Here is a 57,671-nt window from a genome sequence, read left to right on the forward strand (position 1 = left end):
TAACGAAAAGGGACTCGCGCCTGCACTCGAAAAGGCCTTTGCTGAAGACGATGAAGTTCTCATCGAATCTTTTTTGAGTGGCACCGAAGTTTCTGTAGGTGTCTGCACCTATCAAGGAAAAACCAAAGTATTGCCTGTTTGCGAAATTGTATCAGAAAACGACTTCTTTGATTACCAAGCCAAATATGAAGGCAAATCTCAAGAAATTGTACCCGCACGATTAAGTGACAATCAAACTGAAAGTGTGCAATCCCTAACTGGCGCTATTTATGAAGTATTAAAATTGAAAGGCATCTGCCGTATAGATTTCATTTTCCATAATGGGAAACCGCACTTTGTGGAAGTAAATTCGAATCCTGGGCTCTCTCCAGAAAGTATCATCCCAAGACAAGCGAAAGCCGCAGGGATTTCCTTAACAGATTTGTTAGGAGAAGCTATTGAAGCGGCGATGGGGTAGCGAGTAGTCGGTAGTTTTTAGTTGGTAGCCTTGGGTAGTTTTGAAATACATAATTTGATTCAAATTCGTCGCTCATTATTCGTCGTTCGTCGTTTTCCCTTCTTTCTTCAGTATAAACAGATCATTCCTCAAAAATAAAACGCTATCATCTATAAATTCCGTATTTTTAATCTATGAGAAGAGCAGTTTTTCCAGGATCTTTTGATCCTATCACTATAGGACATTACGATATTATAGAACGCGGTGTAACTTTATTTGACGAAGTGATTTTAGCCATAGGTGTTAACTCCGCAAAGAAATATATGTTTTCGCTAGAACAACGTCTTAGGTTTCTAGAAGAAACTTTTAAAGATGAACCTAAAATCAAAGTGATGAGTTATAAAGGACTTACTGTTGATTTTTGTAAAGAACAAAACTCAGAGTTTATCTTACGTGGCCTACGAAATCCAGGAGATTTTGAATTTGAAAAAGCCATTGCTCATACCAATAGAAAACTCTCTGGTATAGAAACTGTTTTCTTGCTGACTTCTTCAGGTAAAAGTTATATCTCCTCTTCTATTGTACGAGAAGTGATTCGTTATGGAGGTGATTGCTCAGATTTAGTTCCTGAAGTAGTACGCCCATGCGCCAATGATATCTGGGTGAAGGAACATCAAGGGAAGTAAAGAAATAATTTAGATAGTAAGAGGTTCAGATGAAAACTATTCTTCTGAACCTTTTAGTTTATTACTATTTAAAACTGATCATTCAATTTCTTCAATTTTTCTTGTAACGCTTTTACAGTATACGCTTTAAACTCTAAGTCTAAATCTTCTATACGATCTGTATTTATATCTTTAATAGCCAATTGATACTGATTATCTACTATTTTTATAGCAACCAATGTGACTTCTTCTCCTTTGGGAACGTATCCAAAGTCAAAACCATCTGTAGTAAATTGGCTTGGTAAAATAGATCGGATACGCTTAAAAACTATTTTTACATCCGTACCATCGCTATCTTTGATTTTGACTTTGTACTTCGTGGTAGTATTACTTCTTACAAAACGATCACAGTTAATCCATCCTAGTCGAGAAGCCGTAAATAAGTAATTACTAGCTCCCGGTTGCCTAGGGACCAATCGAGCAAATTGCCTATCTGGAATTTGAGTTTCATCCCATCGCTTCCGAATCACATTACCGCCTCTCGTAATAGAATCAGTAGGTAAAATAGTAAACCCTGAATTTGGGTCATCTAAGACAGCTTTTCGTATAAAAACATAACGCTCTCCTTTTATTCTTCGTTCTTGAATAAGTCGTTTCTTTTTATAATTTTCATACCTATCTACAAAAGCAGTGTCTATTTTTACATCATTAGTATGTAGTATTTCTTTTATGTCTTCTATCACAGTTCTTCCTCCATAAAATACCGTGTCATTAGTGATAATGGGTAGTTGTATCGTACTTGTTCTAAAATTTATTGTATCTTGATTACGAGTATTTATGTTCCTTCTTGTAGCTACAGTATCTCGATTAGCAACATCCCTTCCGCGATTAGTTGTTGATCCTTCAAACTTGACAAAAATAGGTAATGAGTAAAGGGTGTTTACCGCAATACCTCTTTGTTTTCCTGGAGATAGTCTAGGAACTAATCCTAGTACTCTTTCTACTTCTTCTTGAATTCCTGGAAAAGCAGGTCTGGAATTAATCTTGGTAATATCTCCATTGGTGTCTATGGTAAATGAAGTGAAAATTCGAAGGTTATTATCTGACGTACTACGTTGAATTGCATCTGCATTGAAAGACCTATTTACGATACGCTGAAATACGTTTCTGACACATTCCATTTGATCTTCTTTAGATAGATTCTGACATTCAGGAAATGACGGTACTTCTTCAATAACGGCAAAAGGAACATTTACAATTTCTTCCAGTAATTCATCTACTTCAACTACTTCTGAAGCGTTATCCAGTACCCAATTAATCCCCTGAGTAGTTTCTTGACCTGTGAATAACTGCATGTCATCTTTTTTATCCTCAGTAGGTATTTCGATAGTGATATCTTTATCAAGTGCTAGTAATGCTTCACCAGAACGAGCTTCTACATATAGCATGCCTCCAGTTTCTAATAATTGCTCATTTGATTTTGTAGAGAGATTTGCTAAAAGGATATCAGACAACTGATAGAATTCTGAGAGCGCTACAGTTACTATTCCAGTCGCAATTTCATCAGTTCCTGTATGTTTAAAAGAATTGGCTTTAATGGTAAGTTTTGTTCCTTCCTTACCAATAATTACAGTATCCCTTTGTGTATTGATCATATATACTTCAGGAGTTTTCTTTGGATATGTGTGTAGTGGATTCTTTATTTGAGCTTCATTAGTATATAATACTGTGTCTTGATTTTCCTGGTCAATAATAATACGATCCTTAGTTTCTGCAACTTTTATATGTGTAATGCTGTCATTACTTTTTATTTCTATACTGGAAACAGCGTCTTTTCCTTTTTGAATTGTATGCTGTCTTTGAGTGGTTGTAGGCGTTGAGGTTTGTACAGGATCTTCTTTAGAGACTACACTATAAATAGCTATAGAAAGACCTATAATTCCTATACCAATCACTAGATACTTGATCCATTTTGTCCTAAGATATCCTTTGCGTGCCGTTTGAATTTCTTGCTTCAATTCAATACGTTCTACACCTCCTAAAAAGGTTAAGTGCTCTTCGTAAAGCGAGTTGAATTCGGCGTCGTTTTCTAATTGCTTTTCAAATACCTGTCTTTCTTCTTTAGATAAAGTATTGTTTATATATTCATTAATATGTTCTATGTCTTGTATGTACTTTTCCATGATGCTGCGAATTAAGATTGAACCGTTTTGTAGTTGGTTTTAAAGATGTCTTTTGCTTTTTGTAAGCATTTATACTTCTGGTTTTTTGCAATCTTTTCAGATTTAAATTGCATCATTTGAGCAATCACCTTAAAGGATAATGCTCTTTGATAAAACAGTTGTAATAATTCTTGACATCGTTCTCCTAATTCGAGAAACGCTTTTTCAGCACATTGATATTTTTTCTCCTTTAATATGCTGTGGAATGTATCCACTTCCTCAGGTTGTAAGGAATGTAATTCTTGTTTGGTATATTGTTTTTGAGTGTCCTTCCAGATAAAACGTGATACCGCATAGATATACGTGTAAAAAGAAGAAGTTAATTTAAAATCTGATTTTTCTAGATTTTTACTTACTATGATTAATGCTTCTTGAAATACATCTTGTGCATCATTTTTAGAACCGCCTTTAGAAAGTACTAATTTTTCAATTCTGGGATATAGACGATATAGTTGTCGAAACGCTTTGTCTCGCTGACCATTTTTAAAAAGCGCCATTATTTTTTGATCACTCATAAAAGTATGTTTTACTTATTAATGGTCATTTTGTAAAAAGGTCTCCCTTCTTTAATAAAATATTTTATAAAAGTTGTCTAATTTCTTTTTCAATGCCATGTACGCTATATTTTTCTAGTGCGATAATACTACCGTTAGTATCATAAGTGAGTTTTGTATAATCCTTATGCTCTTCATTTAGTTTGAAATTTGTTTTTATTTCCCCTTCTTCATAAGTGTGAGAAAATGATAAAAAATAAGTGCGTTGCTCTATCATGTGATCATTCTCATCATACGTTAATGTATACCCCCAAGGTAACTGTGAACAAATCATACATCCTGAATACTTATATTCAATTAACCTCCCTTTTGTATCATACGTATAAGAGTCTGACCAATTTGCTTGCTCATTTTCAGGATTTGACCATTCTACGATTTCTTGGTTTTTATATTTCTTCTTAATAAGTTGTTTAGGAAGTCCATAAAATAGATGAAAATGCTTTTTGTAGAAGTGCACATCTAGTGTTTGCTTCATGTCTTTTATTGCGATAGTATCTGTTTTATGCAGTAGATTATTTGAATAATAAGAAGAAACAGAAAAATATAGAGAATCTGATTGAGCATTACCATTTAGAGATAGTAGGACTGTTATTAAAATGATAATGTATTTATACATGTTTTATAGTATTGTACTAACCAGCAATTTCTTCCAGCGCTTCTACCAGGTAATCAATATCTCTTTTCGTAATAAAAATGGCAAAAGAAATACGTACTCCATTCAATCCAAAAGTATTCATAGGCCGAGTGTCTATACCATAATTTTCGGACAGTTGTTTTTTCACATCTTGCACATGCTTACCCACAACCGCTACCGTTTGTATAGCACATGATAAGTCATCATTAGCCGGAGTTTTAAACGTAAAGGTTGGATTGTCTTTTAGCTTCTCTCTAAAATAATGTTTTAGCTCATACGATCGTTTTGTAATCTTTTCCTTTCCAATCTTAGTGTGGAAATCTATGGCCGCACCCAGTCCTAAGTATTCTGGTAAATTACGCGTATTATAATTTTCAAGACGACGTATACTAGGATCATCATACCCATATGCTACCACCAATGGTTTTAGATAGTGCTGGCTCTCTTTTTTTGCATAAAATACACTAATGCCTTTCGGCGAAAAAAGCCACTTGTGAGCACTCGCTGTATAAAAATCACACCCTAAATCATGGAGGTCTATTTCAAACATTCCTGAACTTTGTGCACCATCTACAGCTACCAGAATTCCTCTCTTGTGTGCCATTTCTGAAATCTCTTTCACGGGAAGTATCATTCCATTGGTATTTACCATGTGGCACATCGAAATCACTTTGGTTTTAGAAGTAATCGCATTTCTGTACACCGCAACAATATCTTCAACAGTTTTAGGAAGGATAGGAAGTACAGGACGTACTAATTTTACTCCTTTTGACTCTTGCCATACTTTCCAAGGGACGGTACCACTGTAATGTTCATGATCTGCAAGAATGACCTCATCACCTGGTTGCAAATCAAAACTACGTGCAATTAGATTCATCCCTTCGGTGGTATTATGTGTAATGGCTATTTCTTCATTAGAGACAGTAAATAGATCAGCAACTTTTTGACGAACCGTTTCTTTCTCATCACTCCAATCTCCCCACATGTACTTAGAAGGAAACCCATCTAAGGTAGCTCTAAACGTATTGGTTGCCTCTTGTACTGGAATAGGTGAAGGTCCTAAAGACGCATTATTAAAATAATGAAGTCCTTCAGCAAAAGAAAATTGTTGTTTTATCTGTTCCCAGAAAGCTTCAGAATCATCTTTATAATCTATACTGGATACTATTTCTTTTTTAGAAGTAGAAGCATTTGCAGTATAAGAAGGTAATAAAGTAGCTCCTGTCACTCCAGCGAGTAACTGTTTTACAAAAGACCGACGACGATTGTTTTTCATAAAAGATTGATTTGTCTACATGTCTGTATTAAGATAGCTCCCTTGATAATGAGGTGTTATACGCTTTCGCGAAAGCGTATAAAGAATCAACATCAAAGGTATGCGCTGTTTAGAATGTAATTTAATTATTCTAAATCGTATGTAATATACGCAGAAACCATCCAATAATTATTTTCAGTGTCAGTAGCTATTTGTGCTTCCGGAATGGAAATGGTTAAGGTATGCTTTCCTGCTGATAAATTGTCTAAAGGAATAACTTCTGGTATTACATCACTTCCTGGACACCAATTAGAACGTGAGAAATCTGAAGATGCTATCTGTTGTGTAGAGGTCTCATCTTCCATAATTTTATTGGCAGGCCACGTAGCAGATGTGGGATTGAAACGCCTAAAACTTGCGCAATCATCTCTCCATGGGATAAATGATTTAATCATTGTTCCGTCTAGTGTGATGATATTTTCTTTTTTCACAAACTCATCACCACCTCCATGTCCGCCATGACCCGTAGTGATATAATGGAGTTTTGCATTTTTAAAAGGCATATTTATAGAAAAATCTACACGGATGGTATCTTTAGAAAAGGCATCAAACAATCGTTGTCCAGAAGCATACTTAGTTGTATTCACAAGCGGTAATACTTCTTGTTTCCTACTTGTGTGATTAGGAAAATCACTTTCATCAAAATCTAAGGAAACAGAAATAGTATACCCTTCTTTTGTCCAAGTATCTATAAAAACCCCTACATATACCTCATCGTGTAATACCGGTAAAAGATGAGAAATATCTTGCGACCAAGAAACTTTTTCTTCCCAATGAGGAATATAAATAGGCTTACGATCTTTTACGCGTTCACTATCTGTAAAATGTCCTACGCCAAAAGGGGTCATAAATCGGAGTAATTCTAGATTAGGTTTGTATGTAATACTATCTTTTGTAAAGGAAGTGACAGCCGGATAAGTTTCTTTAAGTTGCGCTAGGTCAAAGTTACCATTTTCAAAATCTAATAATGAAATATCAGTATTCGTTGGAATAACAAATAACGACCCCGATTTATCCCAAGGATCTCCATTAGAAGTCAATGAAACATTAACTGTCGCTTCTGTTTGTAAGGTGTAGTTTGGAATTTTTACTTTTTTTACAATTACACGGCCTGCATCCAAACGCAAAATAGCATCCTGTAAAGGAGAAGGTCCAGACTTAAATGCCATATCAAAATACAAATTTGTGTCTTCAAAAACATCTACAGTTGTATCTCCTAATGGTTCAATAATGGATTCCTTACAGGAGAAAAATAGTACAACTAAAGAGATGTATAAAAATGATTGTGTTTTCATAGGGTGTATTTAACTAGTAATTTAAATTTGATTTCTCCAACCTCTTTTTTCAAGACTTCTTATATTTTTTAAATCTTTTATTGATGAGAGATACTTCACAAGTAATTGTAATTCGCGATCTTCTTGATCACCTTCAAACGGATTGACATAAATAGCGTTACCGTAGTTGTCTTTTGTTTTTTCAGGAGAATCATCCACAATTAGCATACGCTCTATATTATAGCCCTGTTTCTTTACTTTCTTAAGACGTTTTTCGTGAACATAGATGTCTAAGCTATAATCTCTCCTTGTAGTACAACGTGACCTTCCCCAAATGAATTTAAAATCTATTATAGGCGGTGTGATTTGAGCTACAATATCTTCTACATATCTATCGTCTGCAGATGACCATATAGCTAAATCAAAATCGACACTTATCGTCTTTAGGAATTCTTCTAAGCCAGGTCTATTATAAATAAAATAGTCAGCATAGGTGAAACTATAGGGGATTTCTAATTGTGTTTCTGTTGCATGTATTAAGGTCTCATCAAGATCTAATACGAGTAATATATTTTTATTGTTTTCAGATGCCAATTTTGAAAAAAAATAGTTTAAGGGAAGTTAAGAATAATAATCTTCATCTTCCTCTTTGTTTTTTTTGAAAAGAATTTCAGCATTAATGCCAAATATTCTAGTACCCTTTGGGAAGAAATATGCAAGTGCTACTAACCAAATAAATACAATTATAAATATACAAGTTACCATACACGATAAGTACACCGTATTATAGGAATGTTACATTGTGTCTTTGACGCACTTTGGGAGTTTTAAATAAAAAAAAACAGAAACACTTGGGGAGATGTTTCTGTTTTAGTATTGATTTGGGGTAAATTGATTTAGGGGTAACTAGTATTAGGGGTGTTGTAATCAATATACAATTGCGAGTGTATGTGTCGTATCCATTGTTATATGAGTTGCATACATACGAACACGTCTTAAATTAGGTAGCTTACTAATTTTTTCTGGGAATACTCCTGTAAAATCATTGGCATACAGGTATAGGTATTCAAGGTTTTTTATTTTTGAAATCTCTTCGGGTATATTTCCTTCCAGTGTATTAAGAGAAAGGTTAAGGCTTCTTAAGTGATTTAAGTCTCCGATAGAAGCTGGAATTTCTCCTTTTATAGTATTGTTGTGAAGATTTATAACTTTTACATGTATTAAATCACCTATAGATGCAGGAAGCTCTCCATTAAGATTATTATTTGTGAGTTGTAAAGCAACTACTTTATGATCGATAATAGTAACTCCTTTCCAGTTTTCTACGGGTGTAGTTAAGTCCCAAGATTCTGTCCAGTGATCTCCATCTGTAGCATAGTACAAATCGATAAGCGCTTGCTTTTCAGAAGAAGATAGTGTTGTGGCTGTCGTAGTAAAAGAAAAAAACGATAGCATTAAAATAATAACAATTTTCATATTCTTGAGTTCTGTGACTACAAAAATATGAGGTGATTCACTTATCGGTATATTTTTACACAGAAACATCGATGAACCGACAAGAGGTTAATTTTTATCGATGAAATACACGGTAATATATATATTCTTATGAAAATGTAATTTTAAAAGAAAGCTTTTAAATGTTATTATTTGTTTTTGACAGCTTGAGGTTTTAGGGTCTTTACTTTATTTAATTACCGTATCGTTTTTACAAAGTCTGCAACACTATTTGCTCCGTGAGCAGTGATATGTTTTATGAATGCACTTCCAATAATGGCACCTTTCGCGAAAGCGGTAGCCGCCTGAAATGTATCTGAATTACTAATACCAAAACCTACAATTTGAGGGTTTTTAAGATGCATAGCATGAATACGTTCAAAATAAGCAGATTGCGTATTGCCAAAACCACTTTGTGCTCCTGTAGTACTCGCACTACTTACCATGTATATAAATCCATCACTAGCAGCATCTATCTGCCTGATACGCTCATCACTAGTTTGAGGTGTGATTAAAAATACATTAAGCAAGCCATACTTTTCAAAAATTGCTTTGTACTGTGCTTCATACTCAGCAAGTGGAAGATCTGGCATAATAATCCCATCAATACCAATTTCAGCACAGGTTGCACAGAACTTTTCTACCCCATATTGTAGCATAGGGTTAAAATACCCCATTACAATCAATGGAATATCAATGGTTTTTCTAACATCTTTTAGCTGCTCAAAGAGCAATTGTGTAGTCATTCCATTTTTTAATGCGGCCGTACTGCTTTCCTGAATGGTAGGACCATCTGCTAATGGATCTGAAAATGGAAGTCCAATTTCTACCATATCAACCCCACTATCTTGTAATTGTTGTAAGATAGACATCGTATCATGAATAGCAGGATAACCCGCCGTGAAATAGAGACTGAGTAATTTTTTATCTTCTTGTAATTTTTGTTGTATTCTGTTCATTTTATTCTCGCGCAGGCGGGAATCTTTTCCCGTTTACGACTTTATTATTTTCTGTCATTTCCGCGAAGGCGGAAATCTCATTCTGTTGTGTGTTCTCTTATGCTTTAACGTTTCGCCATTCCTACGGTCGTGAATCTGCCTGCTGGCAGGTCCCACAGCTCGCCTTCGAGGAAATGAAAAAAGTTTTAATAATTTACAATTTAAAATACTCGATATATGTATTCAAATCCTTATCTCCACGTCCCGATAGATTAATTACAATCACGTCATCAGGTTTGAATGTGCGTTCTTCAAATATGGCGAGTGCATGACTGGTTTCTATAGCAGGAATAATACCTTCTAACTTACTCAATTCAAGACCCGCTTGCATTGCATCATCATCTGTTACAGAGATAAATTCGCCACGACCTGTTCTAAATAAATTAGCATGCATAGGGCCTACACCTGGGTAATCTAATCCAGCTGAAATAGAATAAGGCTCTGTAATTTGTCCATCTGGTGTTTGCATTAAAAGTGTTTTACTTCCATGTATAATCCCTTCACGTCCTAAGGCCGATGTAGCAGCACTTTCGCCAGTATCAATTCCTTTTCCAGCGGCTTCTACAGCAATAATACCCACCTCTGGTTGATCTAAATAATGGTAGTAAAGTCCAGCAGCGTTACTTCCGCCACCTACACAGGCAACTACATAATCTGGATTTTCACGTCCTTCTACTTCCTGTAATTGTTTCTTTGTTTCTGCCGAAATTACTGATTGAAAACGAGCTACCATATCCGGGTAAGGATGTGGACCAACTACAGATCCTATTATGTAATGCGTGTCTACAGGATTATTGATCCAATCACGTATGGCTTCATTAGTAGCATCTTTTAATGTTCTACTTCCAGACATAGCAGGACGTACAGTAGCACCTAGCATTTTCATACGTGCTACATTAGGGGCTTGGCGTTCTATATCAATCGCACCCATATATACAATGCATTCTAATCCCATTAAAGCACAAACCGTAGCGGTTGCTACTCCATGTTGTCCAGCTCCTGTTTCTGCAATAATTCGATTTTTTCCTAATCGTTTGGCCATTAATATTTGACCAATCGTATTATTTACTTTATGCGCTCCTGTATGACATAAATCTTCTCGTTTTAAGTAAATTTTTGTGTTGTATTTTTTACTAAAACGCTCTGCATAATAGAGAGGTGTAGGGCGCCCTACATAATCTTTTAGTAATTGATTGAACTCCTCCTGAAAAGAAGGTTCTTGCATGATCTGAATGTATTGAGAGCGTAACTCTTCTACATTTGGATAAAGCATTTCAGGAATAAATGCACCTCCAAAATCACCATAATACCCTCGGTCATCTGCTTGGTATGTTTCTGTAATCATAATATTTTCGTGTTACACCTCCCTCAATCCCTCCTTTCTAGGAGGGAAGCGAGTTGAGAAGTGAAAGTTGTCAAATTTTCAATATTTTTCTGTCCAGGTCTATCTTCAAATTTACTATTTACATCTAGTGCAAGAATAGGAAGATCGGTCGCTAGGATTTCTTTTATGTTATCTATTTCTTCTAATCCAATACCGCCACTTAAAATAAATGGTTTTTTAAATGGGTAGTCTTTTAAAACATTCCAGTCAAACGTATATCCATTACCCCCTTTGGCTTTTCCTTTGGTATCAAATAAAAAAGCACTTACGTGATCTTTATATGGAGTTAATCTTTTAAAATCAAAGGAATCTTTAATAGAGAATACTTTCCAGATTTCTGGCCATGTTTCTGAGGAGTCTATGAGAACTCTTATTAAATCTTTTATATACTCTGGAGATTCACTTCCGTGTAATTGGATAATGTCTAAGTTGTATTTTTCTATTTGTGCTTTCGCGAAAGCAATCGTAGCATCTACAAATACACCTACTTTTTTTATATTTTTTGGAAGTATCTGGATTTCCCCATCAAAATTTCGCGGACTTTTCTCATAGAATATAAACCCAAGATAATCTGGCTGCAATGCAGCGACTTCTTGCGTGTTGTATTTCATTCCACAAACTTTGAGCCCCACGGAGGTGGGAATCTCACTCTTATGGCTATTATGTATCTTATTTTTCGGCATTTAATCTTTCAGCTAGTTCTTTAATACTATCATGATCATAAGGTGTAAAACTTGTTTTTCGTAAAGTGATTTTCCCACTTTTTCCATAAAATGTATAGTCACCTGCATATTCATCTATATGTTCAATCTCATCAAAAAAGAGACGATTTAGGTATAAAATTTTATTTTGAGTAATGCTCTTTTTATCAATGATAACATATGCATTGAATTTAAAAACTAACCAGAAGAGTATGTGTATACCACCTATTGCGATTAATACTTTCCAAAACGGAATAGATGTTAGTAAGAATCCAAAGTCCCTTTCGAAGATGATACCTTTAAAAAAAGGTTGAAGAAGAATTAATACTAAGATAATCACACCTAATGTTGTCCATGCTATACCCATATACAAAAAATAACGTAGTCGTTTATAGCTAAATGGGATACGTTTTTCTGAGATCATAATTGCTGTATAAATGTAGTGGCACTTTCTCCTGGATTGTCCGTTTTCATGAAGTTTTCTCCTATCAAGAAGCCTTCAAAACCGTAGGGTTGTAGCTCTTTGATAGCACTCACATTGCTAATCCCGCTTTCTGATACTTTTACAAAATCGTCAGGGATAAATGTTACCAAGTCTTTACTCGTTTGGATACTCACTTCAAAGGTCTTTAAATTTCTATTATTAATCCCTAACATATCTACCGTAGGAACAATAGATTTTAAGAGTTCTTCTTTGTTATGAGATTCACATAGTACGTCGAGGTGTAACGCTTTCGCGAAAGCAGAAAAAGAAACAATCTCTTCTTTAGTAAGGGATGCAGCAATTAAAAGAATCGCATCTGCCCCATGTGCTTTGGCTTCCAGAATTTGATACTCATCAACAATAAATTCTTTGCGTAATAATGGAAAATGAGTAGCTGCTCTAGCGAGTAGTAAATCATCTAAAGAACCTCCAAAATACTTTCCATCTGTCAATACAGACATACCACTAGCGCCTGCAGTTTCATAACCTCGTGCTACGTCTTGAACACTTAAGCTATGATTAATGACAGATTTACTAGGAGATCTTCGTTTATGCTCAGCAATAATTCCAGAACCTTGTTGTAATGCCTTAGCCAGCGAACTCGTCTCACGATCAAAAAGTGGATACTGCTCCAGTTGTCTAGTGGAGATCAATTGTTTTTTTAGCGCTACTTCCTTGTGCTTATCGGCTATTATTTTGTCTAATATTGTCATGTTTACATCTCACCCTAGCCCTCTCCCTGAGGAGAGGGAATTAGTATTTTATTTACTTAATTCCTGTAATTTCTTTAATTTTTCTAGCGCTTTCCCAGACAGTAGACTTTCCTTTGCTTGTTCAAATCCTTCTTTCGGACTTAATCCTTTTACGGTGGCAATCGCCATTCCAGCATTAGCACATACCACATTGTTTTGTGGAGCTGTCCCTTTGCCAGAAATTACATCTACAAATATCTTTGCTGATGCTTCTACACTATCTCCTCCATAAATATCTTGCTGTGTATGTGCTGCTACTCCAAAGTCTGCTGGAGTAAGCATAGTTTCTGTCAGGTTTGTAATGGTTTTGGTGGGGCCCGTTAGTGAGATCTCATCATAGCCATCTAATGCATGTAAAATGGTAAAGTTTTTATTTCCTTTTTGGTAGAGGTATCCATACATTCTAGCTAATTCTAGATTGAAAACGCCCACCAATTGATTTTTAGGAAATGCTGGGTTTACCATAGGCCCAAGCATATTAAAAAAGGTTTTCACTCCTAATTCTCTACGTATAGGTGCTACATTTTTCATAGCAGGGTGGAAGAGAGGGGCGTGTAATACACACATTCCCGCTTCGTCCATAGATCGTTTTAAAAAATCTTTATCATTACTAAATTTAATGCCTAAATATTCCATGACATTACTACTACCACTTACGGATGATACCCCATAGTTTCCATGTTTTGTTACGTGTGCGCCTGCGCCAGCAGTAACAAAACTTGATAGGGTAGAGATATTAAATGTGTCTTTCCCATCACCACCTGTACCACATAAATCTATGGTGTTATAGTCAGAGAAATCTACAGAGAGGCATAGGTCTAGTAACGCATCTCTAAATCCTTCTAATTCTTCTACTGTAATGCTACGCATCATATATACCGTAAGGAAAGCAGCAATCTGACTTGGATTGTATTTTCCTTCGGATATGTTGACTAAAATTTCACGGGATTCTTTTTTAGAAAGAACATCGTGTTGTATAAGTCTATTAAGTATCTTTTTCATAGTTGTTTTCTGTAAAGACAGAAATCTTATTTTAGTTATTCTATAACCCTTTATTCTTTGGGTCTATTGATATATATAATCTCTAGCTCTTTTGAATCTGCTACTATATTTTCTTGTCCTTTTTTAAGGATGTTTTCTTGTTTAGGAATTCCTTTCCCAAATTCTTTACTATCTATATAGTTATAGATACCTGTACTTGTAGAAGCGATCCATCCTTTTGCAAAAGCTGATTTATTAATGTTTACACTACCACTTTTGTAGCTAGACATTAGTTTTTTTGCAGCTCTTACTGCATCTTTTTCTGCGGTATTATTTGGAAACATTAGATAAGTTCCATTTTTAAAAAGTACCCAGTTTTTTCTATCTGGATGAATCCCTAATTGTACATTAAAAATAAGGGATTTATAATCTTCTCTTTTTTTGTTGACAATATCCGTTTTCTTCTTTTTTGCAGCAGGTTTTTTAATCTCTTTTTTGACTACAGGTGGGGGAGGAGGTTCTGGGATAGAGTCTTCTATAGATACTTCTGGGATTTCAGGTGTTTTTGTTTCTGAAGTTGTTTCAGGTGCTTTAGGAGGTTCAGGTGTTTTAGGTGTATCCTTTGCACAAGAAAAAATCACACTACTAAGTACTACATAGAAAAAGAGACGTCTCATTATTTTGGGTTTAATTAGTTATTAATCCAATTTTTGATCATTGATTTTCCATCGGGAGTTAATACACTCTCTGGATGAAATTGCACACCACGTACATCATATACTCTGTGGCGTAATCCCATAATTTGTCCCGTACTATCTACTGCAGTGATTTCTAAGCTTTCTGGAAATCCCTCCTGTGCAACTACCCATGAATGGTATCTCCCAACATTTATTTGGTGATCTAGCCCTTTAAAAAGAACGGTGTCATCTTGAGTAATGTCAACTTGGGTAGCGACTCCATGAAATACTTGATCTAAATTGATAAGTGTTCCTCCAAAAACTTCTCCGATAGCCTGTTGTCCTAAACATACACCTAATATACTTTTAGTAGCTGCATATTTTTGAATAACTTCTTTCAGTAAGCCTGCTTCTTCTGGAATACCTGGTCCAGGCGATAATAAAATCTTATCATAGTCTTCACAATCATCAATATGAAATTGATCATTACGCTTCACTATTACGGTACAGTCTAGTTCTTCTAAATAATGCACTAGATTATATACGAAACTATCATAGTTATCTATAACGAGTACTTTTTTCATCTATTTTATTTTTAGGTCATATACTGAAGATATATTAGATCTCTTCAGCAAGTTCTAGTGCTTTTGTCAAAGCACCTAATTTATTATATACTTCTTGTAATTCTTTTTCTGGATCGCTACCAGAAACAATTCCAGCTCCAGCTTGATAATGTAATGCATGGTTTTTACTTAAAAAAGAGCGAATGATTATCGCATGATTAAAATTGCCATCAAAGTCCATAAAACCGATTGCACCTCCATAAAATGTGCGATTACGATTTTCATATTTTTCTAATAATTGCATCGCCATATGTTTTGGAGCACCACTCAAAGTTCCTGCTGGAAATGTATCTGCTACTACTTGTAGTGTACTAGAAGATGCATGTTTCTGAGCAGTTACTTTACTTACCAGATGTATCACATGTGAGAAAAATTGAACTTCTCTATAGGTTTCTACTTGTACGCCATGTCCATTTCTAGAGAGGTCATTACGAGCAAGATCAACAAGCATTACATGTTCACTATTTTCTTTTTCATCTACAGCGAGTTCTTTTGCAAGTTGTGCATCTTGTTCATCATTTCCAGTACGTTTAAATGTGCCTGCAATAGGGTGAATTTCTGCTTTTCCATCACTCACAATAAGTTGTGCTTCTGGAGAAGAACCAAATATTTTAAAATCCCCATAGTCAAAATAGAAGAGATAAGGAGATGGATTTACACTACGTAAGGCTCTATATACATTAAATTCATCTCCTTTAAATTGTTGAGAGAATCGCTTACTAGGTACAATTTGAAAAACATCTCCCCGTTGGCAATGTTTTTTACAAGTTTCTACGAGTCCTTTGAAATCTTGATCAGAGATATTAGTATCTGGTGATCCTTCTCGATTAAAATTATACTCAGCAAAGTTTTTAACTTTTAATAATTGTTCTATTTGTGCAATGTTATCTTGTGCTGCTGTAGTATGACAAAAAATATAGGCTTCATTATTAAAATGATTAATCGCAATGATGTTTTGATACACCGCATAATACATATCTGGAATTGCTAAATCCTGTTCTTTTTTTGTGATTTCTATATCTTCAAAAAAATGCACAGCGTCATAAGATAAGTATCCAAAAAGACCATTATTTATAAATTTAAAATCGGATGATTCTGTTGAGAACGCTTTCGCGAAAGCGTCCAAAACACCAACAACGTCAGTTTCTGGAGTAATTTTTTGAGATGTAGTATTACCATCCGGGAATTGTTGTACAATTTCATCTCGATCTACTTTTATAGAAGCAATAGGATTACAACAGATGTAACTAAAGCTATTATCATTTGCATGATAGTCACTACTTTCTAGAAGTAAACTATTGGGAAAACGGTCGCGCAAACGTAAGTATACAGATACAGGCGTAATGGTATCTGCTAGTAGTTTTTTTGAATATGTTTTTAATACGTATGTCATTGCATATACTTTTATAAAAATGAAAAAGCCTGTCGTAAGACAGGCTTTTAATATATTTTAAATACATAGGAGCTTCTTACGATAACGTTTGTTTCGTATTCCACCACCAAGTATGTACTGTATTGTTTCTCATTTAGAGTGTAAATATAGGAAGCTGTTTTAAATAAAAAAAGCCTTGATACTAAATTTTGAAAAATAGTCTCAAGGCTTTTGCAATCCTTACATTAAAAATAATTAAAACTTTAAATTTATAGCAAGTTCAAAGTTATCATTAATGGCTTTGTCTTTTAAATTGTCAAAGAAACTTCCAGAACCGTATGTGATCCCATATTTTGTACGATCTACTGTAAGATTTGTAGAAGCTGAATTTCCATTGATACTCATACGAATTTTCATAGATTGTGTAATTCCTTTGATAGTCATATTTCCAACAACACTGTATCCATTACCACTTTTGGCAACTTCAGTAATTACAAATGTTGCAGTAGGAAAATTATTTACACCAAAAAATTCATCAGTTTTTAAATGTCCTTCTAATTTTTCTTTTCCTTTTCCAGCTTCTAGATCTGTTACTTGAATAGAAGTCATGTTTACGGTAAAACTTCCTCCTACGAGTTCATTTCCTTCCATAATAAGTGTTCCTTCCTGTAACTCAATAGTACCTGTATGTGATCCCGTTACTTTTTTTCCAGTCCAAGTAATTGTCCCTTCTTTTACTTTTACTTCTTTTTTAATTGGGTTTGTTGCAAAAGCTCCTGTAACGATAAGTGCTAAAATTGCTGTAAATAGTTTAGTTTTCATTTTTTTGTTTTAAATATTTATTGTCTAAGTTTATTGAGTAGTTTATTGAGCGTCTCCAGCTCATTGTCGTTTAATTGATGGGTAACTTTCTTTTCGGCATTGTTTACTACAGGGTCTATAGTTTCTAAAATAGTCATTCCTTTTTGAGTAATTGTAATTTCTACTTTTCTCCTGTTTGAAGGACAGATAGTACGCTCTACATATCCTTTAGTAATTAATTTATCTACGAGTCGAGTGGTGTTACTGGTCTTCGCTACCATACGAGAATTAATGGTAGAAAGATTTGCTGGATGATTGCATTGCCCCCTTAAAATACGAAGTACATTAAATTGTTGCAACGATATGTCAAAGGGTTTGATGGCTTCTGTAATGATATCATTTGCCCAATTTGCTGAATATAAAAGGTTAATCGTTAGCTTTCGCGAAAGCGGTAATGTCTTAGTTTGTATGATCTCCTCTATTGTCATTACAATTGTTGTATATACAAATGTAATATATTCTTTATTTCTATTTGGAATATTTAACAATTTTTTAAAAATTTGAAGCATTGAAGAAACCAATGCAACAATTTTTTAACGAATAACTCCTAAAGTTTGTTAATAGCACATAGAAAATACAAGCAGTACTATACTTTTGTAGTAATGAAATTTTATACATTCATAGGGTTATTACTTTTGATAAGTTGCAAAGGTGGAAACCAAGAGATTGTTTCTTTTGAAAATTTAGAAGAAGATACGCCATTTATAACAGTAGATTATGAGGGATTAGAGGCGTATCTAGAAACTTCTGAAGCAGAGGTGCATGTGGTGAATTTTTGGGCTACTTGGTGTAAGCCATGTGTTAAAGAATTACCGCATTTTGAAGAGTTAAGAGCTGTATATGATACGGAAGATGTGAAGGTAATTTTGGTAAGTTTAGATTTCCCTGAGCAGATAGAACGCCTTACTCATTTCATTGAAAAGTGGAATATTCAATCAGAAGTAGTATTTTTAGACGATGGGGATGCTAACACTTGGATACCAAAAGTAGATGTAAATTGGTCTGGTGCTATTCCTGCAACGATTATATATAACGATGAAAAACGTTCTTTTCATGAGCAATCTTTCACCTATGATACGCTAGAAAAAGAGCTTAAATTATTTTTATGAAAACATTAAAAATTTTAACTGGTGTTGCTTTTGTAGTGATTTTATCAGCTTTTGTTGTAAGATCAATCAACCCAAATAAAATAGTAGGAAGTGGATATGGAGTTGGGGATATTGCTGATGATATTTCCTTGAAAAATATTGATGGGAAGATGGTATCCTATTCAGATTATACAGATGCAAAAGGGTTCATTGTTATTTTTACGTGCAATACCTGTCCTTTCTCGGTGGCTAATGAAGACCGTATTATTGCATTAGATGCAAAGTATAAAAATATAGGATATCCTGTTATTGCTATCAATCCTAATAATCCAGCATCAAAACCTGGTGATAGTTTTGAAGCAATGAAGCAAAGAGCAAAAGAAAAAGGATTTACGTTCCCTTATCTTGTTGATGAAGGACAGAAAGTATATCCTATGTATGGAGCAACAAAGACACCTCATGTATACTTACTTCAAAAAACACCTAAAGGGAATGAAGTAAAATATATAGGCGCTATTGATGATAATTCTAGAAATGCTAGCGCTGTAAAAGTGAAGTATCTTGAAAATGCAGTAGATGCATTACTATCTGGAAAAACAATTAAAGTAACAGAAACAAAAGCAATAGGTTGTTCTATAAAAGCATAACCGATTGATTCTTTCTAAATAATTAAAAATCGAAACTTAATCAAGTTTCGATTTTTTGTATCTCCCTATTTTATTTCCTTAAATTTGTACCAAACTACGCGTGCTTATGATCTTAGAACAGATGTACACAAAATGTTTAGCTCAAGGGGCTTATTTTATAAGTTCTCAAGGAGAAGCTATCATTATAGATCCTTTACGAGAAGTGCAACCTTATCTTGATCTTGCTAAAGATCATGATAGCACTATTAAATATGTATTCCTTACTCATTTTCATGCAGATTTTGTGAGTGGTCAAGTAGACTTAGCAAAAGCAACAGGTGCTACTGTAATACTTGGTCCTAATGCAAAAGCAGCCTATGATTATCATGGAGCAAGGGATGGAGAAATTTTTGAGGTAGGCGCACTTCAAATAGAAGTTATTCATACACCTGGGCATACCATGGAATCTACATGTTATTTATTACGTGATGAAGAAGGTAAAGAACAAGCACTTTTTACAGGCGACACTTTATTTATAGGGGATGTAGGGCGTCCGGATCTCGCTGCAAAATCGGATCTTACCAAAGAAGATTTAGCAGGACATTTATACGATAGTTTACATAACCGTATCATGCCATTGTCAGATGATATTATTGTATATCCTGCACATGGAGCTGGCTCTGCTTGTGGTAAAAATATGAGTAGCCAAACCAGTGATACTCTAGGAAATCAAAAAGAAACGAATTACGCATTTAAGTTACATAAAGAAGACTTTATTAAAGAGTTAGTAACGGGCTTAAGTGCACCTCCTAGCTATTTTCCTGAAAATGTAGCTATGAATAAACGAGTAAATACAGACTTTGATACCATTATAGAAAGAGGAACAACCCCTCTTTCAGTGTCAGCATTTGAAGCATTAGCATTGCAAGAAGATGTGCTAGTCTTAGATACAAGAAGTGTTTCCGCTTTCGCGAAAGCGTCTCTGCCAGGAGCTTGGTTTATAGGATTGAGTGGGCAATTTGCTCCGTGGGTAGGTGCAGTGGTGAAAGATATCAACCAAAAAATTATAGTCATTGCCGAACAAGGGAAAGAAGAAGAAGTGGCAACACGTCTTTCAAGAGTAGGTTATGATCATAGTTTAGGCTATTTAAAAGGAGGTGTTGAGGCATGGATTTCGGAAGGAAAAGAAGTGGTAGAGACACAAGAGGTAACAGCACAAGAGTTTATAGATGGATTATCTAACGGTAGTATTGCATATCCAATAGATGTACGTAAAGATGGAGAATTTGCGACGAGTCATATAGATGGAATAACACACATGTCTTTAGATGAAGTCCATACAAACAGTAAGGATTTAGACCCTTCAAGGACCTATCATGTACATTGCGCAGGAGGTTATAGATCATTAATATATGCTTCTATTGTACGATCTCAAGGAATTAATATGGTAAATGTATTAGGTGGGTATGGAGCCATTAAAAAAACAGAATTAGGAACAATTAAATTAACAGAATGAAAGATATAACAGTAGAAGAGTGGAAATCACTTATAGCAAACGATGATAATGCAGTGATTTTAGATGTTCGCACACAAGACGAAGTTGATGAAGGCGCTCTTGAGAATGCACATCACATCGATATATATTTAGGACAAGGCTTTATAGAAGAAGTTAAAAAATTAGATACAGCAAAGAACTATTATATTTATTGTCGTTCTGGTAACCGTAGTGGTCAAGCATGTGCTATTATGGGGCAATTAGGTTTTGAAAACACCTACAATATGTTAGGGGGTTATACCGCTTGGGCAGAAGAATTAGAAGATTAATAAGATGCGTATTCTTTTATCTATATGTTTTTTAGTAGCTATTGTAGCTTGTAAAGAGAAGTCTACTACACCACGTGTTGAAGTTATTTCTGTTCAAGAAATGAGAGAGGTGCTTAAGGAAGAGTCTGTACAATTAATTGATGTGCGTACACGTAACGAATATGCTTCTAACCATATTAAAAATGCTAAAAACATCGTATATCAAGGAGATGATTGGGAAGCTCAGATTGCAACGTTAGATAAAAAAAAACCTGTATATGTATATTGTCAAAAAGGTGGAAGAAGTGCCAAATGTGCTTCTTTGCTAGAAGCAGCAGGTTTTGAGAAAGTATATGATTTAAAAGGAGGTATATCGCAATGGATAGCTCAAGGATATCAAGTTGAAGAATAATTTTTTATTTCATGATTTCCTAAAGATAGATATAACAGATATAAAAAAAAGCGTGCTTAATAGCACGCTTTTTTGTTAAACCGTATTTGTTATTTTACTTTTTCAAAAATTGTTGCACATATGTTGTGTTGTCTTGAAGAATACGGATAAAATAATTCCCTGTAGCGAGGCCACTAACGTCTATTGTTTTTGTGTCACCAAGTTTAGCATTCATTACACGCTTTCCATCTACTGTAAATACAGAGTAGATAGCATTATTTAATTGAATTGATGTTTCTAGATTGATAACATTATCTGCTGGATTTGGATAAACTTTTAGATCATTTCCAGTAGTGATTTCATCTATACTTAGGGCTTCACTTTCATAAATAATAAGTGTATCATTAATATCAGGATCTTCTACTAAAGAAATTAACCCAGAAGGCCAGTATACAGTTACGGTTTCGATTTCTTCATCTTGACCAAGACCAAAATGTGTATTGAGCGAACTCATATATCTAAATCCTTCACCACTTCTTACATCTCTAATTTGAGTTCCTAATCCAGGAGAGGTTATTTCTACACGCGCCCCAATACCATTTAAATTACTTTCGTCTCCTACAGTAACAATTTTAATCCAATTGTTATCATTTCCATTGTTTAGGAAAAGACCATTACTAAAAATATCAAGGAATCCATCATTATTTGCATCACCTATTGCACCACTTTGAGGTACTGTTTGTGTGATAGTTTCAAAAGATAATCCGTCACCTCCATTTAGGAGAATTTGTCCATTTGAAAATATATCAATGTGTCCATCATTATCAAAATCGGCAGGTGCATTTTCAATACCTAAAGGAGTATTAGATAGATCTACAGAACCAGAAATATCTGTAAAAGTTCCGTCTCCATTATTACGCATATACTTTGTAGGTCCATCTGAAGTAGAACTAGCACCAATATATCCATCCATATCTCCATCATTATCATAATCTCCCCAAGCAGAAGACCATGTTTGTACTGGGTCAGCTAAATTTACACCAGCATCTCCAGCTACATTTGTAAAGGTGTTATCTCCGTTATTTCTGTGTAACTGATTAATTTTTGCAGGAGTATTTCCTCCACGACATTTTGCAATAAAGAGATCCATATCACGATCATTATCATAATCAATCCATACAGTACCATAATTACCTCCATTTGCGACAAGACCTAAACCAGAAGGAATTCCATCTGGATCTGCTCCTTGGTAGAAAGTGAGGTTTCCTTCTCCATCATTAATGTAGTATACATTAGGAGCAACATCGTGACATACAAAAGCATCTAAATGACCATCATTATTAAGATCTACAAAGTTAGAACGTTGAGAAAAGACATATTCTGGTCCAGATATTTCAGTATATGCTGTACCATCTTCATTTGCCATCATAAATGTGACACCACTACCACCTCCGTATAAAAGATCATTATATCCATTGCTATCTATATCTCCAACAGCAAGACTCCATGAAGGCGTATAGTCTGCGGGTGTAGTATTTATATTTACAGAATCAAAACCACCAGCTTCCAGTTGGTAATTGATATTTATGTTTGTAGCAGATACAGAAACCAGATCATCAAGATAATCCCCGTTCATATCTACCATTGCTAGTCTAGATCCGCTTGTAGAAGTGCCTTGTGCTGTAAAAGTAATTTGTCCTGGAGGTGGTTCATCGGCTTCATTGATTTCAAAATCAAAACCAGCTGAAGACCATCTATTATCCCAAGCGATATAGTAAGATTCTCCTGCCGTTGCTTGAAATGAAGCTACAGACAAAAATCCATTCCCAACATTTCCTGCATCATCATCGCCTATAAGGCAATTTAAATTATCACAGTCACCTGTATATATTTGTACACGGGTATCTCCTCCAGAGTTTACTTCTAGATCAGAAGTTACGGTTACGTATACATCATCTCCAGCAGGGGCGGTATAGATATACCATTCTCCATTACTTGCAGGATCTGTTGTTTCTGTAGTACAGACAGGTGTTGGAGCTTCTCCATCAATACCGTCTACAGTATGTGTTCCAGCTGCTACAGCAATTGCATTTGCACAGTCTTGTTGTGCATACATTGCAAAAGGCAAGCATAACAATGAGGTGTAAAGTAGTAGTTTTCTCATAATTGGTTTAGTTTAGTTTAGTCTATTCGCATTCTATATCTAATTCATTGATAAATTCTTCTAATAATGTTACTGCTTCTTCATGTATAAGTGTTCTACCTAATAACGGCATACGAGCTTCTTCGGCTGTTGTATTTAATCTAAAATAAAGGGTAGATCTCTGTATATTTCCAGGACGTATAATGTGTGTAAGTCCATTTCCTAAATCTTCATCAGGTTCAACACATACACCTATATTTTCATCAAGAAGTGATGATGTGTAATCTAGACGTATAGGTCTATAAGAACAATGTCCATCATCTATATGACAATGAGCACAGTTTACTTCAAAGTAATTACGAACTCTATCTTTTAAGGGGGCACTTGTGTCTTCCCAATCTATAAGTGTATTTATATTTGCAGGAGCAGATTGTAAATACCCTTCTTCAATCCATTTATCTAATTGGTTTGAGGTAGTACCGTCTGTATACGTGAAATCTCTATTGAGGTTTTGAGGTTTTGGACCAATAGGAATGGAGGTGTCTCCCGTTTTATGACATGTTTGACATTCGGTTACATTTGGAATTCTATAATTTACAGATCTGGTCTCTCCATTTAATTCCCACATAACATCTACATTACTACCATCAAGATTATAAGTAGCTTCTGTTTGGGCTTCATTCCATATATAATCTGCAAATTCCCAACCATCTGTAGTATTAATAAGAAGTCGAGTTTCTAAAATACGTCTTGAGTTTGAAGGGAGTGCATTGTCATAAAAAAAGTTTTTTATAAGAATGGTACCTACAGGAAAAACTAACAATTTATCATCTGCGTCATAGGTAGCGCTTACGCCTTCAGGCATCCATACAAATCGTTTTTTTATAGAGTAATCAGAAAATAGTTTATTGATAAGAGAATATTCAAGTACTCCTTCATTTGGAGCAAGATTTGCCAAGTTGCCTTCAAAAAAACCATATTCAGATAGGGTGTTAAAGGGAACAGCAGTTAAATCAATGGTAACTCCCATATCAGTAGCACCTCCATCATCATCTGTCATCATAGGATCATCATCTGTTTCACTCATAGGAGTGTAATTGTCGTCGTTTCCGCAGGATAATAATAATGTAAAAAGTATCATTGTGAGTACAAAAGGATACGTACGCATAATTGGTGTAGTTTTGAAAAGTTTAGTTATAGTTTATAGTTGATTAAACTTCTTTATCACTGATAATATAACATATAAAATGTTATTGTTATATGCATTATAATGCTAAAGTGTTAAAAAGGTTTTGATCTGTAAATGTCTTACTAAAATAACAACTCAATGTCAAAAGTTCCTACCTTGTTCTGTTAAAAATATTAAAATTACCTTTCATCTCTGTTTTATAGTGGGTTATACATTGTTTGTCTGTCAATAATTCCTATAATACTTGTCATGTGATGAGAATGAGGTTTTACATGCTTTAATGCTTCGCTCTTCCTATGGTCGTGAATCTCACAGGTTCAATTTCGCGAAAGCGTATTCAATAAAAAAACATTAGAAGAGAGTGTTAATTATTATGGTTATTAAGAGGATATGTAGTATTTTAATCTTATAAAAATAGAGTTATGTATACGCCTAAAAGATTAGAACAAGCGATTACAAAATTGTATACTGCTTTTCATACTGATATGTTGCATCCTGAATGTTGCAAATCCTGTGCGGTTGGGAATATTCTAAATAATAGCGAGGCTTGGAAGCATCTTTCTGATGCACATGGTTCTGTGCTTTTAAATTATATAGGGAAAGTACATCAAGGGCTAGGAAGGAGATTTAATGGGTATACACCGCAAGAGTTGTTACAGATAGAAGCTGTTTTTTTAAAAGCATGCGGATATTCTTTACCTCTTAACCATAAAGGTGTAAAACCTTCTAATCCTAATGATAAAGAGTTATTGTTTGAAGGGCTTTCAAAAACTATTTCTTATTTATGTATGCTTGATGGTGTGACTAATGTGATGGATTACTCTAAATTATTTGAGTTTAAAGAAGATCACGCACCTGTTCATGAGCTTGCTTTTTAGTTCTTTTTATGGTACTCATTATATTCTTTAATATAATTTTCTAAGGCATTTCCTACTGCTACTTTTTTCCATAATTCAATATCTTTTTCTATGACTCTAGGGTCATAAGAGGCATTGATGTATTTTTTTAATGATGTAATGTATTGTCTATTATTTGTAGGTATTTTTATGATAGATTGTCTTCCAGTTATTGCATAATCACCTTCGTAGGATACACAGAATACAAGAACTTGATCTCCTTTTGAGAGATTTGTTCCTTCAAAACAATCTGTGGAGATACTTCCTATGGTATTCATATCTCTGTTATGTGATTTTGAATCTAAGATTACTTCTTCTATTGCAATATGCCCTTCTACAGAAGTATAAATAGCATCTTCAGCAACCTCAGCAGGATTTTCTATTTGGGTTACGGTACCTACTATGATAAGGCTATAGCGAGATCCAAAACCAAAAGGTGTAAAGTCATTGGCCCAGTACATATAGCCAAGATCTAGTGTATCTGTTTTTATTTGTGTGTTCTGAATCTCTTTATGAGATTGACATGCCACTGTAGCAAACAAAGTGATACTAATTAATAAACATGTGTATAAGAGTTTCATAGTGTATGAAAACTAGTGATACTCTAAAATACAATTTAATTTAATAGCGATCTACTTGATCATCTGTCAATGTTTTAATAAAATCGATAAGTGATTGTTGTTCTTGGTCTGTTAACTGTAATTGGTCAAAAGGTAAAGTTTGATGTTCTAGTTCAAAGCCTAGACCACCGCCACCTCCTTTATTATAAAAATCTATTACTTCTTCTAATGTATTATAAACACCATTGTGCATATAAGGAGCAGTTAAAGTAGCATTACGTACGGTAGGAGTTTTAAACATTCCTTTATGCAGGGGTTCATTAAATTTCCAATAGTATCCTAAATCATCATCAAGAGTTGTATTTCTTGCAGTATTTGGAACACCTATGACTTCTCTTTCTGTTTCTTTAAAAAAAGGAGGAACGGTTCCATTGGTTAAAGGAATGAAATGACAGGTAGCGCATAGTGCTTTTCCCATGAATAAATTCATACCATCTTTTTCACTTTGAGTAAATGTATTTTCTTCCCCTCTCATATTTCGGTCAAATTTTGAATTAAATCCATTAAGTGTCGATACGTATGAAGAAATAGCTTTTACAACATCTGTATTACGATTAGAAAGACCTCCATAGGCTTCTTCAAAAAGGGCTATGTATGTTGCGTCTTGTAAAATGTCTTTTGAAAATGTATGAACATTAGAGTCAAACTCTTCACTATTAGTAAATACAGAGGATACTTGATCAATTAAGGTTTGAGAACGACCATCCCAAAAGAAATTTTGCTGGAATATTGTATTGATTAATGTAGGGGTGTTTCTTTTTAAATTCCCTCCTGTATTATTTTTATTTACAATAAGTCCATCTGTGTAGCCTTTAGATGGAATATGGCAAGTAGCACACGCCATTTCTTTCGTAGATGATAGATTCTTATCAAAAAATAGTTTTTTACCTAATGTGATTTGTGTCTCAGTTGTGTTTTTATTGATTCCAGAGGTAAAAAAAGAAATGTTATAGCTGTTATTTTCAAAAAAGGTTGGCGCATCAAAATTAAATGGTTGTGTATGGGTTCCTTCCCATAATTGAGAAGCTTTTCTAATATTGACCCATGAGCGTATAACAGGATTTAAATATTCTCTGATGAATGTGTATCGGTCAAAATTTTCAAAATCAGTATGAGTTGCTGTATAAGTAATTGCAGATTCTATTTGTTTAGAAAAGCGTCTATCCAGATCGTTGTTTTTATCTTGAATAATTTTCTGAATGCTAACCGTATAACTATCATATAGATTTTGTAATGAAATCGCACTTTCCTGAATTCCTAATTGACTTACTGGGGTGTCAAATCCTGAGATAGAGAAACTTAAAATACGGAACAGTTGCTGATGCGTTGCAATGAAGTATCGTTGGGCTGTAAGTTCTCTTTTCTCAATACTTTTTTTAAGGCTATTTAATAAACCAAGTGTAGTTTTTAATTCGTTTTGATAATGCCTTGGATTAGTGACCCCTTCATAAATGCTCTCTTCTATTTTTTGTAAACCTATAGGAGGTAGTATTTTTCCATTATCTTCTTTGTAAATAGGTAATGCAGGACCATTTACACGGTGCCCTACTTCAGGGTTAAGATAGGAAGCATAGGGTTCAGCTTTTTTAAAAGCAACACGAACTTCTTTAAATATTTTTTTTGCTTTTGTAGCACTATCTGGAATATGTTGTAAACTATCCAATAGTGTAATAGCTGTATTAATTTCTTTTAAATAAATAGTAGTACGTGTATCTTGCCAATTAGGCTCTAATGCTAGCGAATATGAGCTGTCTTTCATTTGTTCTTTACAAGAAAAGATTCCAGTTATAATGCTTATAAAAAGTAAACTTGGAAGAATTAGATAGGGTTGTGATTTGGATATTACACGGTGCATAATAAGAATGGTATTGATGTTAAGATAGCAACCCTCAATTAAAATGAGGGTTGCTTAGTGGAATACTAAAAATAAATTGATAAGGCTAATTTTATCTTGGTAAACCTCGAAGAATAACTACTTGGGATGCTTGATTATCTTCATTTACAGTATTGATATGTCCGTCTAATCCTGCAAAGTCATCACTTCTCCAGTAATGAGGTTGTATGTTAAGTAGGAATGTATTTGGCTCTCCTATTTTATCAGAGATATCTATAAGAGCACCAAATTCTCCATTTAGTCCAGTACTATTATCTTGTGCAAGATCCATACGAACTACAAGTTCAAGAACTACAGAGGGATTGTTTCCATTTATATCTGTTTGATAAATGTAAGCTGCATGCCCTCTATCAAAAGAATTAGGGTCTTCTTGTATGTATACAAAATTTTCTGTTACAGTAATGTTATCCGGACTTTGTAATTCAGGAAGGTTTCCGTCTGCATTATTTGTATCTGTATTACCACTTACGATTTGAGTTATAGTACCTTCTAGAGGATTTGTTGGGTTTAATTCTAACTTGTAAACCGTTCCCCAGTCATTATAAGTTCCTTGGCCAGGACCTCTTCCAGTTACAGCCACAAATATATTTCTTCCATTTACGTCACTTCCTTTTTGATAATCTACATCTTCTACACGCATAAATTGTGAAGCAAATACATCATTACAAGCATCTTCCATTTCATTTTTAGTAAGGGATGCTCCATTTGGAATTTCTACAAACTCTATCTCATACGTATTTCCGAAGTCTAATGAAGATTCATTATATTGAGTATTTGCAACTACATCTTCTACACCTCCAGTACCGTCAGATATTTCTTTTAAGCGTAATACATAAATACTCCCATTGTCAAAATCGTCATCGCCATTAGTAGAGTAATACATTGTAATTTGCCCTTCAGATCCACTTGAATCGTCATCGCCACCTACAATAACAGTAGCATTAGGATATGCATTTTGAGGAAGTGGCACTGCATTTTCCCAAGAAAACTCCCCTAAAGCGTCTAATCCGAAATCAGCTTGTGGTGTTGGAGTTGTAACACGCGGGTCTATTGCTTTTACATCATTACTAATGCTTTCAGATGCAGATAGAAAGATATCTTGAGAACCTCCATGGATATCTGCTTCCCACATAGTAGCAGAACATTGTCTTGCAAAATCTGCTACTCCAGAATCTAATAAGTAATCTCCTGAGATCGGAATAAGATTTTCATCTAAACGGATACGAGCAACTGCATAGCTGTCTTCACAGTTTGTAACAAATATATACTCATCACCATCTACTAAGAAACCTGCCCCATCTGCAGATCCTGCAAGTTGGAAGTCACCTCCAATTACATCAGGAGTTGAAATTAATGAATATGCTTCTACATAATTGAACTGAGGAGTAATTGCAACTAAAGGTGGCGTAGGAGATTTGTCAGCAAAGATAGTCTCTTCCATAACAAAATCTTCACCATCTTCACCATCAGCACCGTCTTGCCCATCTACACCATCTTGACCATCTACACCGTCAGTTCCGTTAAGACCGTCTTCTCCATCTTCACAACCTATAGTAAAAGATGCTATAGCAGTAAATAGAAAGATTTTAAAAAAGAATAATTTGAAATTTTTCATGAGTTTTTTTGATTTAATACAGTTGATTAATTATGAGGTCATAAAATTAATTTCAGTATGTATAAACCCTGTTATCTCATTATATATTCTAGTTTATAAAAAGGTTGATTTTATGTTATTGATTTTACAGAATCTTAACGTGAGATTTTACAAATCCTTAATGAATTTTAAAATTTTGATTCCGAATTTTATAGGTTATCATTAGGGTATGTTTTCTTTCTCTTGAATATGGTGATAGTAGAAATCTTTGATCTCTCCTTTACAAAATGAATACTAGGAGGTGTCAATTTTGTTATTTTATTAATACACTTTTGAGGTGGTATACTACACATTTGTAATTCATACGCTCTTATATGAAATAACTATTTTAATTAGCGTGTAGTTTTTATAGATTTAAGGAATGAATTTTAAAAGTATATATATGAAAACTAAAGTATCAGCTTTTCAAGAGCAAGCATTATCTAGTATAGAAGAGTTAAAAGTAAGAGGTGGAAAAGGTATCGCATCAAAACCCCAAAATTGGGGAAGACCAACAGAAGAATTATTTGGATCTTATCATTTTATTACAGATGGAGATTAGTATATTTTTATAAATAGTAAGGTCGTAATAAACTAAATAATACGACCTTACTTTTTGTTATTAGCAGTTTACACAAATGTGTGGACATCCAGAAGGAGGATTGCTACAATCGCAAAATGCTACACGGCCGCAATTTGGATCCCAACCTCCATCAATACCTTTTTGTTCTTCTATACTTAAAGTTTTTCCAATTCTCAATAGATCTTTCATATTTAAAATTTTAATTGATTGTTTTTTACTACCTGATCATTTATAGACACTCAGATTTTATGTCTGTTTAATTTTTTACTACTAGAATATTCTACATTCTTCACCAGATCCAAATATATCAGAACATGGGACGCATATACCGCCTAAAGAAGCACATGTTGAAGGGCAAGACGGAGCGCAACCACTACCTATGAATGGGCGACGAGCACCTTGGATTTCTTTTTGCTCTATAACGTTTAGGATTTTTCCTAGTTTTAATAAGTCTTTCATAATTTCATTGTTTGTAAAAAGTAGATTTACTTCAAAAGGTGTTTACCTACTTATAAGTTAATACTTTATTAGACTGGAGAGTCACAATTCATCCCAACATTTTCAGGGCAGATTCCACCGCCTCCAGGATAGTCTCCTCCTCCAGGCACTATACATTGTTCTGTAGTGATTTCGCATACTAGACCATCAGGACAACTTATTCCAATACCTATTCCGCATCCTCCAGATGAACCATCAGATATAATAACTTCACCAAAACCTGCTGTGATGTTTTTCATTTCAGCGTTACTTAAGCTTCTTCCAATTTTTAATAAATTTTTCATGCTTTACTTGTTTATGATTACTAAAATCTTGAACTTTTAAAGACACTCAAGATGTATGTCTGTGTAATTTATCTACGTCATGGTATTGTGTTAAATACCATGGTCTTACACTCAAACATCCCTTTTTTAATATGGCATTACAAGAAAAATTTACAGGAATTCGCGGAATTTCAGTATTTAAAAACATGCTTAAATAGCTGGTTTTTAGTGTGTTGTGTTCTTTTTGAGTCAAATAGATAACTGATGGTAAAAAAACAGCGGTACGACTATTATATCCTACAGTTTATAAGCAGAACATTTATCTTTATAAGATGTAGATGCTGATTTTTAATATTTTATCTTTTGAATTTTGTTATTCAGGATGGGTACGCTTTCGCGAAAGCGTATACTAGATATAAAGAAGTATATTCCTTAAAAAAGATTAGATAACTACTTTATAGTACGTGTATATTTTTGATTTCATTATTTTAGAGAAAAATAAGCTCCCCTAAAACAAACATTTATGTGTTTCATTAAAATTCGATCTTTTATATTCTGGAGTTTATTATGCTTATACACTAGCAGCAACGCACAAGATGAAACACAACACATACCCGATTCTTTAGAAGGAAAGAGTTATAAGTATTTAAATGATCGTTTTTTAGAGAACAGAAATGATACTACACTAGTTAGAATATATTTAAATACCTTAATTGCTAAAGCTATTATTAATGATGATAAGATTGCTAAATCTCATGGATTAATCAGGTTGTCTTCTTATGCAATTAATGATGAAGAAAAACTTAATTATATACAAGAATCAATAGCAGAAAGTAATGCTGTAGATTCTACTTATGCTATTCCTTCATATAATTCTCTCGGAATATATTATTATGTGCGTTACGATTATGAAAAAGCATTACAGCAATACATAACAGTGTTGAATTTATCTATTAAAAAAGGAATTAAAAGTTATGAGGTAAATGCATTAGATAATATTGGTAAAATCAAATTAGATATTGGAAAGTATAAGGAAGCTTTAGCTATATATAGAAAGTGTTTCTACCTAGATCAATCAAGTGATGATGAAAAAGAACTATCTATTTTAGAATCTTCATTAGGCCTTTCTGAATCTTTTAGATATAATAAACAATATGATTCGGCTTCTTATTATTATGAAAAGGTTATAAAAAGAGTAAGAGAAGAGTACCCTTTAAGATTGAGTAAAGCTTTAATTAATGAAGGAATAAACTTGTATCATAAAAATGAAAAAGAAGCAGCAGAGATATTATTAAGAGATGGAATGTCTCATGTTAATTTTAACTCTCAATATGAATTGAAATATTATACGCTTGCAAATTATTACTTAGGTGAGATGATACAATCAAGTGATCGTAAAATGGGAGAAAACTATTTTCTAAAAGTTGATTCTTTAGTAACCAAATATGATTTTAGTATTGCTGAAGTAAAAGGTGCCTATACGACATTGATAGCTAATTATAAAGCTAAAGATGATTATAAGAAGCAATCGTATTTTCAAAGTAAACTACTTCATTTTAATGAAGTAATTACTACTAGGAATTTAACCGTTTCTAATCAATTAAATGCAGAGTTTGATACACCTAGACTTTTAAAAAGCAGACAAGAACTAATTGAAAGTTTAAAAAATAAAAATAGGCAGTTATCTTTAGAGAAAATCCTTCTCGCAATTGTTTTAGTTCTAGCTATCGGGTTATTTCTATTACAATATCTAAAAAATAAGAAGTATAAGAAACGATTTGAAAATATAATTAAAGAGATAGATATAACAGCTAAACAAGAAAAAGATTTTGATAAGATCCCAAATACATCAAAACTTACTATTGATGTTCAATTGGTAAAAGATATATTAAATAAGCTAGATGTATTTGAATCAAAAAAAGGATTTTTAAAGAATTCAATAACCATAACATCCTTAGCTAGAAAATTATCCACCAATACAAAGTATTTGTCTAAGATTGTAAATACATATAAAGGGAAAACTTTTATAACGTATATCAATGATTTACGTATAGAATTTATTTTAAAGGAATTAAAAGTAAATTCGACTCTACAACGGTATACAATGATGGGGATTGCAGAAGAAGCTGGTTTTAATTCGGCAGATTCTTTTTCAACTGCTTTTAAAAAGAAAACAGGTATTTCACCTTCCTACTACATAAAAAAAATTAAAAATATCGAAAAAGAAGAGATGATGCTGTAGTATAACTCTTCATACTATTTTATTAATTTAACACTGATTTCTATTATGAAAAAATCAACATCTTTAAAGAAGTTATCTTTAAAAAAGCTCACAATTTCAAGATTAACTAACGCAGATAGGATACAAGGAGGTTCAGGTATATGTGGAGGGACTAACTCAAAGAGTGATCCTGTTGAAGATTGCCCTTTAACCTGTAATGCCTTTTTATCAGGGTGCAGATCTTGTAATAGTCAACACCATACGGAAGAGAATTGTTAATATTTAATAGCTTGTCAAGCTAGATATATAAGTTCTTTTAGAATATTGAAACAATTATATTATTCATTATAAAAGGGGCTACTTATTTATGAGGTAGACCCTTTTAAATGCTAAATTTTATGATCTCTATTTAACACTGCATCCCTGGATTTTCAGGACAGATGTCACCTCCACCACCACCTCCAGGTGATATACAATAACCATCTACAGTACATACCGTATCACCAGGACATTCATAGGCACTGCATGGCCAATCATCGCCAGGCGTTGTGAAAGTTATTCCAGCACTAGCAGTAATACTTTTTAACTCAGTAGTGTTTAAACTTCTTCCAATGTTCAATAAATTTTTCATAATTAATTTGTTGTATTAATTGATTTTATCTTGACCCTTTAAAGACATTCAAGTGTATGTCTGTCATAATTGGTATGGAGATTTTATGATGAAAAAATCTCATAGTCTGACACTCAAATGTCATTTTTTTAAGGGCGATTGACAAGAAATACTAGTAACGATTCCGCGAATCGAAACAAGGAAATTAGAATGTAAGATATTGTTTGTTAGGTTGTTGTGTGTATTTTTTGAGAGAGAAATGTAGTCTATCAAATTTTGCTGTTTATCTCAATTTAAAAGCGTTTTTTTATATATGAAAAGTGCTACTGCGGTTATTTTTTAAGGAAAGATATATGCTAATAGTATCTGTTCAGAAAGTGTCAATTTTTTAAAACCTACTTTTAAGATTGATATTTACAATTTGATTACTTTAGAACATTAAATAATATCCCCCTTACCATTGAAAACATATGTACTATTATCTAAAAAATTCTATTTTTCATTAGGGGTATTTTTGTGTGTTAGTAGTGTTGTATTGGGGCAAACTAACCCCTTTGAAATACCAGACACGCTTATTGGAAAAACATATGTAACTCTCTATAATGAATATAAAAAGCATATTTCAGATACCACATATGCTAAATTATATCTCAATACTTTTCTTCAAAAAGCAACAGAAGAGGATCATAAAATAAATAGAGCTATCGCATTAAATGAACTTTCTTATTATGCAGTAACTAAGAAAGATAAACTACGTCTTATACAAGCGTCATTATTAGAGAGTAATAGTGTAGATTCTATGTATTCTATTCCTACTTATAATAATTTGGGATTGTATTATAAGAATTATTATGATTATGAGAATGCTTTAGAACAATATCTCAAAGTTGTAAGACTTGCCCAAAAGATAAATGATAAGACATATGAAGGAATTGCTTTAAATAATATTGCTAAACTCAAAACGGAGATAGGCGATTATGCAAGAGCATTAAAATTATATAAAAGAGGGTTTGATCTAGAGAATAATCAAGGAAATATCTCTGAAGAGGCGTTGGTGATTGCTTCTGTTGAATTGGCCGAATCTTATCGATATAATAAAAAGTACGATTCGGCTTCTTATTATTATCATACTGTCATAACGCTTGTAGAGAAAAATTACCCTTATGTATTAAGTACAGCAAAAATTAATGAAGGAATTAATGCATATTATAAAAGAGATTTTAACCAAGCACAACTTTTATTAGAAGAAGGAACAGCTCTTATAAATTTGAATTCTTCATATTATTTAAAATACTATATACTCGCACAATTTTATTTAGGAAAAATAAATGAATCTCTAGATAAAGATCTGTCAATGTCCTATTATCAAAAAATAGATTCTTTACTCACACAAGTAGATATTGTCATTCCGGAAGTAAGAGAAACCTATGAGTTTTTAGAAATCAATTATGAAAAAAATAATGATTACGAAGGACAACTTTATGCGATAGATAAATTATTGAAATTTGATAGTATTACTGCAGCTAGAAAGATAAATACATCTTATAAACTAAATGCAGAGTTTGATACTCCAGAATTACTTAGAAATAAAGAATTACTGATTAAAAAATTAGAAAATAAAAACCATCATCTTAACTTAAATTTTATTTTTCTATTTGCTATCATTATAATAGCTCTTATCGTAATTATCATTCAATTTAGAAGACATCGATTATACAAAATACGTTTCGATAAATTGGTAAGTGAATTAAATAATAAACCTGAAGAACTTCAAAAAATAGATATAGAAAAAGCCTCTAAAGATTTAAATATAGACCCAAGAATAGTTACTTCAATTTTACATAAACTCCAGGTTTTTGAATCAAAAAATGGGTTTTTAAAAAATACAGTTACCATCACATTATTAGCTAAAAAACTCTCTACAAATACAAAGTATTTATCAAAAATCATAAATACCTATAAAGGGAAAACATTTGTTCACTATATCAATGATTTACGTATTGAGTATATTTTACAAGAGTTAAAGGTTAATCCTAGGTTGCGTCATTATACAATTTTGAGTATTGCTAAAGAGGCTAGTTTTAACTCAGTAGGTGCTTTTACGGGAGCATTTAGAAAGAAAACAGGCATTAGTCCTTCCTATTATATTAAGAACTTGTAACATAGAAAAGGATGAAGTGTAATTTTTGTATATTCATTTTTCTTCAATCGTAAAATCAAAATCATGAAAAAACCTCTAAAAAAATTATCACTCAATAAGCTTATTATTTCTAAAATCAACATTTCTGATCAAATTAAGGGTGGATCTGGAAATGTGATATGCAAGCCTAGAAGTGAACCACTTAATAATTGCCCGCCTCCTCATAGTTGTTTAAGAACAGCTTGTCCATCTTGTATAACAGATCAGGTAAATGGTTGTTAAGCAAGTCTGTTTTTAGGATGCTCGTCACGTTGCCATGCTGTAAGATTTTCTATAGTTGTAGCAGCAATATTAGAAAGTGCCTCTTGCGTCGCAAATGCCTGATGTGGCGTGAGTAATACCTTGGGATGTTTTAATAAAGATTCCAGTAGATGATCTTCAGGAATGTCTGATGATCTATTGTAAAAAAACACACCGCTTTCTTTTTCATACACATCTGTTGCATATCCAGCTAATCTATTAGAATCTAAAGCTTCTAAAATAGATTTTGTATGTACGACAGCGCCTCTTGAAATATTTATAATATAGGTGTTAGGTTTCATGCAATTGAGCATTTCCTTATCTATAAGCTGGTAGGTACTTGTATTTAAAGGAATACTTAATAAAATAACATCACATTGAGAACAAAGTTCTTTAATAGTAGTATAGCGCACCCCATAATTATGAATCAAATTTTTATTTAAATCAATATCTGTAGCCACTATTTGAGTATCAAACCCATGGAGAATTTTTGCAATTACACTGCCAATTCTTCCTGTGCCTATAATTCCTATTGTTTTCCTCTTTAAGTCCATACCTACCAAATTGGAAAGTGTAAAATTATACTCTTGAACTTGCTTATTGGATATGGTGATTTTACGATTTATTGCTAGTAAAAGTGCTATTGCATGCTCAGCAATAGCATTAGGAGAATAATCTGGAGCATTTGCTACTTTTATGTTGAGCTTTTTAGCTTTATTAAGATTTACATTATCGTATCCAGCAGATCTTAACGTAATATATTGTACTCCAAAATCTTTAAGTTTTTCTAATACATTAGCAGATGCATCATCTGCAGAAAATATAGAAATGGCATCATACCCTATAGCTTTCATGGCAGTATGAGTTGTGAGCCTATCTTCTATAAAATCTAGTGAGTGAATGCTATCTTGACTTGCATTATTTAAATACGGAATTTCAAAATCTTTAGCAGAATAAACAAGTGTTCTCATAAATTGTTTTTAGTCGCTTGTAATAAGCAGTTTTTGTTCTTCAAGTACCCATAGAAGTACATTTATGTAATCTTTAATAGCCTTACGTGTGCTATCGGGTTGTGTAATATCTATACTCCCTCGCCAAATAATTTCTCTGTCTTTTGTAGGACAGATACAATAGAGAGAAGATTCTGCATGATATACCGTGTAGACATCTGCATATTCACCTTCCGTATAAATTTTTTGATTGGAATAGTAATCTTCTTCAAAACTATTAAAGAGTGTATCGAAGCCTTCATAAGATTGTAATAAGCTCTTTCTATCTTCTGCTCCTATAATTTTAGATACCAAAATTGCGTCATATCCCTCTTGGAGCATTGCATTTTCTAATGCATCTAATTCTTCTTGAGTGTGTGGACGTTGTGTGTAATTTTCATCAAAAAATTGATCGCTCTCTATGGCTTTAACTCCTTTACTTTGAAGTTGATTTACCAATCTTTTTTCAAAACGCTTTCTATTATCTACATCATTAGTCATCGCTATGACAAGCACTTTTTCGGCATAAAATGTATCAATGTCTGGATTTTTCCAGTTTTCAACTAAGTCGCTTGAGGTACAACTCATCAATAGTGTTAACATACTGCATAACAGGTAGTAAGCAATCGTTCTCATAGGTTATTTACTTAAAAGTGTTTTTTGTTTTCTTTTTTTAAGGCTTTCTTTCATGATATCAAAAGCGTCATTTTTAATACGCTTATAAGTATCATTAAAGTCCTGTATTTTTAATTCTAATAATACATGTCTTTCTTTAAAAGCTTTTTCTTTTTGAAGTTCATTTACCTCGTCTATCAAAACTTCTAGTGCATTCCGATGTTCTTCCAGTAGTTTTTTAAGGTCAGCTATTTTTGTTTTATATCCAGAGAGCTTACTAATATGTTTTTTAGTTTTTTCAAAATCTGTTTCAGAAAGTAATAGTAAGGTATTGTCGCTTAAAAGTTCTTTTAAAAAATTCCACTCTACTTCAATAAACTCTATTTCAGACTGCCATTTTAAAGTGGTATTGTGTATCTCTTCTGGGCTATACCATTCTAGGTATTTAAACTTATATTGGTTGGTATACATAGCGTTAGATTTTTAATGAATTTGCTTTCGCGAAAGCGTATAAAAACGATAGCGATTGTAAAACAACCCCTATCGTTTTAAAGTGGTTTATGCTATCTCAATCTTACGTGTTTGTGATGCTTTTGTTACTTCGTTTTTCTGAAGCGTAAGCTTGAGAATTCCATCCTGATAATTAGCAGAAACCTCTTGATCTTGATCTACCGTAGAAGGTATTTGTAGTTTGCGCTCAAAACTATTATAACTAAACTCTTTGCGCGAATAATTTTCTTTTTCTTCTACCTTTTCATCGCTTTTTGAAGCGGCTATAGAAAGAATGTCGTTCTCTACAGTGATATCAATTTCATCTTTTGAAAAGCCAGGTACAGCCAGCTCTATCTCAAAATGATCTTCTTTATCCTTTACATTCATTGCTGGTTGGTTTTTACTTTTTGTAAAGAAATCATCAGCAAAAAAACGATCTGTGTTCATCCAATCTGTTACATCTCCGGATAACCATGGAAATTTATTTCCATTAAATTTAATAAGTGACATACTAATGTGGTTTTTAAGTTACTATTCAATTACTCTGTAAAAGTAGCTGTCATAATTCAAGAAAAATATGACGATAGTCAGTTCTTGAATTAATTTTATTATTCTGAATGTCAGCGTTTTATTAGCGGGGTGACAATTAAGGGTGCAAGTGTTTAACCCCCTGGAATTAGGGTGTTATAAAGGTTTGTTATACGCTTTCGCGAAAGCGTATAAAGAAAAAATACATTGTTAATGGTAGGATTTAAAAAAATCGAGAATCAATGCTTTTACTTGATTTTCTGTCATACTATCTGCCACTTGTAATGTGACCACTTTACTAGAAAGTGTTTTGTATTGTTCACTTAATTCTTTTCTGAATTTTTTAACGGCTTCTGCAGGTCCGAAAAGTGCTAATTGATCTACATCTTTAATGTGTTCTGTGATTTTTTTAAAATACGTTTTAAGCTGTTGATTTTCATAAGCCAGATATTTACTGTCATGTACAACATCCTGCGGACCACCTTTTAATTTTGTTCCGGATCCACCTTGAATATGAAAATCATCTACTTCAGACATAAGTGTTAAAAACCCGTTTTCTTTTGTAGTGTCAAGTATAAATGCTTGACGTTTATCCATCCAGATTCCTATATTTTTCATAAGTTCTATTTTTAATTTCTAAAATCGTGTAAGGCCATGATTGGGACTTTTGAATAGAGTCCAATTTCTTTAACCATGGGTTTTGAAAAGACACTTCCAAAAAAGGCATGCTTTTTATTTATAAAGGCTATCATATCGCTTTCGCGACTTTCTACAAATATTCTTACAGCTTCTGAAATAGATGAGCCATGAAGGGTGTGAAATGTATAAGTGACTTCTTCAAAACACTCTTCTAGTAGCTGTTTGTTATTTTTTTGAACCTTATCTAAGGTATCATCAGTATCTACATGTATGACACGTATAGGAGCATTTGCATGTTTAGCAATAGTAGTAAGGTACTGTAGTTCTCGGTGTTTGAAATGTGTTTTGAAACTTGTAGGAAAAACGATCTCTTTTAAGCCTCCATATCTTGCTTCTTCTGGAATTGCAATGACAGGACAGTTTCTTAATTTTTCCATGGCAGTAATAGCATTACTACCAAAAACAACACTTTTAGAATTTGTACTCCCTTTGGTACCCATGATCACCATATCGATGTCTTTTTTTTCTACAATATCTTTAAGTGCTTCTAGAAGTGAATTAAATTGTGAGATGGTATAAAACGTATGTTTATCATCACGATCTCTAAATGAGAGCATTTCTAATATTTTAGAGAGTCCTTTTTCTGAAATGGTTTTTGCTCTTTCAAATTCAGTTTCACCAGGTTCAGGAACCATCATACTTTCAAGTACATAACCTTTGGATGTATATGCATTAAGGATATAAAATTCACATTCTTTACCCTTAAATAAGTCTGTTGCATAACTTATAGCATTCCACGCATTTTTTGAAAAATCGGTAGGTAATAAAATTTTAGTTTTCATAGTAAGTTGATATTTGATTTCTTAAAACTATTTGTTATTACATAGTATTACTATGATATTTATCAGTCTTGTGTAGTAAATATTAATACAGGTATTGTTGTGTGAAATCCTATATTTTTCACAATATCTTCTTTAAATAATCTTTTTAATAAGCTGTGTTTGTGGTAGGTAAGCACTAGCATATCAACATTCATTTTCTTGATAAATTCATCTAAGACCTTTTCTTTCTTTGAAGTGTTAGATAGCCAGTGTGTTGTGTGTTCTAGTCCAGAAAGGCTGTTCTTTATTTTTTTATAATTAGATTCTACAATATGTTCAGGACTTTTTTGGTCATATACGTGCGTAATTTTTAGAACTCCATTGTTAGATTTTATAATATCTTCTAATGTTTTTATCTCATGTGGTAAAATAGATTCTTTAAAATCTGTAGCATATGCAATAACTTTCGGAGGTATGAAATTTGCTTCGTTAGGAATAATGAGCAAGGGGAGTTTTTTAATTTTTTTGATGAGTTTGATTGTTTGACTCCCTATGAATATTTCTTTTAAACCAGAAGCTCCTTTTGTTCCCATTATGATAAGAGTAATTTCTTTTTCCTTTTGTAGTTTATGAATGCATTTAAATAATGGGAATCCTGTTATAATGGTTTCAAAATTGATTTTTATGTCTTCTGTGTCTCGAGTGATTGAATGGGTTAGTTTTTCAAATTCTTTTGATACTCTTCGTTCTATATCCAAACACAAATCATCATTGCGTCCAATGTCGATTCTACTTGTTGACATTGAAAATTCTTCCTCATATGAATGAACAAGCGTTATGGTGTAGGTTTCGTTTGGATACAGTCTAGTAGCATATAATAAGGCATTGTATGCATTATCTGAAAAATCTGTAGGAACTAGGATATGTTTCATGTCTATTAGTATTTATTTAGTATAAAACTAATAGATGAGCAATGCTAAAACTATGATATTAATCAGTTAAAGAAGGAAGTACTAAAAATGGAATGGTGGTATGATGAACCATTTTTTTTATTACAGGTTCTCGTACCAATTTTTCTAATAAACTTTTTGGATAATTAATCATCGCTAATACATCTATTTCTAATTCACTATTAAAAATAGAGATTGCAACTTCTATCGTATTAAGATGCGGAATTACATGAAAGTTACAATCAATATCAGTTAATAAATCTTCCAGTACTTTTAGATGTTTTTCTTGTTTAGGAGAAAGTATTCGATCATAATATACTTCTACCATACGTAATGAGGCGTTCCATTTTTTAGTAATATCAATAAGAGGTTGTAACTCTTCTTTCGAATAATTCCTAGTGAAATTTGTTGCAAACCCTATCTTTTTAGGCCTTCTATACATTGCTTTTTCAGGAATGATAAGCAGGGGCTTTTTTATATCTGCATTTACAATACGATATGTGTTACTTCCCCATAATACATTTTGAAGACTGGTGGCTCCTTTTGATCCCATAATAATGAGATCATAACTATCCCTTGGAATGCTTTTAATAGCGTCTTCTAATGTTGCTCCATATGCTTGTACTTTATACGTATGCTTAGAGTTCTCATTTAAACTATTGATTTTTGATAGAAGTTGTTGTAGTTTTTCTTGAGCAGTTTGTTTGTAACTGTTATAGAGTACTCCTGTTCGATGCGGACTTTTGCCAAGTAATTTTATAGGAGAAGGTTCGTATGCATGACATAATGTAAATACCACTTCATCATCTTGTAATAGAAGCCTTGCATAGCTAAGGGCATTGTATGCGTTTTTTGAAAAGTCTGTAGGTACTATAATATTTTTCATGATTACTTTTTTTGAATAGCAGGAATTACTAAAAATGGTGTTTTTGTATGATGTGCAATTTTATTAATGACGGGAGTAAATAATAGGTTTTCAAAAATGTTATGTTTGTTATGTATCATGACTAGAAGATCTAGATTATGCTTTGATTGAAAATCATCTACAGCTTCTAATACATCCATGCCATCGCTTATATGAAATTGATGTGCATTTCCTGTAAAATAAGAGTCTAATTTTTCTTTGATGTCCAATTGATACTCATCTAATGAAACACCATAATATGCATTTAGAAAAATAACCCTCGAGCCATGAGAAGTAGCGATATTTTTAATTAATGGTAATCCTTGGTTAGCAATGGAGAGTTCATAATCTGTAGCAAAAACAATATCTTTTATAGGACGATATGTATATGTGTTTGGAACACAAATTACAGGCACTGTAGTTTTTTTAATTATGTGCATTGTTTGTGAACCTAGAAATATTTCTTTAAAACCTGAGGCCCCTTGCGTACCCATCACAATAAAATCTATATCATAAGTATTTACACATTCTATAACTTGTTCTGTCAAGAGGTTACAAGAGCTGATAAGTTCAAACCCATGTAGTTTATTAGAGAAGGTTTCTGTTACTTCTTTAATAGATTGTTGTAATTTTTCTTCTGATGTTTTTCGATATAATTCACCTAAATCTACATTTAAGGAAGTATGATACTCATAAATGGTTGAGGTATATAATGAGATAGGAGTATAGGTGTTGAGTAAATAAAACCTGCATCGCTCATTTTTCATAAGTTGTACAGCATAATGCAGTGCATTTGTTGCGTTTTCAGAAAAATCGGTGGGGATTAATATATGTTTCATAACCTTGTTTTTTGGATATATACGATCTATCGACGAGTTAAATTTTGAAAAACTAACAATGGTATTTTTGAATTAAGACTTATCGTATCGATATTAGATTTGTTAAGTAACTCTTCCATATATGAATGCCTTGAATTAACCATGACTATCATTTCTATTCCTTCCTTGCCAATATAGGCGTTGATAGCCTTTGTCATTGGTTCATAATCTCTTCTTGTATATTGAACAATAGTATCTTTTAAACAATATTCTATTAACGCTTTATTATCTTGTTGACGTAATGAAAGTCTATCATAATTTGAAAAGTGTAATAGATGAATAGTTGATCTGTAACTTTTTGCTAAACAGGATAGTAGTTTCATTTCTCGTCTTTTATAAGGAACCATAAAATCAGAAGGAAAGACAATGTTAGAAGGGCGTTCGTAAGTGTACTCAGATGGAATTCCTAATACAGGACATTTAACATATTTAAGTACTTGTAATGTATTACTACCATAGGTAATCTTACTATCATTGGTCTGGCCTTTTGTTCCCATCACAATAAGATCTATATTCTCAAGCTCTACAAAATCGTCTACCTCATCTAGTAAGCTTCCAAAAACGGCTTTAGGGATATACGTATGCTTTGGGTTTGGATAATAATCTTGAATTTTTTCTAAAACAGTATCTAAACCTTTTTCTGCTTGTTTTTTGTGAATTTCTTTATGTTCTTCTAAAGATTCTTTAGATACTACTGCCGGGTTATTATATACCTCATCTGCATATGCGTGAAATATATATACTTCACATTTTTCATATTTGAAATATTGGATCGCACACTTAAGAGCATTCCATGAATTTTCAGAAAAATCTACTGGGACTATAATCTTTCTCATTTGAAGAGTTTTGAATTTGTTATATCCAAAACTACCTCATTGGGGTATAAATAAATATGATTTTTATCAGCTATATACGTTATTCGTGTACAATTAAAAAGGGAGTTCTTTTATGATAATTAATAGAAGTGTCTGTAGAAGGAGAGAATAATAAATGTTCAGAGAAATTCATGTTTTTTGCAAATAAAATCACAAGATCTACCTCGTGAACATTTATAAAAAATTGTAATGCTTCATCCATTGTTTGATTTACTACAAAATGAAAACTATGTTCTAAATCTGAAAAGGCACTCTTTAAAAAGCTTTTATTTTCTTTTTGATTTGTATCGGTATATCCTTCCTGTTTTACTAAATTCAGAATAGTAAGATGTGCATCTGCTATGGTAATGATTTGCGATATTGTTTCTAAAGCTTTTGAATTATGTTGAAAGTTAAAATCTGTTACTAATGCTACTTGTTTTAATTTAGGACAAGGGACGTCTTGTGGAACAATAATAGTTGGGCATTGTATACGTGTAATTACCTCTCGAGTATAACTTCCTATGGTAGTATCTTTAAGTACATTAGCTTGTTCTGTACCCATTACAATAAGATCTATATTCTTTTGATGAACGGTCTCTTTTAATGATCTTATAAAACTTCCTGTTTTTTCTATAGAAGAAATTGTATGATGTTTGCTCTTCTTTTTATCTAAAAGTTGAGTCCATTCTTCTAGTTGATAATGACTAGCAATATTCTTATGTAAAACTAACTCCCCTGTATTTTCTTCAAGATCATTGCTGGGAATATCAATATGGATTACATGAAATGTAACAGCTATATTCTTAAAAAAGGATTGGACGCAACGTATAGCATTCCAAGATATTTCAGAAAAATCGACAGGTATTAATATATTTTTCATCCCCTACTATTTGTAAAATAACAAATATATCTTGATGAAATTAGGACAACTATGACAAATATCAGTTTGTGATATTTTTTACTGCATTGTTTTGAGCCCTTCTATGTTTAGGATTTTAATGTTTCTTCCTTCTATCTCTATATATCCATCTTTTTTAAAACCAGATAAAGTGCGTATTAGACTTTCTGTGGCTATACCAGCTACACTAGCGAGATCATTTCTGGAAATACGAATACCTTCTTCTGGTGTTTTACTAAGAACTTCCACAAATTGTAAGATGGTTTGCGCTGTTTTTTTGCGTACAGAACTATATGCCATCTGTAATAATTGAGACTTAACATCAGAAAGTGTATCGGTTAAAAGTTCCATAAGCTCAAAGGATACTTTTTGACTTTTTTCTAGAATACCTTTTAATTCATTTTTTGAAACTGCAGCTAGCGTCACATCTTCAATTGCCATTGCAGATTCTTGATATGGAACATTATCTATAAAAGAGGTAAATCCTAAAAAATCATCGGGCCTGAATAAAGAGGTAATCAATTCTTTACCATTTTCGTCCATTTTTGATGTTTTTATAATTCCTTTTAGGATTAAATAGATAAGATTTGAATTAGCTCCTTCTTTAAAAATCTCTTCACCATTTTTATACGTAACTACGTCTCCATGATCATCAAAAAAGTTTTTTAATTCGTGTAAACTACGTATTTCGTCGTCGTTTGTTTCATCTTCTTTTACTTGAGATAGATTGGAAAGTATTTTTGCTTTTGCAATACGACTTTCTATAGCACTTATAAGATCTTCCTCTTCAAATGGTTTGGTGAGATAATCGTCTGCACCTAGATTCATACCCTTACGTATTTCTTTATGTTCTGTTCTTGCAGAAAGAAATATAAAGGGGATATGACTCGTTGCTTCATGACTGGATAATACTTCTAGTACTTCATAGCCATCTGTTTCTGGCATCATAATATCACATACTATAATATCCGGAAGGTTTTCTTTCGCAGATGTAATTCCCAATGTTCCATTTGCTGCTGTAATCACAACATAATCATTAAGTTCAAGGAGCTCTGCTGTATTTTCGCGTAAAGCGGTATCATCTTCTATTAATAATATAGTTTTCATCTACTATTGTTGGGTTATGGGGTTAGTTTTTTATAAGAGGGATATGTATCGTAAAGGCGGAACCTACATTTTCTTTACTCTGAAAAGAAATTGTCCCTCCTAAATTCTCGAGATGGCTTTTTACAATATTGAGACCTATACCCGTACCTTGATTCGTTAATGCATTTTCTGCTCTAAAATACCTTCCGAAAATAAATTTTTGTTCTTTGTCAGGAATCCCAATTCCTTCATCATTGATTGTAATTTTTAATTGATTTTCATTCTTCTCTAGAATAATCTCTACAGTAGAATTTTCACTAGAATATTTTACGGCATTATGGATGAGATTGGTAAGTATTAATTCTAATATTTTTTCATCAAACTCTATGATGACATCCGTCGCATTTTTAGGATATTTAATAATCTGACCATCTTTGAGGTGCATGTTAGCATCATAGATGACCTCATCAAATATTTTACTTATTGGAAACGATGTGAATTTATAATTGACCTTGCCAGATTGTAATCGTTCAATAGATAAAAAATCGTCTATAATCGTATTTAAATACTTTACTTTTCCTTGTATGGTTTTTAAATGTTTTTCTCTCTTCTCTTGTTGTTCTTCCTTCGTATACTTTCCCGCAAGGGTAGCAGAAGTAAGAATTCCAGAAAGGGGAGTTTTAAACTCATGAGAAACTAGTGATAAAAATTTAGTTTTTAATTCATTTAATTCTTTTTCGGCAGCTAGTGCTTCTGTAAGTTGTTGTGTGCGTTCAATAACTTTTGCTTCCAGATTTTTATTGAGATTGATAATTTCTTCTTCTTGTTTTTTTCGTACTGTAATATTAGTTATTAACGCCATAATGTATGAATGGCCATGCAGTATAAAAGGGTTGAGACCTACCTCTACTGCAATCTCTTGCCCATCTTTGTGTAGTCCATAAAGATCCCTTCCTATACCCATTTGCCTTTTATCTTTATGTACCATGTATTTTTTGAAATGGCCATGATGAGCATTGTGGTATTTTTGAGGAATTAATGTTTCTAGCATAGCCCCTTCTATTTCTTCTTTTGTATATCCAAAAATATTTCTAACTGAAGTATTACTAGCTACAATTTGTCTTTTTTTATTTACAATAATAACGCCCTCAGATACACCTTCAAATAAAATCAAAAACGTGTCTTCTATACTTTCTTTAAAGAATTCCATACTATAAAAATACAATTTATAAATAGGATTTTTTATGCTGAGATGACAAATATCATAGATCAAGATTAGTATCAAAGTTATTTTTACAATACATAAAAACAATAAGAACATGCCTGTTAGAACAAAAACATTATTGTATCAAAATTTAGGTAAATTATTTTATGCGATAGCCGCTTCAGATACAATAATTCAAGATCAAGAATTTGAAGCTTTGCAACAATGCGTACAAAAATATTGGAAAGATTATAATGACCTTAATCAAGTCTTTGAAGAAGAGTATACACAAGTTATTGAAGCAGTATTTGAAGGTGTGGAAGCGTTTGAACTATCTGCAGAAGAAATGTTTCAAGATTTTATCTCTTATAAGAGAGAACACCCTCAACTTTTTACCAATGTACTGAATACATTGATTATGGCAACTGCAAAGACAATTGCATATGCCTTTGAGAATGTAAATACATCTGAGCAGAAATTCCTTACACAATTAGAAAATGAACTAAGTATAATAAGTTGATATCTCAATTAGTATACACAAACAAGCGAACCATAAACGGAATACTAATACCAAATTAACTTATGGAATATTCGATTAAAGCTCAATCTTTTTCAAGAAATAAGGCTACAATACATGCAAAACAATCTGAAATTGTTTTTGGGATTACTCCTGAATCTGCTGATCTTTTACCAAATCCAGCAGAATTATTTTTAGGATCATTTTTAGCGTGTATTCTTAAAAGTGTGGAGCGCTTTTCCATATTCATGAATTTTGAATATTCAAAGACTGAAATAACCGTCAATGCAACACGGTTTGAGAAACCTCCAAGAATGGATGCTATAAATTACGAATTGAAAATTTATAGTCAAGACCCTAATTTGAATAGTGAGCTCCTTAAAAAAAACATTGAAAAGTTTGGAACTATTTATAATACTGTAAAAGCTTCTTGTGCGATTACAGGTAAAATAACAGTTATAACGACCTAAGAAGAAAGACAAAATCAAAATGACAATTGGTTGTATATATTCTAAAAACACTTCAGTGAATTATAATTTTAAAAAATAATCTCATGTCAAACGAAAATGTAGGATTAGATAATTATTTAGACAATCATTACATACATAGAAGTAATTGGTTGAGAGCAGCCGTATTGGGTGCTAATGATGGGATTTTATCCACTGCAAGTATAGCAATTGGAGTTGCTGCTGCTAGCGATATTAGAGACCCAATTATATTAGCAACATTGGCTGGACTAGTGGCTGGAGCCTTATCAATGGCAGCTGGAGAATATGTTTCTGTAAGTTCACAAACTGATGTCGAAAAAGCAGACATTGAACGTGAAAAGAAAGAACTACAGGAAATGCCCGAAATCGAATTGCAAAGACTTGCTGAAATTTATGAACAACGTGGATTGAAAAAAGAAACAGCCATAATAGTAGCTAAAGAATTAACAGCATATGACGCTCTCGGGACACACGTCAGAGATGAATTAGGAATTACTGAAATTTCGCAAGCAAAACCTATTCAAGCGGCATTGGCTTCTGGTGCAGCATTTACAGTAGGAGGATTACTCCCTTTTTTAGTGACATTATTTCTCCCCTTAGAAAGTCTAGAATATTCCCTTTATAGTTCTGCCATTTTTTTCCTTATTGTTTTAGGGATGTTAACTGCAAAAACAGGAGGGTCAAGTATCACAAAAGCAATCATTCGAATTACATTTTGGGGAACAGTTGCCATGGGACTAACGGCTCTAGTTGGTTACATATTCAATGTAAATGTTGGATGATATCTACTTTTAAAAAATAAAATATACCTCTTTTTAAAAAGTAAATTTCTTCTTGATTTGATAGATGTTCATATGACATTTATCATAGAATCCTAGAAACACTATAAATACATTTGAAACAACAATTAATATTTTGAAATATGGAAACCCAAGAGAAAAAAGATATTTACTTCTATCAAAACTTAGGAAGACTTTTTTATGCTGTAGCTTTTATAGATAATGTAGTTAGAGATGAAGAGGTGGAAACACTCAAAAAATTTGTTTCATCTACTTGGGTGTCTCTAGATAATGAACCCGACGAATACGGTTCTGACAGTGCTTTTCAAATAGAAGTAGTTTTTAATTGGCTAGAAAGCGAAGTGTTTGATGCGCAAGAAAGCTATGATAGCTTTAAAGAATATTATGTCAAGCATAAATCATTATTTACAGAAATGATAAATCGTAGAATTTTAAAAACGGCAAGTGCAATTGCTGGAGCTTTTGCAGGCACCAATAAATCTGAACTCATTTTACTTACACAATTACATCTTCTCATAAAAGATTAATTAGAAAAAGAGTGTTGATGAAAATAAACAATTACCGGGTAAATCAATAACAATTAAAATCTAAACAAATGAAGCCTACACTCATAGTATTAGGAATTCTTATAAGTATCTTTTCTTGTAAAAATAATGATAAGGAAATAGAGCAATCATCTTTTGAAATTGAAATAGAAGAAGTGGTAGATACAGCTTTTAATGAAACTTTAGATAAAGATATCTTAGAAAATCAAGTATCAAAACAATCTATAAAAAAAGCACAGCTCGTTCGTCAGGAAGATGAAAAAGATGCGCTTCAAGAATTGGTCACTTCAAAAAAGATATATCAAGAAGATGATGCATATATATTAGATTATACCTACCCATATTTAAATGAAAATATAGATGCTGGTTATATAGCTTTCAACTCCTATTTAAAAGAAAGCTATCTAAATGTAGAGCGTACTATTAATGAGATTCTAGAAGATAAAGAACTATTATGTGACACCCTTAAAATAGATCGCTTTCGCGAAAAGCGAATTATAGATTACAAACTACATTCTACAGCAAATAATCTTATTAGTATTTTACTGTACAAAGAAAACTTCTACTCTGGTATGAGACATTCTGCATACACATTTGACTGTCTTAATTATAATACAGAAACACATTCCTTTATCTATTTTAACGACTTCTTTATACCTAAAGCAGAAGACAAACTTTTTACTATTATTAATGAAACTATTACTAATGATATTGAGTCTGGAGACATGTATTATGATTGCTGGCAACTCACAGAAATGGATTTTAGAGCTTATAAGAATAACTTTGTCGTCAATGGAGATTTTATAGAATTTTACTTTGATGATTGTGTGATATGTCCTTCCTATACAGGTACATATGGGATTAAGCTTCCAGTGCCTAAGATTTTACATTTAATAAAACAATACCAACAACCTCTGCTATTATAACTTAATTATTTTATGCTAATTAATCAATATATAGATCATACATTACTAAAGCCCACGGCAACAATAAATGATATAAAAAAGCACTGTCAAGAAGCCATTAAATATCACTTTTATGCTGTATGTGTTAATGAATGTTATGTTACGCTTGCGCGAAATTATCTCGGCGAGAGTCCTGTCAAAGTAGTGGCAACTGTAGGATTCCCTCTTGGGGCAATGGCCGCCGAGACAAAAGTTATTCAAGCTAAAAATTGCATTCTCAGAGGGGCTAGTGAGATAGACATGGTAGTTAATTTAGGATATATAAAATCTGGATTATTGGATGCTGTAGAAAAAGAGATCGCAAGTATTAAAAAAGCAATAGGAAATCACGTCTTAAAAGTAATTATTGAAACAAGCTATCTCACAGACGAAGAAAAACGTTTAGTAACAAATCTTGCCATAAAAGCTGGAGCCGATTATATTAAAACTTCAACTGGATTTGGCACTGTACCAGTTACTCTAGATGATATTGTATTATTAAAAGAAGTCACAACCAATAAAATAAAAATAAAAGCTTCAGGCGGCATTAGAGATGCTCTAACAGCAAAGCAATTTATACAAGCTGGTGTTCATCGGTTAGGAACATCTTCGAGTATAGCGATTGTAACACAAAAACAATAATAATGAGTACACATATAGAAGCTCAAAAAGGAGCAATTGCAGAAACTGTTTTACTTCCAGGAGATCCTATGCGAGCCAAATGGATTGCCGAAACATTTCTTGAAGATCCTATTTGTTATAATAAAGTTAGAGGAATGTATGGATATACAGGCTATTATAAAGGAAAGCGCGTTTCTGTACAGGGCACAGGCATGGGAATCCCATCTGCATTAATATACTGTCATGAACTTATCAATGAATATGGAGTAAAAAATTTAATTCGTGTAGGATCTGCGGGTTCTTATCAATCTGATATATGTTTAAGAGATATTGTAATTGCTATGGCTGCTTCTTCTACTTCCGGAATTAATAATTCTAGATTTATCAATGCAGATTATTCACCAACAGCAAATTATGAACTTTTCAAGAAAGCTACAGACTATGCAATAACACATAACATTCCAATAAAAGCAGGTAATGTCCTCTCTACCGATGAGTTTTATGAAGATAATTTTGATGATTATAAAAAATGGGCACAGTTTGGTGTTTTGTGTGTAGAAATGGAAGCCGCGGGCTTGTATACAATTGCTGCTAAATATAATGTGAAAGCATTGGTGATATTAACGATCTCAGATTCATTGGTTACTGGAGAGCGTACCTCATCTATAGAACGAGAAACTTCTTTTACAAAAATGATAGAAATAGCTTTAGGTACTATTTGAGTTCAAGATTATTCTTATCATAAAATAAAAGGGAAACTAACTTAGTTAGTTTCCCTTTTATTTGAATACATATATCCAATTAAATTTTAAATGTAAATACAGGTAATTCTGCATGATTTGCAATATCCTCACCTATACTTCCATTAAAAAAATGTGCTAAACCTCTTCTTCCATGCGTAGGGATTGCTAATGCATCAGCCCCGGCTTTATAGGCATAATCAAAGATAGCTTGCTCAATACTATAACCATTTAAATAGACAACCTCATCAGGACGAATAGGAGCATCAAAATCGGCAATAGTAAGAAATTCTTCAGCCCTTTGATCTATTTGTGTAGAACTCTTAAAGGCAGTACCAGGTAAATTTACATACACGAGATCTACTGCAGCTCCTAATAATTGAAATAAACGCATTGCTTTGCGATATGCCAATACATTTTCGGTTTTAAAATCACACGCAAATACAACTCTATCGAGCATAAAGTCGGTAATTTCTTTTTTGATCACTAATACAGGAATATCAGAGGTCCGTACTACCTTCTCGGTATTAGATCCTACGAAAACTTCAGAGAGTCCTTTACTACCATGTGACCCCATGATGATTATATCAACACCTTGATCATTAGCCACCTCATTAATCTCATTAAAATCTTTATAATTCTGTACAATTTCTGAAACAGAAATCTCATCTAGAAATGCATGTGATTTTATATCTCCAAATCGTTTTTTAGCTAGCTTCATATAGTAAATAGCTTCAGCGACTTCTTGCCCTTCATTTTTTGTTAAGATCGCTTGTGACAATCCTAACATATGTAATAATATAATTTCTGCATCATGTCTTTTTGCAAGTGTTGCAGCAACTTTTAATGCATATTCTGAGTGATTTGAAAAATCAACGGGGACTAAAATTTTTTTCATGACATGATATTATTTAATGAGCTGTGAATATTTGCTTACGTTTTTTAAGTTGTTTTTCTATGTCAGATAACGTTTCTTTTACTGCCATTTCAAAATTTTTCTCAACAGAGGAAGCATAAAGACGAGGTCCAGGAGCACTAATTTCTATTTCACACATACAATGATTACCTGTGTGATCATTTGTTTTTTTTATAAATACCTGTGCTTTAATTAACCAAGGGTATTTTTTGAATAATACATCTGTTTTATCTTCTATGTATTGTGTTAAGGTCTCACTAGTAGCAATTTTTACAAATTGTATTTCGATAGTCATAGTTGTTTAGTTTTAAATTTCTATTTCAAAATTAAGAGACTCTTTTATTAAAAAATATGATGCATATCATACTATGAGTATTTAGATAAAAGAGTTTGTAAACTCTTAAAAAATAATGGTAAGTGTCCCGATATTATCAAAATCGGTACATAGCTCCAGCACTTATAGTGATGAACTCTAAGTTTAATACTTGTTCGGTAGTATCAATGAGTATTATTGTATTTGGAGAGAATCGATAACGTAGTTCTGCAGTAAATGTCCAATGGTCAAATACAGGAACTAAGACACCGCTTCCTAATTGCCAATTGAATGTGAAATCAGTTTTTTGATCATTTGAAGGCGTGTCACTTGTGACTTGTATTCTGCTATAAATAGTACCTGCGCTTAGATAATAACCTACGTTACTTTTATTTAGAGGTAAACGTAAGCGAGCTCCTAAAATATAACCACCTTGATTGAAATCTATATGGTCTTCATCAAAACGTTCGTCCGTATCAACCTGACTCCAATGTACACCTCCATACAAGGCTAAATGAGGCATGATATTATATGTTGCTTCTAATTCTAAGCCATTTCCAACTCTAAGATCTTTATTCATAAAAGAAGTAACTGGAAAATTAAGTTGAGGTCTGAAAACCACACCCCATCGTTCTTGTGCAGAAACATAGCAGGTAGTGATTAACATAATGACTAGACAATACATCTTCTTTTTAAAAAGAAACCCTGAGAAATAGTCAGATGATAGATGACTAAGAATACTCTTTTTTTTATTGTTATAACGATCATTCATAGTCCCTAAATTGTATTTGTTTATGTACTACTAAAGTAGGAGTAGACCTCTTTTAAAAAAATGATCTTTATCAGTTAATAAGCTTTTTAACGATGTGTTTTAAAAGGGAAATGGGAGTGAAATTTTAAAAATAAAAGCGACCTAATACATAAATGATTAGGTCGCTTTCTTCATGATACAAAATCTTACATCTTTTTTTGTGGGTAATTTATTATAGAATCTATGCTATTAAATGAAATCAACTGATCAAAAGCGCCTTTCATAAAGTATATATATGCTCAATCAAAAGTTTAGTCACGTAGACTTTATAAAACTTATTGAGTTTCTATAAACTACTATAGGATAGTTTTTCTTAATAAACCCCGAAGATGTATAAGAGCGTTGTATAATTATAGTATAAAAGTAAATTGTTTTTACCTTAAAAAATATGATATATATCATATTTCAATTTTTTAAATCTCTATTTTTTCTTTTTAAAGCTTCTTTTTCTATTTTCTTAAAGTATCCTCTAAAGAAAATAGAGTGTTGTAAAGCTTCCATGTTCTCATTAAACTTAGCAGTGCCTTCTTTAATACTCTGCATAGTACTATCTATATCTTTAGTGAAATTTTCATTCATAGTAAGATGATGCATAGCTCCTTTGTTATTAGAAATACGAGTCATTACGGTATCTAGTGTGGCGCTTACTTTTTGTATATCTTGACTTGCTATTTCTACATTTTTGATAATAGTTTTTACTTTCTGTCCCTGTATACTATCAGCAAGTAATACACCCGCAACACTATGTTCCATATCGATACGCTCTAATGTTGTAGAAATTTCATGGGTCATTGTTGCGATGTGATTGCTGGACGTTTTTAAGTTTTTCATTGTAGTTTTAATATCGTCAGATAATTGCTTGTCATTTAATAATGATGCTATTGTCCCATCTCCATTCAATATTTCGGCGGTAATTTTTAGTAAATCGGCAGAGAGTAATGCAAGATTTTGATTTGTTGCATTAAGTGTTGTCATCATATTATCGGTACTTATACGACTGTAACTAGCTATTGTATCTCCAGAAGTTACTAATGGAGATACTCCTTCTCTAGGAATAATATTTATGATCATATTTCCAACTAATCCATCAGAACCTATGGTGGCTACGGCATTTTTTTTAAGATAATTGCCCATATGTTCTTTAAGCATCATTTCTACAAAGAGAAGCGTATCTGATTCTATTTTAATAGCATGTACTGTTCCAATATCAATTCCAGAATACCGTACATTATTGCCTAGTTGAAGCCCATTTACATGAGTGAAATGAGCATTGATTTTTATAGTATTTGAAAATATGTTTTGTCTATTTCCAATGAGATATAATACAATAACTAGCAGTATTGTCCCGGTGATTACAAAAATGCCTAATCGAACTTTATTTTTAGAAGATGCTTCCATAGTTTATCGTTATTTAAAAAACATTTTAGTCATAGAATCTTTAGAAGAAGATAACTCATCATAAGTTCCTTCTGCATAATTGATGCCGTCTACTAGTAAAATAATTCTATTAGATATGACGCGGGCGCAATCTACATCATGAGTAATAATTAGGGATGATGTTCCGTATCTATCCTGAATATTTCGCATTAGATGTATAATTTCCTTGGCAGTTATAGGGTCTAAGCCAGTAGTAGGCTCATCATAAAGCATAATACTAGGTTTAAGTATTAATGCTCTGGCTAATGCTACCCTTCGTTTCATTCCACCAGATAATTCGGAGGGCATGAGATCTATAGCGTCTACTAAACCTACATTTTCTAATGCTTCGTGTACAAGGTCATGTACGCTTTCGCGAAAGCGTAATTTGTCTTTATGTCTGCGTAAAGGAAATTCTAGATTTTCACGTACTGTCATCGAGTCGTACAAGGCACTGCCTTGAAATAAAAAACCAATTTCGGTACGTAAAAAATCCAACTCTGTCTGGCCTAATATTGAGATATCTTTGTTTTTAATTTTAATAGTTCCAGAAGTAGCTTTCATCAGTCCTACTAAACATTTGATCATCACAGATTTCCCAGAGCCTGATTTCCCCATAATGACTACGTTCTCTTGAGGATATAATGATACATTAAACCCTTTAAGCACTTGGTGGTCTCCAAAGCTTTTTTTTAAATCTTTGATTTCTAAAACAGGAGATATGTTATTTTTTATAGACATTAGATTTCAAAAAATATATCAGATATAAATACTGCAATAAAGTCAACTATAAATAAAAGCATAGAAGCATACACGACTGCAATATTGGATGCTTCGCCCACACCTAGAGTCCCTTTTTTACAATGATATCCTTTATAACACCCTACAAGACCTATTACAAAACCAAAGAAAAAAGTCTTTATCGTTGCGGGTAAGATATCTCCAAAGGATAAAGCTTTAATTACTTTATTAAAGTACAGCGTAAAGGAAACACCTCCTTTTGAGTACTCAACTAGCGAAGAGCCTATCAATGCAATAGTATCACCAAAAATAACAAGTAGTGGTAACATTAAAGTAGTCGCGGTAATACGTGTTACCACTAGATATTTAAAGGGGTTGGTTCCAGACACTTCCATTGCGTCTATTTGTTCTGTAACTCGCATAGATCCCAGTTCTGCACCTATGCCAGAACCTATTTTTCCTGCACATATAAGTGCTATGACTACAGGGCCAATCTCTCTTACAATAGAAATACTTACCATAGATGGCATCCATGATGCAGCTCCAAATTCTAATAGAGTAGGACGTGACTGAAGCGTAAATACAAGTCCGAGAATAAATCCAGTAACCCCAACTAAAAAAAGAGACCTATTTCCAATGATATAGCATTGTTTTATCAATTCACTAGTTTCATAAGGACCTTTAAAAACTTCTTTAAAATACCGTATCGCAAAATGCGATAAATCTCCAATCTCAATTAGAAAATTGTATAAACGTGTTGGATATGTATTTACAAGAGACATGATGCTATATGATTTCAGTACATTCTAGTTTTTAAGAAAAATAGTAGGTTTCTCTATTTTTAAAATCAAATCATCAATACCTGTGTTTTTTAAAATTCTAGATGTAAAAGATGTTGGACTAGTCCTCACGATATTAATATCGGTTTTTAATACCTCATCGACCACTTGGAGTTGCTTTCCTTTGTTTTCTGTATGCTGCGAAAGATGAAAATAGGGGATGTTATTTTGATCAAAATCTTTTTCAATTTGATGCATTTCTTCTTTTTGATATAAAGGCTCTGATGATGATAATCTTAACACAGATACCCTTGTAGTTTTCCTATCTATTATTTTAAAAGCTTTGTCAAAAACATGGGTTGTGTAGGTAGTGTCTTTATCAAGGACTAAAAGAGCATTGTGTATAGGCTCATAAACATAATTTTCAGGAATAATAAACACAGGACAGTTTACTTTACGAATCACTCGGGTACTATGACTCCCAAATATTTTTTCAATAAAATTGGATTGCCCATTTGATCCCATTATAATACAATCAATATCATGATTTTTAACAGCTTGTTTTACAGCATCTGTAAATACATCATAATCTAATAGATCTGTAAATGTATAATCCTCATGTGTATAGGTTTCTTTAAGAAATGCAATCTTAGTATCTAACTTTGTTTTTGAAGAAGATAAGATGGTGTCGTATAGCGTCTCATCTTCACTAGCCGTTATGAGATTATCTGTAGTATACTCCCATACTTTTACAATATTTAAAAAATAAAAATGACACGATTGACCGCTAAAAAAATGCATGGCATATGTAGTTGCATTTATAGAATGAGGTTCAAAATTTGATAAAATCAATA

The 57,671-nt window shown here is 32.8% G+C and carries 65 protein-coding genes (2 of these 65 running past the window's edge); 19 read left to right on the forward strand and 46 right to left on the reverse strand.

Annotated elements, in window-relative coordinates; all coding sequences use genetic code 11:
* Positions 1 to 457: the final stretch of a D-alanine--D-alanine ligase gene (locus CHB80_RS17125; protein WP_089372735.1), read on the forward strand. It extends 524 nt beyond the left edge of the window; the window shows 457 of its 981 coding nt (coding positions 525-981); its start codon lies off the left edge, out of view; its stop codon occupies positions 455 to 457.
* Between the two features lie 173 nt (positions 458 to 630).
* Entirely contained in the window at positions 631 to 1,122 is a 492-nt protein-coding gene (coaD, locus tag CHB80_RS17130; protein ID WP_089372736.1) for a pantetheine-phosphate adenylyltransferase, read from the forward strand.
* A 68-nt stretch (positions 1,123 to 1,190) separates the two neighbouring features.
* Here coaD and CHB80_RS17135 read toward each other — a convergent pair whose 3' ends face one another.
* The 18 genes from CHB80_RS17135 to CHB80_RS17220 all read right to left on the reverse strand — a co-directional run bounded on the left by CHB80_RS17135 (position 1,191) and on the right by CHB80_RS17220 (position 17,855).
* The gene (locus CHB80_RS17135; RefSeq protein WP_089372737.1) at positions 1,191 to 3,284 is read right to left on the reverse strand and encodes a hypothetical protein; all 2,094 of its coding nucleotides are present in this window, start codon (positions 3,282 to 3,284) and stop codon (positions 1,191 to 1,193) included.
* Positions 3,285 to 3,295: 11 nt separating this feature from the next.
* Positions 3,296 to 3,838 (reverse strand): RNA polymerase sigma factor, encoded by a 543-nt coding sequence (locus tag CHB80_RS17140; protein ID WP_089372738.1) that lies wholly within the window; start codon positions 3,836 to 3,838, stop codon positions 3,296 to 3,298.
* A 64-nt stretch (positions 3,839 to 3,902) separates the two neighbouring features.
* Positions 3,903 to 4,493 (reverse strand): hypothetical protein, encoded by a 591-nt coding sequence (locus tag CHB80_RS17145; RefSeq protein WP_089372739.1) that lies wholly within the window; start codon positions 4,491 to 4,493, stop codon positions 3,903 to 3,905.
* 16 nt (positions 4,494 to 4,509) lie between these two features.
* Positions 4,510 to 5,787 (reverse strand): aminotransferase class V-fold PLP-dependent enzyme, encoded by a 1,278-nt coding sequence (locus tag CHB80_RS17150; protein WP_089372740.1) that lies wholly within the window; start codon positions 5,785 to 5,787, stop codon positions 4,510 to 4,512.
* A 125-nt stretch (positions 5,788 to 5,912) separates the two neighbouring features.
* Entirely contained in the window at positions 5,913 to 7,121 is a 1,209-nt protein-coding gene (locus CHB80_RS17155) for a PNGase F N-terminal domain-containing protein (protein WP_089372741.1), read from the reverse strand.
* A gap of 21 nt (positions 7,122 to 7,142) precedes the next feature.
* Complete coding sequence (locus CHB80_RS17160) at positions 7,143 to 7,694, reverse strand: NIF family HAD-type phosphatase (RefSeq protein ID WP_218823096.1); 552 nt, start codon at positions 7,692 to 7,694, stop codon at positions 7,143 to 7,145.
* Positions 7,695 to 8,027: 333 nt separating this feature from the next.
* A complete protein-coding gene (locus CHB80_RS17165) occupies positions 8,028 to 8,576 on the reverse strand; it encodes a leucine-rich repeat domain-containing protein (protein ID WP_089372742.1) in 549 nt (182 codons plus the stop codon).
* Positions 8,577 to 8,791: 215 nt separating this feature from the next.
* On the reverse strand, positions 8,792 to 9,553 hold the full coding sequence (gene trpA, locus CHB80_RS17170) for a tryptophan synthase subunit alpha (RefSeq protein ID WP_089372743.1): 762 nt from the start codon (positions 9,551 to 9,553) through the stop codon (positions 8,792 to 8,794).
* A gap of 193 nt (positions 9,554 to 9,746) precedes the next feature.
* On the reverse strand, positions 9,747 to 10,937 hold the full coding sequence (gene trpB, locus CHB80_RS17175) for a tryptophan synthase subunit beta (protein WP_089372744.1): 1,191 nt from the start codon (positions 10,935 to 10,937) through the stop codon (positions 9,747 to 9,749).
* A 23-nt stretch (positions 10,938 to 10,960) separates the two neighbouring features.
* Positions 10,961 to 11,587: a phosphoribosylanthranilate isomerase gene (locus CHB80_RS17180; protein ID WP_089372998.1), complete on the reverse strand. Its 627-nt coding sequence runs from the start codon at positions 11,585 to 11,587 to the stop codon at positions 10,961 to 10,963.
* Positions 11,588 to 11,645: 58 nt separating this feature from the next.
* Complete coding sequence (locus CHB80_RS17185) at positions 11,646 to 12,101, reverse strand: hypothetical protein (protein ID WP_089372745.1); 456 nt, start codon at positions 12,099 to 12,101, stop codon at positions 11,646 to 11,648.
* On the reverse strand, positions 12,098 to 12,874 hold the full coding sequence (gene trpC, locus CHB80_RS17190; RefSeq protein WP_089372746.1) for an indole-3-glycerol phosphate synthase TrpC: 777 nt from the start codon (positions 12,872 to 12,874) through the stop codon (positions 12,098 to 12,100). The genes CHB80_RS17185 and trpC overlap by 4 nt, the downstream gene beginning before the upstream one ends.
* 48 nt (positions 12,875 to 12,922) lie before the next feature.
* Positions 12,923 to 13,915 carry an anthranilate phosphoribosyltransferase gene (trpD, locus tag CHB80_RS17195; RefSeq protein WP_089372747.1) on the reverse strand — a complete coding sequence of 331 codons (993 nt, stop codon included), beginning with the start codon at positions 13,913 to 13,915 and terminating at the stop codon, positions 12,923 to 12,925.
* A 50-nt stretch (positions 13,916 to 13,965) separates the two neighbouring features.
* Complete coding sequence (locus tag CHB80_RS17200; RefSeq protein ID WP_089372748.1) at positions 13,966 to 14,571, reverse strand: hypothetical protein; 606 nt, start codon at positions 14,569 to 14,571, stop codon at positions 13,966 to 13,968.
* Positions 14,572 to 14,585: 14 nt separating this feature from the next.
* Positions 14,586 to 15,155, reverse strand: a complete 570-nt coding sequence (locus tag CHB80_RS17205) for an anthranilate synthase component II (protein ID WP_089372749.1) — start codon at positions 15,153 to 15,155, stop codon at positions 14,586 to 14,588.
* Between the two features lie 34 nt (positions 15,156 to 15,189).
* Positions 15,190 to 16,587, reverse strand: a complete 1,398-nt coding sequence (locus CHB80_RS17210; RefSeq protein ID WP_089372750.1) for an anthranilate synthase component I family protein — start codon at positions 16,585 to 16,587, stop codon at positions 15,190 to 15,192.
* Positions 16,588 to 16,821: 234 nt separating this feature from the next.
* On the reverse strand, positions 16,822 to 17,388 hold the full coding sequence (locus CHB80_RS17215) for a YceI family protein (protein WP_089372751.1): 567 nt from the start codon (positions 17,386 to 17,388) through the stop codon (positions 16,822 to 16,824).
* Positions 17,389 to 17,405: 17 nt separating this feature from the next.
* Positions 17,406 to 17,855, reverse strand: a complete 450-nt coding sequence (locus tag CHB80_RS17220) for a MarR family winged helix-turn-helix transcriptional regulator (RefSeq protein WP_089372999.1) — start codon at positions 17,853 to 17,855, stop codon at positions 17,406 to 17,408.
* A 174-nt stretch (positions 17,856 to 18,029) separates the two neighbouring features.
* On the opposite strand from CHB80_RS17220, the gene CHB80_RS17225 reads away from it, so the two are divergent.
* The 5 genes from CHB80_RS17225 to CHB80_RS17245 all read left to right on the forward strand — a co-directional run bounded on the left by CHB80_RS17225 (position 18,030) and on the right by CHB80_RS17245 (position 21,356).
* Complete coding sequence (locus CHB80_RS17225; RefSeq protein ID WP_089372752.1) at positions 18,030 to 18,536, forward strand: TlpA family protein disulfide reductase; 507 nt, start codon at positions 18,030 to 18,032, stop codon at positions 18,534 to 18,536.
* Positions 18,533 to 19,162, forward strand: a complete 630-nt coding sequence (locus CHB80_RS17230) for a thioredoxin family protein (RefSeq protein WP_089372753.1) — start codon at positions 18,533 to 18,535, stop codon at positions 19,160 to 19,162. Before CHB80_RS17225 ends, CHB80_RS17230 begins: the two co-directional genes overlap by 4 nt.
* Positions 19,163 to 19,268: 106 nt before the next feature.
* On the forward strand, positions 19,269 to 20,657 hold the full coding sequence (locus CHB80_RS17235) for an MBL fold metallo-hydrolase (protein WP_089372754.1): 1,389 nt from the start codon (positions 19,269 to 19,271) through the stop codon (positions 20,655 to 20,657).
* Positions 20,654 to 20,965 carry a rhodanese-like domain-containing protein gene (locus CHB80_RS17240; protein ID WP_089372755.1) on the forward strand — a complete coding sequence of 104 codons (312 nt, stop codon included), beginning with the start codon at positions 20,654 to 20,656 and terminating at the stop codon, positions 20,963 to 20,965. Before CHB80_RS17235 ends, CHB80_RS17240 begins: the two co-directional genes overlap by 4 nt.
* 4 nt (positions 20,966 to 20,969) lie before the next feature.
* Positions 20,970 to 21,356 (forward strand): rhodanese-like domain-containing protein, encoded by a 387-nt coding sequence (locus CHB80_RS17245; protein WP_089372756.1) that lies wholly within the window; start codon positions 20,970 to 20,972, stop codon positions 21,354 to 21,356.
* Positions 21,357 to 21,450: 94 nt separating this feature from the next.
* Here CHB80_RS17245 and CHB80_RS17250 read toward each other — a convergent pair whose 3' ends face one another.
* Together CHB80_RS17250 and CHB80_RS17255 are read right to left on the reverse strand one after the other, a co-directional pair.
* Positions 21,451 to 23,499 carry an FG-GAP-like repeat-containing protein gene (locus CHB80_RS17250; RefSeq protein WP_089372757.1) on the reverse strand — a complete coding sequence of 683 codons (2,049 nt, stop codon included), beginning with the start codon at positions 23,497 to 23,499 and terminating at the stop codon, positions 21,451 to 21,453.
* 22 nt (positions 23,500 to 23,521) lie between these two features.
* On the reverse strand, positions 23,522 to 24,646 hold the full coding sequence (locus CHB80_RS17255) for a hypothetical protein (RefSeq protein ID WP_089372758.1): 1,125 nt from the start codon (positions 24,644 to 24,646) through the stop codon (positions 23,522 to 23,524).
* A gap of 443 nt (positions 24,647 to 25,089) precedes the next feature.
* Here CHB80_RS17255 and CHB80_RS17260 point away from each other — a divergent pair, with 443 nt between their 5' ends.
* Positions 25,090 to 25,545, forward strand: coding sequence for a Na(+)-translocating NADH-quinone reductase subunit F (locus CHB80_RS17260; RefSeq protein WP_089372759.1), 456 nt, complete (start codon positions 25,090 to 25,092; stop codon positions 25,543 to 25,545).
* Here the strand turns inward: CHB80_RS17260 and CHB80_RS17265 are convergent.
* From CHB80_RS17265 to CHB80_RS17275, 3 genes are all read right to left on the reverse strand, one after another.
* Positions 25,542 to 26,144 (reverse strand): hypothetical protein, encoded by a 603-nt coding sequence (locus CHB80_RS17265; protein ID WP_089372760.1) that lies wholly within the window; start codon positions 26,142 to 26,144, stop codon positions 25,542 to 25,544. The two genes, CHB80_RS17260 and CHB80_RS17265, sit on opposite strands and share 4 nt — an antisense overlap.
* Positions 26,145 to 26,184: 40 nt before the next feature.
* Positions 26,185 to 28,038 (reverse strand): cytochrome-c peroxidase, encoded by a 1,854-nt coding sequence (locus CHB80_RS17270; protein ID WP_089372761.1) that lies wholly within the window; start codon positions 28,036 to 28,038, stop codon positions 26,185 to 26,187.
* 91 nt (positions 28,039 to 28,129) lie between these two features.
* Positions 28,130 to 29,692, reverse strand: a complete 1,563-nt coding sequence (locus CHB80_RS17275; RefSeq protein WP_089372762.1) for a hypothetical protein — start codon at positions 29,690 to 29,692, stop codon at positions 28,130 to 28,132.
* A gap of 421 nt (positions 29,693 to 30,113) precedes the next feature.
* On the opposite strand from CHB80_RS17275, the gene CHB80_RS24735 reads away from it, so the two are divergent.
* Positions 30,114 to 30,272 (forward strand): hypothetical protein, encoded by a 159-nt coding sequence (locus CHB80_RS24735; protein WP_179218204.1) that lies wholly within the window; start codon positions 30,114 to 30,116, stop codon positions 30,270 to 30,272.
* Between the two features lie 60 nt (positions 30,273 to 30,332).
* Here CHB80_RS24735 and CHB80_RS24740 read toward each other — a convergent pair whose 3' ends face one another.
* Both CHB80_RS24740 and CHB80_RS17285 read right to left on the reverse strand, forming a co-directional pair.
* Entirely contained in the window at positions 30,333 to 30,482 is a 150-nt protein-coding gene (locus CHB80_RS24740) for a hypothetical protein (RefSeq protein WP_179218205.1), read from the reverse strand.
* A gap of 338 nt (positions 30,483 to 30,820) precedes the next feature.
* Positions 30,821 to 31,075, reverse strand: a complete 255-nt coding sequence (locus CHB80_RS17285) for a hypothetical protein (protein ID WP_089372764.1) — start codon at positions 31,073 to 31,075, stop codon at positions 30,821 to 30,823.
* A gap of 502 nt (positions 31,076 to 31,577) precedes the next feature.
* Here CHB80_RS17285 and CHB80_RS17290 point away from each other — a divergent pair.
* Positions 31,578 to 33,296, forward strand: coding sequence for a helix-turn-helix domain-containing protein (locus CHB80_RS17290; protein WP_089372765.1), 1,719 nt, complete (start codon positions 31,578 to 31,580; stop codon positions 33,294 to 33,296).
* A gap of 388 nt (positions 33,297 to 33,684) precedes the next feature.
* On the opposite strand, the gene CHB80_RS17295 is transcribed toward CHB80_RS17290, so the two are convergent.
* Positions 33,685 to 33,906, reverse strand: coding sequence for a hypothetical protein (locus CHB80_RS17295; protein WP_089372766.1), 222 nt, complete (start codon positions 33,904 to 33,906; stop codon positions 33,685 to 33,687).
* 439 nt (positions 33,907 to 34,345) lie between these two features.
* Here CHB80_RS17295 and CHB80_RS17300 point away from each other — a divergent pair, with 439 nt between their 5' ends.
* Both CHB80_RS17300 and CHB80_RS17305 read left to right on the forward strand, forming a co-directional pair.
* Entirely contained in the window at positions 34,346 to 36,046 is a 1,701-nt protein-coding gene (locus CHB80_RS17300; RefSeq protein WP_089372767.1) for a helix-turn-helix domain-containing protein, read from the forward strand.
* 63 nt (positions 36,047 to 36,109) lie between these two features.
* A complete protein-coding gene (locus CHB80_RS17305) occupies positions 36,110 to 36,307 on the forward strand; it encodes a hypothetical protein (protein WP_089372768.1) in 198 nt (65 codons plus the stop codon).
* On the opposite strand, the gene CHB80_RS17310 is transcribed toward CHB80_RS17305, so the two are convergent.
* From CHB80_RS17310 to CHB80_RS17370, 13 genes are all read right to left on the reverse strand, one after another.
* Positions 36,304 to 37,296 (reverse strand): NAD(P)-dependent oxidoreductase, encoded by a 993-nt coding sequence (locus tag CHB80_RS17310; protein ID WP_089372769.1) that lies wholly within the window; start codon positions 37,294 to 37,296, stop codon positions 36,304 to 36,306. The genes CHB80_RS17305 and CHB80_RS17310 overlap by 4 nt on opposite strands.
* 9 nt (positions 37,297 to 37,305) lie before the next feature.
* Positions 37,306 to 37,902 carry a hypothetical protein gene (locus CHB80_RS17315; RefSeq protein WP_229746924.1) on the reverse strand — a complete coding sequence of 199 codons (597 nt, stop codon included), beginning with the start codon at positions 37,900 to 37,902 and terminating at the stop codon, positions 37,306 to 37,308.
* A gap of 51 nt (positions 37,903 to 37,953) precedes the next feature.
* Positions 37,954 to 38,400 carry a hypothetical protein gene (locus CHB80_RS17320; protein ID WP_089372771.1) on the reverse strand — a complete coding sequence of 149 codons (447 nt, stop codon included), beginning with the start codon at positions 38,398 to 38,400 and terminating at the stop codon, positions 37,954 to 37,956.
* Positions 38,401 to 38,487: 87 nt separating this feature from the next.
* Positions 38,488 to 38,931: an Hsp20/alpha crystallin family protein gene (locus CHB80_RS17325; RefSeq protein ID WP_089372772.1), complete on the reverse strand. Its 444-nt coding sequence runs from the start codon at positions 38,929 to 38,931 to the stop codon at positions 38,488 to 38,490.
* Between the two features lie 228 nt (positions 38,932 to 39,159).
* Positions 39,160 to 39,567, reverse strand: coding sequence for a hypothetical protein (locus CHB80_RS17330; protein ID WP_089372773.1), 408 nt, complete (start codon positions 39,565 to 39,567; stop codon positions 39,160 to 39,162).
* Positions 39,568 to 39,578: 11 nt separating this feature from the next.
* Positions 39,579 to 40,430: a universal stress protein gene (locus CHB80_RS17335; RefSeq protein ID WP_089372774.1), complete on the reverse strand. Its 852-nt coding sequence runs from the start codon at positions 40,428 to 40,430 to the stop codon at positions 39,579 to 39,581.
* A 62-nt stretch (positions 40,431 to 40,492) separates the two neighbouring features.
* Positions 40,493 to 41,341 carry a universal stress protein gene (locus tag CHB80_RS17340; RefSeq protein WP_089372775.1) on the reverse strand — a complete coding sequence of 283 codons (849 nt, stop codon included), beginning with the start codon at positions 41,339 to 41,341 and terminating at the stop codon, positions 40,493 to 40,495.
* A 58-nt stretch (positions 41,342 to 41,399) separates the two neighbouring features.
* Complete coding sequence (locus tag CHB80_RS17345) at positions 41,400 to 42,245, reverse strand: universal stress protein (RefSeq protein ID WP_089372776.1); 846 nt, start codon at positions 42,243 to 42,245, stop codon at positions 41,400 to 41,402.
* A 2-nt stretch (positions 42,246 to 42,247) separates the two neighbouring features.
* Positions 42,248 to 43,102: a universal stress protein gene (locus CHB80_RS17350; RefSeq protein WP_089372777.1), complete on the reverse strand. Its 855-nt coding sequence runs from the start codon at positions 43,100 to 43,102 to the stop codon at positions 42,248 to 42,250.
* 26 nt (positions 43,103 to 43,128) lie between these two features.
* A complete protein-coding gene (locus CHB80_RS17355; protein ID WP_089372778.1) occupies positions 43,129 to 43,977 on the reverse strand; it encodes a universal stress protein in 849 nt (282 codons plus the stop codon).
* Between the two features lie 79 nt (positions 43,978 to 44,056).
* Positions 44,057 to 44,878 (reverse strand): universal stress protein, encoded by an 822-nt coding sequence (locus tag CHB80_RS17360; RefSeq protein ID WP_089372779.1) that lies wholly within the window; start codon positions 44,876 to 44,878, stop codon positions 44,057 to 44,059.
* Positions 44,879 to 44,956: 78 nt separating this feature from the next.
* Complete coding sequence (locus CHB80_RS17365; protein ID WP_089372780.1) at positions 44,957 to 46,003, reverse strand: response regulator; 1,047 nt, start codon at positions 46,001 to 46,003, stop codon at positions 44,957 to 44,959.
* A gap of 22 nt (positions 46,004 to 46,025) precedes the next feature.
* Positions 46,026 to 47,192, reverse strand: a complete 1,167-nt coding sequence (locus CHB80_RS17370) for a PAS domain-containing sensor histidine kinase (RefSeq protein ID WP_089372781.1) — start codon at positions 47,190 to 47,192, stop codon at positions 46,026 to 46,028.
* 109 nt (positions 47,193 to 47,301) lie between these two features.
* Between CHB80_RS17370 and CHB80_RS17375 the strand changes: the two genes are divergently transcribed.
* The 7 genes from CHB80_RS17375 (at position 47,302) to deoD (ending at position 51,823) form a co-directional block, all read left to right on the forward strand.
* Positions 47,302 to 47,706, forward strand: a complete 405-nt coding sequence (locus tag CHB80_RS17375) for a hypothetical protein (RefSeq protein WP_089372782.1) — start codon at positions 47,302 to 47,304, stop codon at positions 47,704 to 47,706.
* Positions 47,707 to 47,768: 62 nt separating this feature from the next.
* Entirely contained in the window at positions 47,769 to 48,173 is a 405-nt protein-coding gene (locus CHB80_RS17380; protein WP_089372783.1) for an OsmC family protein, read from the forward strand.
* Positions 48,174 to 48,256: 83 nt separating this feature from the next.
* Entirely contained in the window at positions 48,257 to 48,973 is a 717-nt protein-coding gene (locus CHB80_RS17385) for a VIT1/CCC1 transporter family protein (RefSeq protein WP_089372784.1), read from the forward strand.
* A 140-nt stretch (positions 48,974 to 49,113) separates the two neighbouring features.
* On the forward strand, positions 49,114 to 49,518 hold the full coding sequence (locus CHB80_RS17390; RefSeq protein WP_089372785.1) for a hypothetical protein: 405 nt from the start codon (positions 49,114 to 49,116) through the stop codon (positions 49,516 to 49,518).
* Between the two features lie 68 nt (positions 49,519 to 49,586).
* Positions 49,587 to 50,462: a DUF3298 domain-containing protein gene (locus tag CHB80_RS17395; protein ID WP_089372786.1), complete on the forward strand. Its 876-nt coding sequence runs from the start codon at positions 49,587 to 49,589 to the stop codon at positions 50,460 to 50,462.
* Positions 50,463 to 50,474: 12 nt separating this feature from the next.
* On the forward strand, positions 50,475 to 51,122 hold the full coding sequence (gene deoC, locus CHB80_RS17400; RefSeq protein WP_089372787.1) for a deoxyribose-phosphate aldolase: 648 nt from the start codon (positions 50,475 to 50,477) through the stop codon (positions 51,120 to 51,122).
* A gap of 2 nt (positions 51,123 to 51,124) precedes the next feature.
* Positions 51,125 to 51,823: a purine-nucleoside phosphorylase gene (deoD, locus tag CHB80_RS17405; RefSeq protein ID WP_089372788.1), complete on the forward strand. Its 699-nt coding sequence runs from the start codon at positions 51,125 to 51,127 to the stop codon at positions 51,821 to 51,823.
* A 79-nt stretch (positions 51,824 to 51,902) separates the two neighbouring features.
* On the opposite strand, the gene CHB80_RS17410 is transcribed toward deoD, so the two are convergent.
* The 7 genes from CHB80_RS17410 to CHB80_RS17440 form a co-directional block, all read right to left on the reverse strand.
* On the reverse strand, positions 51,903 to 52,739 hold the full coding sequence (locus CHB80_RS17410; RefSeq protein WP_089372789.1) for a universal stress protein: 837 nt from the start codon (positions 52,737 to 52,739) through the stop codon (positions 51,903 to 51,905).
* 13 nt (positions 52,740 to 52,752) lie between these two features.
* Entirely contained in the window at positions 52,753 to 53,052 is a 300-nt protein-coding gene (locus CHB80_RS17415; protein ID WP_089372790.1) for an HPF/RaiA family ribosome-associated protein, read from the reverse strand.
* A 136-nt stretch (positions 53,053 to 53,188) separates the two neighbouring features.
* Positions 53,189 to 53,842 carry an outer membrane beta-barrel protein gene (locus CHB80_RS17420; protein WP_089372791.1) on the reverse strand — a complete coding sequence of 218 codons (654 nt, stop codon included), beginning with the start codon at positions 53,840 to 53,842 and terminating at the stop codon, positions 53,189 to 53,191.
* Positions 53,843 to 54,286: 444 nt separating this feature from the next.
* Positions 54,287 to 55,279, reverse strand: coding sequence for an MlaD family protein (locus CHB80_RS17425; protein ID WP_089372792.1), 993 nt, complete (start codon positions 55,277 to 55,279; stop codon positions 54,287 to 54,289).
* Between the two features lie 9 nt (positions 55,280 to 55,288).
* Entirely contained in the window at positions 55,289 to 56,038 is a 750-nt protein-coding gene (locus tag CHB80_RS17430; RefSeq protein WP_089372793.1) for an ABC transporter ATP-binding protein, read from the reverse strand.
* Complete coding sequence (locus CHB80_RS17435) at positions 56,038 to 56,820, reverse strand: MlaE family ABC transporter permease (protein WP_089372794.1); 783 nt, start codon at positions 56,818 to 56,820, stop codon at positions 56,038 to 56,040. The genes CHB80_RS17430 and CHB80_RS17435 overlap by 1 nt, the downstream gene beginning before the upstream one ends.
* Before the next feature lie 24 nt (positions 56,821 to 56,844).
* A protein-coding gene (locus tag CHB80_RS17440) for a universal stress protein (RefSeq protein ID WP_089372795.1) crosses the window boundary here: on the reverse strand, positions 56,845 to 57,671 show its 3' portion. 10 nt of this gene lie beyond the right edge of the window; 827 of the gene's 837 nt are visible here — the last part of the coding sequence; its start codon lies off the right edge, out of view; it ends in the stop codon at positions 56,845 to 56,847.

It is taken from the genome of Dokdonia pacifica (genome assembly GCF_900188275.1).
In the GTDB taxonomy this organism is placed as follows: Bacteria; Bacteroidota; Bacteroidia; order Flavobacteriales; family Flavobacteriaceae; genus Dokdonia; species Dokdonia pacifica.

Coding starts and splice junctions, on each gene's coding strand:
- CHB80_RS17420 (WP_089372791.1), bottom strand. CDS start 53,842: ATGAATGATCGTTATAACAATAAAAAAAAGAGTATTCTTAGTCATCTA.
- CHB80_RS17250 (WP_089372757.1), bottom strand. CDS start 23,499: ATGAGAAAACTACTACTTTACACCTCATTGTTATGCTTGCCTTTTGCA.
- CHB80_RS17240 (WP_089372755.1), top strand. CDS start 20,654: ATGAAAGATATAACAGTAGAAGAGTGGAAATCACTTATAGCAAACGAT.
- CHB80_RS17205 (WP_089372749.1), bottom strand. CDS start 15,155: ATGAAAAAAGTACTCGTTATAGATAACTATGATAGTTTCGTATATAAT.
- CHB80_RS17165 (WP_089372742.1), bottom strand. CDS start 8,576: ATGAAAATTGTTATTATTTTAATGCTATCGTTTTTTTCTTTTACTACG.
- CHB80_RS17230 (WP_089372753.1), top strand. CDS start 18,533: ATGAAAACATTAAAAATTTTAACTGGTGTTGCTTTTGTAGTGATTTTA.
- CHB80_RS17150 (WP_089372740.1), bottom strand. CDS start 5,787: ATGAAAAACAATCGTCGTCGGTCTTTTGTAAAACAGTTACTCGCTGGA.
- CHB80_RS17325 (WP_089372772.1), bottom strand. CDS start 38,931: ATGTCACTTATTAAATTTAATGGAAATAAATTTCCATGGTTATCCGGA.
- CHB80_RS17370 (WP_089372781.1), bottom strand. CDS start 47,192: ATGGAATTCTTTAAAGAAAGTATAGAAGACACGTTTTTGATTTTATTT.
- trpC (WP_089372746.1), bottom strand. CDS start 12,874: ATGACAATATTAGACAAAATAATAGCCGATAAGCACAAGGAAGTAGCG.
- CHB80_RS17220 (WP_089372999.1), bottom strand. CDS start 17,855: ATGACAATAGAGGAGATCATACAAACTAAGACATTACCGCTTTCGCGA.
- CHB80_RS17140 (WP_089372738.1), bottom strand. CDS start 3,838: ATGAGTGATCAAAAAATAATGGCGCTTTTTAAAAATGGTCAGCGAGAC.
- CHB80_RS17200 (WP_089372748.1), bottom strand. CDS start 14,571: ATGAGACGTCTCTTTTTCTATGTAGTACTTAGTAGTGTGATTTTTTCT.
- CHB80_RS24735 (WP_179218204.1), top strand. CDS start 30,114: ATGAAAACTAAAGTATCAGCTTTTCAAGAGCAAGCATTATCTAGTATA.
- CHB80_RS17305 (WP_089372768.1), top strand. CDS start 36,110: ATGAAAAAACCTCTAAAAAAATTATCACTCAATAAGCTTATTATTTCT.
- CHB80_RS17270 (WP_089372761.1), bottom strand. CDS start 28,038: ATGCACCGTGTAATATCCAAATCACAACCCTATCTAATTCTTCCAAGT.
- CHB80_RS24740 (WP_179218205.1), bottom strand. CDS start 30,482: ATGAAAGATCTATTGAGAATTGGAAAAACTTTAAGTATAGAAGAACAA.
- CHB80_RS17180 (WP_089372998.1), bottom strand. CDS start 11,587: ATGAAATACAACACGCAAGAAGTCGCTGCATTGCAGCCAGATTATCTT.
- CHB80_RS17225 (WP_089372752.1), top strand. CDS start 18,030: ATGAAATTTTATACATTCATAGGGTTATTACTTTTGATAAGTTGCAAA.
- CHB80_RS17320 (WP_089372771.1), bottom strand. CDS start 38,400: ATGTATACCAACCAATATAAGTTTAAATACCTAGAATGGTATAGCCCA.
- CHB80_RS17390 (WP_089372785.1), top strand. CDS start 49,114: ATGGAAACCCAAGAGAAAAAAGATATTTACTTCTATCAAAACTTAGGA.
- CHB80_RS17430 (WP_089372793.1), bottom strand. CDS start 56,038: ATGTCTATAAAAAATAACATATCTCCTGTTTTAGAAATCAAAGATTTA.
- CHB80_RS17260 (WP_089372759.1), top strand. CDS start 25,090: ATGTATACGCCTAAAAGATTAGAACAAGCGATTACAAAATTGTATACT.
- CHB80_RS17265 (WP_089372760.1), bottom strand. CDS start 26,144: ATGAAACTCTTATACACATGTTTATTAATTAGTATCACTTTGTTTGCT.
- CHB80_RS17255 (WP_089372758.1), bottom strand. CDS start 24,646: ATGCGTACGTATCCTTTTGTACTCACAATGATACTTTTTACATTATTA.
- CHB80_RS17275 (WP_089372762.1), bottom strand. CDS start 29,692: ATGAAAAATTTCAAATTATTCTTTTTTAAAATCTTTCTATTTACTGCT.
- CHB80_RS17155 (WP_089372741.1), bottom strand. CDS start 7,121: ATGAAAACACAATCATTTTTATACATCTCTTTAGTTGTACTATTTTTC.
- CHB80_RS17350 (WP_089372777.1), bottom strand. CDS start 43,102: ATGAAACATATATTAATCCCCACCGATTTTTCTGAAAACGCAACAAAT.
- CHB80_RS17135 (WP_089372737.1), bottom strand. CDS start 3,284: ATGGAAAAGTACATACAAGACATAGAACATATTAATGAATATATAAAC.
- CHB80_RS17310 (WP_089372769.1), bottom strand. CDS start 37,296: ATGAGAACACTTGTTTATTCTGCTAAAGATTTTGAAATTCCGTATTTA.
- deoC (WP_089372787.1), top strand. CDS start 50,475: ATGCTAATTAATCAATATATAGATCATACATTACTAAAGCCCACGGCA.
- trpA (WP_089372743.1), bottom strand. CDS start 9,553: ATGAACAGAATACAACAAAAATTACAAGAAGATAAAAAATTACTCAGT.
- trpD (WP_089372747.1), bottom strand. CDS start 13,915: ATGAAAAAGATACTTAATAGACTTATACAACACGATGTTCTTTCTAAA.
- CHB80_RS17415 (WP_089372790.1), bottom strand. CDS start 53,052: ATGACTATCGAAATACAATTTGTAAAAATTGCTACTAGTGAGACCTTA.
- CHB80_RS17395 (WP_089372786.1), top strand. CDS start 49,587: ATGAAGCCTACACTCATAGTATTAGGAATTCTTATAAGTATCTTTTCT.
- CHB80_RS17245 (WP_089372756.1), top strand. CDS start 20,970: ATGCGTATTCTTTTATCTATATGTTTTTTAGTAGCTATTGTAGCTTGT.
- CHB80_RS17355 (WP_089372778.1), bottom strand. CDS start 43,977: ATGAGAAAGATTATAGTCCCAGTAGATTTTTCTGAAAATTCATGGAAT.
- CHB80_RS17365 (WP_089372780.1), bottom strand. CDS start 46,003: ATGAAAACTATATTATTAATAGAAGATGATACCGCTTTACGCGAAAAT.
- CHB80_RS17215 (WP_089372751.1), bottom strand. CDS start 17,388: ATGAAAACTAAACTATTTACAGCAATTTTAGCACTTATCGTTACAGGA.
- coaD (WP_089372736.1), top strand. CDS start 631: ATGAGAAGAGCAGTTTTTCCAGGATCTTTTGATCCTATCACTATAGGA.
- CHB80_RS17385 (WP_089372784.1), top strand. CDS start 48,257: ATGTCAAACGAAAATGTAGGATTAGATAATTATTTAGACAATCATTAC.
- CHB80_RS17375 (WP_089372782.1), top strand. CDS start 47,302: ATGCCTGTTAGAACAAAAACATTATTGTATCAAAATTTAGGTAAATTA.
- CHB80_RS17210 (WP_089372750.1), bottom strand. CDS start 16,587: ATGACATACGTATTAAAAACATATTCAAAAAAACTACTAGCAGATACC.
- CHB80_RS17425 (WP_089372792.1), bottom strand. CDS start 55,279: ATGGAAGCATCTTCTAAAAATAAAGTTCGATTAGGCATTTTTGTAATC.
- deoD (WP_089372788.1), top strand. CDS start 51,125: ATGAGTACACATATAGAAGCTCAAAAAGGAGCAATTGCAGAAACTGTT.
- trpB (WP_089372744.1), bottom strand. CDS start 10,937: ATGATTACAGAAACATACCAAGCAGATGACCGAGGGTATTATGGTGAT.
- CHB80_RS17345 (WP_089372776.1), bottom strand. CDS start 42,245: ATGAAAAATATTATAGTACCTACAGACTTTTCAAAAAACGCATACAAT.
- CHB80_RS17295 (WP_089372766.1), bottom strand. CDS start 33,906: ATGAAAAATTTATTGAACATTGGAAGAAGTTTAAACACTACTGAGTTA.
- CHB80_RS17315 (WP_229746924.1), bottom strand. CDS start 37,902: ATGAGTTGTACCTCAAGCGACTTAGTTGAAAACTGGAAAAATCCAGAC.
- CHB80_RS17185 (WP_089372745.1), bottom strand. CDS start 12,101: ATGATCTCAGAAAAACGTATCCCATTTAGCTATAAACGACTACGTTAT.
- CHB80_RS17285 (WP_089372764.1), bottom strand. CDS start 31,075: ATGAAAAATTTATTAAAAATTGGAAGAAGCTTAAGTAACGCTGAAATG.
- CHB80_RS17235 (WP_089372754.1), top strand. CDS start 19,269: ATGATCTTAGAACAGATGTACACAAAATGTTTAGCTCAAGGGGCTTAT.
- CHB80_RS17340 (WP_089372775.1), bottom strand. CDS start 41,341: ATGAAACATATCCTAGTTCCTACAGATTTTTCAGATAATGCATACAAT.
- CHB80_RS17360 (WP_089372779.1), bottom strand. CDS start 44,878: ATGAAAAATATATTAATACCTGTCGATTTTTCTGAAATATCTTGGAAT.
- CHB80_RS17330 (WP_089372773.1), bottom strand. CDS start 39,567: ATGAAAAATATAGGAATCTGGATGGATAAACGTCAAGCATTTATACTT.
- CHB80_RS17335 (WP_089372774.1), bottom strand. CDS start 40,430: ATGAAAACTAAAATTTTATTACCTACCGATTTTTCAAAAAATGCGTGG.
- CHB80_RS17410 (WP_089372789.1), bottom strand. CDS start 52,739: ATGAAAAAAATTTTAGTCCCCGTTGATTTTTCAAATCACTCAGAATAT.
- CHB80_RS17145 (WP_089372739.1), bottom strand. CDS start 4,493: ATGTATAAATACATTATCATTTTAATAACAGTCCTACTATCTCTAAAT.
- CHB80_RS17290 (WP_089372765.1), top strand. CDS start 31,578: ATGTGTTTCATTAAAATTCGATCTTTTATATTCTGGAGTTTATTATGC.
- CHB80_RS17435 (WP_089372794.1), bottom strand. CDS start 56,820: ATGTCTCTTGTAAATACATATCCAACACGTTTATACAATTTTCTAATT.
- CHB80_RS17380 (WP_089372783.1), top strand. CDS start 47,769: ATGGAATATTCGATTAAAGCTCAATCTTTTTCAAGAAATAAGGCTACA.